This is a genomic window from Inquilinus limosus DSM 16000 (assembly GCF_000423185.1).
Classification (GTDB): Bacteria; Pseudomonadota; Alphaproteobacteria; order DSM-16000; family Inquilinaceae; genus Inquilinus; species Inquilinus limosus.
Genome location: NZ_AUHM01000031.1, coordinates 1 through 56,649 on the forward strand (window position 1 = coordinate 1; position 56,649 = coordinate 56,649).

At 70.3% G+C, this 56,649-nt stretch carries 50 protein-coding genes and 1 pseudogene (1 of these 51 only partly in view); 13 read left to right on the plus strand and 38 right to left on the minus strand.

Features of this window, described 5'->3' with window-relative positions; all coding sequences use genetic code 11:
* The coding region (locus tag G537_RS0122875; protein ID WP_034852713.1) for a transposase at positions 1–254 on the minus strand (254 nt) is incomplete at its 3' end.
* Between the two features lie 34 nt (positions 255–288).
* Positions 289–825, minus strand: coding sequence for an MFS transporter (locus tag G537_RS0122880; RefSeq protein ID WP_026872101.1), 537 nt, complete (start codon positions 823–825; stop codon positions 289–291).
* A 183-nt stretch (positions 826–1,008) separates the two neighbouring features.
* On the opposite strand from G537_RS0122880, the gene G537_RS0122885 reads away from it, so the two are divergent.
* Positions 1,009–1,803, plus strand: a complete 795-nt coding sequence (locus G537_RS0122885) for an IclR family transcriptional regulator domain-containing protein (RefSeq protein WP_245579085.1) — start codon at positions 1,009–1,011, stop codon at positions 1,801–1,803.
* 6 nt (positions 1,804–1,809) lie between these two features.
* On the opposite strand, the gene G537_RS0122890 is transcribed toward G537_RS0122885, so the two are convergent.
* The 6 genes from G537_RS0122890 to G537_RS0122915 all read right to left on the minus strand — a co-directional run bounded on the left by G537_RS0122890 (position 1,810) and on the right by G537_RS0122915 (position 5,955).
* The gene (locus G537_RS0122890) at positions 1,810–2,583 is read right to left on the minus strand and encodes a coniferyl-alcohol dehydrogenase (protein ID WP_026872103.1); all 774 of its coding nucleotides are present in this window, start codon (positions 2,581–2,583) and stop codon (positions 1,810–1,812) included.
* A 52-nt stretch (positions 2,584–2,635) separates the two neighbouring features.
* Positions 2,636–2,905 (minus strand): hypothetical protein, encoded by a 270-nt coding sequence (locus G537_RS0122895; protein ID WP_026872104.1) that lies wholly within the window; start codon positions 2,903–2,905, stop codon positions 2,636–2,638.
* Positions 2,906–2,987: 82 nt separating this feature from the next.
* Positions 2,988–3,308, minus strand: coding sequence for a MocE family 2Fe-2S type ferredoxin (locus G537_RS0122900; RefSeq protein WP_026872105.1), 321 nt, complete (start codon positions 3,306–3,308; stop codon positions 2,988–2,990).
* A gap of 104 nt (positions 3,309–3,412) precedes the next feature.
* A complete protein-coding gene (locus G537_RS0122905; RefSeq protein WP_155888729.1) occupies positions 3,413–3,697 on the minus strand; it encodes a Rieske (2Fe-2S) protein in 285 nt (94 codons plus the stop codon).
* A 104-nt stretch (positions 3,698–3,801) separates the two neighbouring features.
* On the minus strand, positions 3,802–4,926 hold the full coding sequence (gene hppD / locus G537_RS0122910; protein WP_026872107.1) for a 4-hydroxyphenylpyruvate dioxygenase: 1,125 nt from the start codon (positions 4,924–4,926) through the stop codon (positions 3,802–3,804).
* A 255-nt stretch (positions 4,927–5,181) separates the two neighbouring features.
* Positions 5,182–5,955, minus strand: coding sequence for a ferredoxin--NADP reductase (locus G537_RS0122915; protein ID WP_026872108.1), 774 nt, complete (start codon positions 5,953–5,955; stop codon positions 5,182–5,184).
* 216 nt (positions 5,956–6,171) lie between these two features.
* Here G537_RS0122915 and G537_RS0122920 point away from each other — a divergent pair, with 216 nt between their 5' ends.
* On the plus strand, positions 6,172–7,371 hold the full coding sequence (locus G537_RS0122920) for an amidohydrolase family protein (protein WP_026872109.1): 1,200 nt from the start codon (positions 6,172–6,174) through the stop codon (positions 7,369–7,371).
* 194 nt (positions 7,372–7,565) lie between these two features.
* Here the strand turns inward: G537_RS0122920 and G537_RS39395 are convergent, their stop codons facing one another.
* Positions 7,566–7,718: a hypothetical protein gene (locus tag G537_RS39395; RefSeq protein ID WP_211230475.1), complete on the minus strand. Its 153-nt coding sequence runs from the start codon at positions 7,716–7,718 to the stop codon at positions 7,566–7,568.
* Between the two features lie 176 nt (positions 7,719–7,894).
* Positions 7,895–9,100, minus strand: coding sequence for a calcium-binding protein (locus tag G537_RS39400; protein ID WP_051248938.1), 1,206 nt, complete (start codon positions 9,098–9,100; stop codon positions 7,895–7,897).
* Between the two features lie 247 nt (positions 9,101–9,347).
* Here G537_RS39400 and G537_RS39405 point away from each other — a divergent pair, with 247 nt between their 5' ends.
* Positions 9,348–10,853 carry a calcium-binding protein gene (locus G537_RS39405; RefSeq protein ID WP_162146140.1) on the plus strand — a complete coding sequence of 502 codons (1,506 nt, stop codon included), beginning with the start codon at positions 9,348–9,350 and terminating at the stop codon, positions 10,851–10,853.
* Between the two features lie 9 nt (positions 10,854–10,862).
* Here G537_RS39405 and G537_RS0122940 read toward each other — a convergent pair whose 3' ends face one another.
* The 14 genes from G537_RS0122940 to G537_RS0123005 form a co-directional block, all read right to left on the minus strand.
* Positions 10,863–11,321, minus strand: coding sequence for a MarR family winged helix-turn-helix transcriptional regulator (locus G537_RS0122940; protein WP_026872110.1), 459 nt, complete (start codon positions 11,319–11,321; stop codon positions 10,863–10,865).
* A gap of 12 nt (positions 11,322–11,333) precedes the next feature.
* Positions 11,334–12,038: an ABC transporter ATP-binding protein gene (locus G537_RS0122945; protein ID WP_026872111.1), complete on the minus strand. Its 705-nt coding sequence runs from the start codon at positions 12,036–12,038 to the stop codon at positions 11,334–11,336.
* Complete coding sequence (locus tag G537_RS0122950) at positions 12,035–12,814, minus strand: ABC transporter ATP-binding protein (protein ID WP_026872112.1); 780 nt, start codon at positions 12,812–12,814, stop codon at positions 12,035–12,037. Before G537_RS0122950 ends, G537_RS0122945 begins: the two co-directional genes overlap by 4 nt.
* Positions 12,811–14,697 (minus strand): ABC transporter permease, encoded by a 1,887-nt coding sequence (locus tag G537_RS0122955; protein ID WP_026872113.1) that lies wholly within the window; start codon positions 14,695–14,697, stop codon positions 12,811–12,813. The genes G537_RS0122950 and G537_RS0122955 overlap by 4 nt, the downstream gene beginning before the upstream one ends.
* Positions 14,698–14,891: 194 nt before the next feature.
* Positions 14,892–16,094 carry an ABC transporter substrate-binding protein gene (locus G537_RS0122960; RefSeq protein WP_026872114.1) on the minus strand — a complete coding sequence of 401 codons (1,203 nt, stop codon included), beginning with the start codon at positions 16,092–16,094 and terminating at the stop codon, positions 14,892–14,894.
* 214 nt (positions 16,095–16,308) lie between these two features.
* Positions 16,309–16,893, minus strand: a complete 585-nt coding sequence (locus tag G537_RS0122965; protein WP_026872115.1) for an amino acid synthesis family protein — start codon at positions 16,891–16,893, stop codon at positions 16,309–16,311.
* Complete coding sequence (locus G537_RS0122970; RefSeq protein ID WP_026872116.1) at positions 16,890–17,474, minus strand: amino acid synthesis family protein; 585 nt, start codon at positions 17,472–17,474, stop codon at positions 16,890–16,892. The genes G537_RS0122965 and G537_RS0122970 overlap by 4 nt, the downstream gene beginning before the upstream one ends.
* Complete coding sequence (locus G537_RS0122975; protein WP_026872117.1) at positions 17,467–18,351, minus strand: thiamine biosynthesis protein ApbE; 885 nt, start codon at positions 18,349–18,351, stop codon at positions 17,467–17,469. Before G537_RS0122975 ends, G537_RS0122970 begins: the two co-directional genes overlap by 8 nt.
* A 12-nt stretch (positions 18,352–18,363) precedes the next feature.
* Positions 18,364–19,851, minus strand: coding sequence for a 6-hydroxynicotinate reductase (locus G537_RS0122980; RefSeq protein ID WP_026872118.1), 1,488 nt, complete (start codon positions 19,849–19,851; stop codon positions 18,364–18,366).
* 1 nt (position 19,852) lies between these two features.
* The gene (locus G537_RS0122985) at positions 19,853–22,609 is read right to left on the minus strand and encodes a molybdopterin-dependent oxidoreductase (protein WP_026872119.1); all 2,757 of its coding nucleotides are present in this window, start codon (positions 22,607–22,609) and stop codon (positions 19,853–19,855) included.
* 1 nt (position 22,610) lies between these two features.
* A complete protein-coding gene (locus G537_RS45455) occupies positions 22,611–23,447 on the minus strand; it encodes an FAD binding domain-containing protein (protein WP_026872120.1) in 837 nt (278 codons plus the stop codon).
* Between the two features lie 270 nt (positions 23,448–23,717).
* Positions 23,718–26,060, minus strand: a complete 2,343-nt coding sequence (locus tag G537_RS0122995) for a penicillin acylase family protein (protein ID WP_026872121.1) — start codon at positions 26,058–26,060, stop codon at positions 23,718–23,720.
* A gap of 46 nt (positions 26,061–26,106) precedes the next feature.
* The gene (locus G537_RS0123000; protein WP_026872122.1) at positions 26,107–27,219 is read right to left on the minus strand and encodes an NADH:flavin oxidoreductase/NADH oxidase; all 1,113 of its coding nucleotides are present in this window, start codon (positions 27,217–27,219) and stop codon (positions 26,107–26,109) included.
* A 266-nt stretch (positions 27,220–27,485) separates the two neighbouring features.
* Complete coding sequence (locus G537_RS0123005) at positions 27,486–28,175, minus strand: TetR/AcrR family transcriptional regulator (protein WP_026872123.1); 690 nt, start codon at positions 28,173–28,175, stop codon at positions 27,486–27,488.
* 122 nt (positions 28,176–28,297) lie between these two features.
* Here G537_RS0123005 and G537_RS0123010 point away from each other — a divergent pair, with 122 nt between their 5' ends.
* Entirely contained in the window at positions 28,298–29,500 is a 1,203-nt protein-coding gene (locus tag G537_RS0123010) for a multidrug effflux MFS transporter (protein ID WP_026872124.1), read from the plus strand.
* Positions 29,501–29,627: 127 nt separating this feature from the next.
* Positions 29,628–29,990, plus strand: a complete 363-nt coding sequence (locus tag G537_RS0123015; protein ID WP_026872125.1) for an SPW repeat protein — start codon at positions 29,628–29,630, stop codon at positions 29,988–29,990.
* A 65-nt stretch (positions 29,991–30,055) separates the two neighbouring features.
* Here G537_RS0123015 and G537_RS0123020 read toward each other — a convergent pair whose 3' ends face one another.
* Positions 30,056–30,796 (minus strand): SDR family NAD(P)-dependent oxidoreductase, encoded by a 741-nt coding sequence (locus G537_RS0123020; protein WP_026872126.1) that lies wholly within the window; start codon positions 30,794–30,796, stop codon positions 30,056–30,058.
* Positions 30,797–30,897: 101 nt separating this feature from the next.
* On the opposite strand from G537_RS0123020, the gene G537_RS0123025 reads away from it, so the two are divergent.
* The 6 genes from G537_RS0123025 (at position 30,898) to G537_RS0123050 (ending at position 38,798) form a co-directional block, all read left to right on the plus strand.
* Complete coding sequence (locus G537_RS0123025; RefSeq protein WP_026872127.1) at positions 30,898–31,518, plus strand: TetR/AcrR family transcriptional regulator; 621 nt, start codon at positions 30,898–30,900, stop codon at positions 31,516–31,518.
* Positions 31,519–31,618: 100 nt separating this feature from the next.
* On the plus strand, positions 31,619–33,493 hold the full coding sequence (locus G537_RS0123030) for an ABC transporter ATP-binding protein (RefSeq protein WP_245579086.1): 1,875 nt from the start codon (positions 31,619–31,621) through the stop codon (positions 33,491–33,493).
* 28 nt (positions 33,494–33,521) lie between these two features.
* Entirely contained in the window at positions 33,522–35,051 is a 1,530-nt protein-coding gene (locus tag G537_RS0123035) for an ABC transporter substrate-binding protein (protein ID WP_026872129.1), read from the plus strand.
* Positions 35,052–35,280: 229 nt separating this feature from the next.
* A complete protein-coding gene (locus G537_RS0123040) occupies positions 35,281–36,204 on the plus strand; it encodes an ABC transporter permease (protein ID WP_026872130.1) in 924 nt (307 codons plus the stop codon).
* A gap of 3 nt (positions 36,205–36,207) precedes the next feature.
* Complete coding sequence (locus tag G537_RS0123045; RefSeq protein ID WP_051248944.1) at positions 36,208–37,059, plus strand: ABC transporter permease; 852 nt, start codon at positions 36,208–36,210, stop codon at positions 37,057–37,059.
* A gap of 2 nt (positions 37,060–37,061) precedes the next feature.
* Positions 37,062–38,798 (plus strand): M14 family zinc carboxypeptidase, encoded by a 1,737-nt coding sequence (locus G537_RS0123050; RefSeq protein WP_026872132.1) that lies wholly within the window; start codon positions 37,062–37,064, stop codon positions 38,796–38,798.
* A 3-nt stretch (positions 38,799–38,801) separates the two neighbouring features.
* Here the strand turns inward: G537_RS0123050 and G537_RS0123055 are convergent, their stop codons facing one another.
* Complete coding sequence (locus G537_RS0123055; protein WP_026872133.1) at positions 38,802–39,566, minus strand: SDR family oxidoreductase; 765 nt, start codon at positions 39,564–39,566, stop codon at positions 38,802–38,804.
* Between the two features lie 157 nt (positions 39,567–39,723).
* Here G537_RS0123055 and G537_RS0123060 point away from each other — a divergent pair, with 157 nt between their 5' ends.
* Both G537_RS0123060 and G537_RS39410 read left to right on the plus strand, forming a co-directional pair.
* Positions 39,724–40,662, plus strand: coding sequence for a S1/P1 nuclease (locus tag G537_RS0123060; protein WP_026872134.1), 939 nt, complete (start codon positions 39,724–39,726; stop codon positions 40,660–40,662).
* A gap of 112 nt (positions 40,663–40,774) precedes the next feature.
* Positions 40,775–41,937: pseudogene (locus tag G537_RS39410) on the plus strand (mandelate racemase/muconate lactonizing enzyme family protein).
* A gap of 48 nt (positions 41,938–41,985) precedes the next feature.
* On the opposite strand, the gene G537_RS0123070 reads toward G537_RS39410, so the two are convergent.
* The 12 genes from G537_RS0123070 to G537_RS0123125 all read right to left on the minus strand — a co-directional run.
* Entirely contained in the window at positions 41,986–43,791 is a 1,806-nt protein-coding gene (locus G537_RS0123070) for a gamma-glutamyltransferase family protein (protein ID WP_026872135.1), read from the minus strand.
* Positions 43,792–43,801: 10 nt separating this feature from the next.
* Positions 43,802–44,674: an ABC transporter permease gene (locus tag G537_RS0123075; protein ID WP_026872136.1), complete on the minus strand. Its 873-nt coding sequence runs from the start codon at positions 44,672–44,674 to the stop codon at positions 43,802–43,804.
* A complete protein-coding gene (locus tag G537_RS0123080) occupies positions 44,671–45,618 on the minus strand; it encodes an ABC transporter permease (protein ID WP_026872137.1) in 948 nt (315 codons plus the stop codon). Before G537_RS0123080 ends, G537_RS0123075 begins: the two co-directional genes overlap by 4 nt.
* A gap of 233 nt (positions 45,619–45,851) precedes the next feature.
* Complete coding sequence (locus G537_RS0123085; protein ID WP_026872138.1) at positions 45,852–47,354, minus strand: ABC transporter substrate-binding protein; 1,503 nt, start codon at positions 47,352–47,354, stop codon at positions 45,852–45,854.
* A gap of 22 nt (positions 47,355–47,376) precedes the next feature.
* On the minus strand, positions 47,377–48,465 hold the full coding sequence (locus tag G537_RS0123090) for an ABC transporter ATP-binding protein (protein ID WP_026872139.1): 1,089 nt from the start codon (positions 48,463–48,465) through the stop codon (positions 47,377–47,379).
* Positions 48,466–48,607: 142 nt separating this feature from the next.
* Positions 48,608–49,648, minus strand: a complete 1,041-nt coding sequence (locus G537_RS39415; RefSeq protein WP_081688982.1) for an ABC transporter ATP-binding protein — start codon at positions 49,646–49,648, stop codon at positions 48,608–48,610.
* Positions 49,632–50,387, minus strand: coding sequence for a FadR/GntR family transcriptional regulator (locus G537_RS39420; RefSeq protein WP_064742196.1), 756 nt, complete (start codon positions 50,385–50,387; stop codon positions 49,632–49,634). The genes G537_RS39415 and G537_RS39420 overlap by 17 nt, the downstream gene beginning before the upstream one ends.
* 348 nt (positions 50,388–50,735) lie before the next feature.
* Positions 50,736–51,662, minus strand: coding sequence for an aldo/keto reductase (locus G537_RS39425; protein WP_034852718.1), 927 nt, complete (start codon positions 51,660–51,662; stop codon positions 50,736–50,738).
* Positions 51,663–51,684: 22 nt separating this feature from the next.
* Entirely contained in the window at positions 51,685–53,625 is a 1,941-nt protein-coding gene (locus G537_RS0123110) for a beta-galactosidase (RefSeq protein WP_026872140.1), read from the minus strand.
* A 40-nt stretch (positions 53,626–53,665) separates the two neighbouring features.
* A complete protein-coding gene (locus G537_RS0123115) occupies positions 53,666–54,505 on the minus strand; it encodes a carbohydrate ABC transporter permease (protein ID WP_211230476.1) in 840 nt (279 codons plus the stop codon).
* A gap of 11 nt (positions 54,506–54,516) precedes the next feature.
* Positions 54,517–55,470, minus strand: coding sequence for a carbohydrate ABC transporter permease (locus G537_RS0123120; protein WP_081688986.1), 954 nt, complete (start codon positions 55,468–55,470; stop codon positions 54,517–54,519).
* A 28-nt stretch (positions 55,471–55,498) separates the two neighbouring features.
* A protein-coding gene (locus G537_RS0123125) for an ABC transporter substrate-binding protein (RefSeq protein ID WP_026872143.1) crosses the window boundary here: on the minus strand, positions 55,499–56,649 show its 3' portion. Its footprint extends 133 nt past the window's final position; the window shows 1,151 of its 1,284 coding nt (coding positions 134–1,284); its start codon lies beyond the right edge, outside the window; it ends in the stop codon at positions 55,499–55,501.

Sequence of the window (56,649 nt, forward strand, 5' to 3'; positions counted from 1 at the left end):
CGCTCCAGCCGCCGGCTCGACGCGATCCGGTTCAGATAGCCGTAGAGGTAGATCTTGAGCAGCGTCGCCGGATGGTACGACGGCTGGCCGGTCGCCTCCGGCACCACGCCGGCAAAGCCCAGACCCGCCAGATCCAACTCCTCGACGAAGGCCTCGACGGCGCGGACCGGATTGTCCTCGCCGACATAGTCGTCCAAGCAGTCCGGCAGCAGCGTGGTCTGACGACGGTCCTGCCCCTCGACGAAACGCTTCACGCCTGCCCCCGTTTGAGCCGCCCCGAGCAGCGTATCAGATCACAGCGTTTTCACACGGCCTGGACCCGAAGAAGCCGCGGTGCCGGCGCGCGGCCACCTCGCTCATATAGGTGGCGCTGGTGCCGTATTCGCCGCCGACCGACAGGCCCTGCACCAGCCGGGCCAGCAGCAGCAGGACGCCCGCCGAGGCGCCGATCGACTCGTAGGTCGGCAGCAGCGCGATCGCCAGCGACCCGGCGCACATCATCAGCACCGACAGCATCATCGAGCTGCGGCGCCCGTGCCGGTCGGCGATCCGGCCGAACAGCCAGCTGCCGATCGGCCGCATCAGGAAGCCGGCGGCGAAGATGCCGGCGGTGTTCAGCAGCTGGCTGGTCGGGTCGCCCTTCGGAAAGAAGGCGCTGGCGAAATACAGCGATGTGAAGGCGTAGGTGTAGAAATCGTACCACTCCACCAGATTGCCGGAGGAGCTGCCGACGATCGCCGCGATCCGGCTGCGGGTGCTGAGCGCGGCGACGGCCGCGTTCTGCGCCGGCGCCGCCGGCCGGCTGTCGGGGGCGGTTACGTCCATGCGGATGTCCTCGATCTCGTCAGGTTCGGGCCCGTCCCGGCCGGTTGCGCATGGCGGCGCTGCCGATCCGTTCGGACGGTGACGCTGGTCGTCATCCCGGACGCCTCCCGATCGTCTTCTCTGCCCTGATCTCTTGTGCCCGGCCCCGGATGCGGTCAAGAATTCGTGCGCATAGCGAAAATCTTGTTCGCTCAGCGAACAGAATGGGAGGACATCCTGCGCGACGAGCAGGTCGTCTCGTTCCGCAAGGGGCTCGACATCATCCGCAGCTTCGGCGCGGGCCACCGGCGGCAGACCATCACCGAGGCGGCGTCGCGCACCGGGATGACCCGCGCCGCGGCGCGGCGCTTCCTCCTGACCCTGTGCGAGGCCGGCTACGCCCGCAGCGACGGTAAGCATTTCGAGCTGACGCCGGCGATCCTGACGCTCGGCCACAGCTTCCTGTCCGGGATGGGCGAGATCGAGCGGGTGCGCGACGCGCTGCTGGCGCTGACCCGCGGCCTGGGCGAATCGGCCTCCGCCGCCATGCTGGACGGGACCATGATCACCTATGTCGCCCGCTCGCCGGCGGCGCACCGGATCATGACGGTCGGCCTCGGCGTCGGCACGCGGCTGCCGGCGCACGCCACCTCGATGGGCCAGGCCCTCCTGGCGACGCTGCATCCGCGTGAGCTCGAGCGCTATTTCGAGTCGGCGGTGCTGGAGCGGTTCACCGAGCACACGCTGACCACCCGTGCCGCCTTGACCGCCCGGCTGGCCGAGGTGCGCGGCCGCGGCTACGCCCTGGTGTCGGAGGAACTGGAGACCGGGCTGCGCTCGATCGCGGTGGCGGTGCCCGGCGGCATCTCGGCCGGCAACCTGGCGATCAATATGAGCGCCCCGGCCGGGCGGGTCGGGGCGGAGGAGATGCGCGAGCGCTTCCTGCCGGCGCTGCAGGAGGCGGCGCAGGCGATCGCGCTGGCGGTGCAGCGCTCCTGAACCCGGCTACAGCCCGTGGCGGCGGTCCATCACATGGGCGTGAAGGCCGCCGTCGACGGGCAAATTGGCGCCGCGGATCCAGCCGGAGGCGTCGGACAGCAGGAAGCCGACCACCGGGGCGATGTCCTCGGGCCGGCCGGGCCGGTCCATCACCGCCATGTCCTGCTCGGCCCGGGCGCCGAGCGTGGCGATGAAATCCTGCAGGATCGGGGTATCGACCGGCCCGGGGCTGACTGCGTTCATGCGGATGCCGCGGTCGCGCCAGGTCCAGCGGTTGTGGTAGGTCCAGGCGATCAGCGCTTCCTTGGAGAAGAAGTAGCTGCGGGCGCCCCTGATGCCGTGGCGCTGGCAGAACGCCTCGACGCCGTCGAAGTCGAGATCCTCGCTGGCCCGGACCGCGGGCAGCGCCTCGGGCCAGTCGAGCCCGGCGATCGAGGCGAGGTTCACGATCGAGGCGCCGTCGGCCAGCTTCGGCACCAGCCGCACGGTCAGGTGCTTCAGCCCGACCAGGTTGACGCGCAGCACCTCCGCCTCCGGCCGGGTCGGCGGCAGGCCGGCGATATTGGCCAGGCCATGGGCGCCGGCGGGCAGCGCCGCGACCAGGGCGTCGATCGCGGCGCGGTCGGACAGGTCGGCGGCGAAGAAGGCGTCGGCCGCCTCCGCCGGTTCGCGCCGGTCGACCGCGATCACCCGGCCGCCCCAGGCCTTCACCAGCCGCGCGGTCTCGGCGCCGATGCCGGAGGCGGCGCCGGTGACGATGATGGTCTTGCCCGTCAGCACGCTCGCCTCCTCGCTCGGATCGCAACTGGGTGACCCGGAGTGATGGTCGCGGTCAACCGGTGGGATCGATAGTGTCGTTCGCGACCTGCTGCCGGCTGGCGTGGATGATGCGGCTGATGGGCTCGGAAAGATCGAAAATCTGTTCTTTCATCATATCGGCATAAAGCTGGGCGACAGTCCGCTCGAGTTCGGCCAGGTACCGCGGGTCGACATCCTCGCGGAGGCGATCCGCGTCCAAAGCGGTTTTGACCGCATCATGAGCCCGTCGACGGGCGGCGAAGACCGCTCGCGCCTCCTTCGCCTCGTCGGAGTCCGTCGGCATGCCGATACCCTCAGCAGTGGCAAGAGCAGTCTAGCCAAGGCGCCTGGACGTGGCGAGATGCGCCGCCGGTCCATCCCGCGTTTCATTCCGGCCGGAGATAGACCCGGCCGCCCTCCACCTTGACCGGATAGGTCTGCAGGTCGACGCAGACCGGGGGCTCCTTGGCCTCGCCGGTGGTGAAGTCGAAGCTGCCGCCGTGCAGCGGGCATTCGATGGTCGTGCCCATCACCAGCCCGTCGGTGAGGAGGGCATATTCATGCGTGCACAGCGCGTCGGTCGCGAAATAGCGGTCGTCCTCGGTGCGGTAGATGGCGAAGCTGCGTCCGCCATGGTCGAAGCGGATCACCTCCTCCCGGTCGATGTCGTCGGTCGCGCAGGCGTCGATCCAGGCATCCTCGGCCATGTCGTCTTCTCCCTCGATGCGTCCTCCTGCACCGCCCCGCTTGTCCGCGGGCGTCGCGAGGAAGGGTAGCCCGAGGCGGTGTTGTCCTCAACGCGCCACCCAGCTCACCCCATCACGACCGTGCCGTCGGCCTCCACCCGCACCGGAATCGGATCGAGGCCGCAATCGGCCGGGCCGGAGATCGGGCTGCCACTGTCGGCGTCGAACTCGGCGAAGTGGTTGGAGCAGACGATGCGTTGCCCGTCCGCGCTCAGCACGCTGCCGCCGCGCCAGGTCAGCGGCAGGAAGGCGTGCGGGCAGGCGTCGAGGAAGGCGCGCACCGCACCGCCGCGACGGACCAGCAGCATGGAGAAGACGCGGCGGCCGGCGCCGAAGGCGAGCTGTCGCACGCCCGGATCCTCGATCTCATCCAGGCGGGCGAGGGCCGTTCCCGACGCCGGGGCGTGCGGATGCCGGCGCCAGGACGGCTCCGCCGCGCCCCCGAACCCTCCGCTCACGCCGCGTGGCTGCTGTCGGCGGACAGCACGCCGCGCCGGATCTGGTCTTCCTCGATGCTCTCGAACAGGGCGCGGAAATTGCCCTCGCCGAAGCCGTCGTCGCCCTTGCGCTGGATGAACTCGAAGAAGATCGGGCCGATCACGGTCTGCGAGAAGATCTGCAGCAGCACCTTGGTGTAGCCGCCCTCGACCACGCCCTCGCCGTCGATCAGGAGACCGAGCTCGCGGAGCCTCTCGACCGGCTCGCCATGCTTCGGCAGGCGGCTGTCGATCCTCTCGTAATAGGTGTCGGGCGGGGCCGGCATGAAGGCCAAGCCGTTCTCGGCCAGACGGCTGACCGAGGCGTAGATGTCGCGGCAGCCCAGCGCCACGTGCTGGATGCCCTCGCCGTTGTATTCGCGCAGATATTCCTCGATCTGGCTCTTCTCGTCGGCGCTCTCGTTGATCGGGATGCGGATCTTGCCGTCCGGGCTGGTCAGGGCCCGGGAATAGAGCCCGGTCAGCTTGCCGCTGATGTCGAAGTAGCGGATCTGGCGGAAGTTGAAGAGCCGGCTGTAGAAGTCGACCCAGACATCCATCTGGCCGCGATGCACGTTATGGGTCAGGTGGTCGACATAGTAGAGGCCGGCGCCCTCCGGATGCGGCTCGGCCTCGCCGATCCAGTCGAAATCGACGTCGTAGATCGATCCCTTCGGGCCGTAGCGGTCGACGAGGTAGAGCAGCGAGCCGCCGATGCCCTCGATCGCCGGGATGCGCAGCTCGCCGGCATTGACCCAGGTCTCGACCGGCTTGGCGCCCAGCGATACGGCGCGCCTGAAGGCGTGGTCGGCGTCGGCGACCCGGAAGGCCATGGCGCAGGCGCAGGGGCCGTGCCTGCGGGCGAAGTCGCTGGCGAAGCTGTCCGGCTCGGCATTGACGACAAAGTTGATGTCGCCTTGGCGGTACAGCGTCACCCGCTTCGACTTGTGCCGCGCCACCGGGATGAAGCCCATGGTCTCGAACAGCGCGCCCAGCTTCTCCGGCTCCGGCGAGGCGTATTCGACGAACTCGAACCCGTCCGTCCCCATCGGGTTGTCGTCGCTGATCTCGGCCGGCGGGGCGTCGTGCGGATAGGGGCCCATGCTGCTCTCCCTGGCTGGCTTTCCGAGGATGATGTTACCAGCTGGCGCATGGTCGTTCCGTGCGAAACGAGGGGAGAAGAGAGGCAATCATGCATGATTTCAGCATGAATGGCGTTTCGCGTGCTGGAATTCAGCAAAGAGCTTAGGTGTTGGGTTCGCGGAACGCGAACCCAACCTGCGGACTGGAAACAAAAAAGGCCGCCGGATCGCTCCGGCGGCCCTGATGTCTCTCTGCGGCGGCGTCGCCGCCGGCGCTTACTTCTCGACGAAGGCCTTCTCTATGACGTAGTCGCCCGGCTCGCCGTGATTGCCCTCGACGAAGCCGCGCTCCTCCAGGATCACCTTGAGATCGGCCAGCATCTGCGGGCTGCCGCACAGCATCACGCGGTCGTGCTCGACCGCCAGCGGCGGCAGGCCGATATCCTCGAACAGCTTGTTCGAGACGATCAGGTCGGTGATCCGGCCGCGGTTGCGGAACGGCTCGCGCGTCACCGTCGGGTAGTAGATCAGCTTGCCGCGGATCTCCTCGCCCAGGAACTCGTCCTGCGGGAGCTCCTGCGTGATCAGCTCGCCATAGGCCAGCTCGGCGACCTGGCGGCAGCCATGCAGCAGCACCACCTTCTCGAAGCGCTCATAGGTCTCGGGGTCGCGGATCAGGCTCAGGAACGGCGCCAGGCCGGTGCCGGTGCCCAGCAGGTACAGGTTGCGGCCGGGCTTGAGGTTGTCCAGCACCAGCGTCCCCGTCGCCTTGCGGCCGACAATGACCGGGTCGCCTTCCTTCAGGTGCTGCAGGCGCGAGGTCAGCGGGCCGTTCTGCACCTTGATCGAGAAGAACTCGAGCCCGTCCTCGTAGTTCGGGCTGACGACGCTGTAGGCGCGCAGGAGCGGCTTGCCCTCGACCTCGATCCCGATCATCGTGAACTGGCCGTTCTTGAACCGGAACGTCGGGTTGCGGGTCGTCTTGAAGCTGAAGAGCGTGTCGGTCCAGTGATGGACGCTGAGAACGCGCTCCTCATTGAAGTTGCTCATGCCTCGTCACCCTTCGCTCACGACTACGCGCAAAATGTGGGAAATAGCTTCGCCAGCGTCCAGCCGATGCGTGTAGATTCTTCCGGCGAATTTTGCAAGGCGGCCTTGCTGCGGCATAATTTGTTTGTATACTAACAATAAATGCGAACGGATTGCGCTGTCAACCGTTCGCGACAGGCGAGGCGCCCCGCAGGGCAGAGCGACGAGGAAATGGTCATGGCGCATGACGAGCCGCAGAAGCCGGCCGGGCCGGCCAAGCTGGTGATCCGCAACATCGGCCTGCTGCTGAGCGGCAAGCTGGAGGCGCCGATCCTCGAGGCCGACACGGTGGTCGCGGTCGACGGCCGCATCGCTGCGGTCGGGCGAGAGAAGGATGTCGACACCGAAGGCGCCACCACCCTGATCGATGCCAACGGCACGACGCTGGCGCCCGGGCTGATCGACAGCCATGTCCATCCGGTGATCGGCGACTGGACGCCGCGGCAGAACCAGATCGGCTGGATCGACAGCAGCCTGCATGGCGGCGTCACCACCATGATCTCGGCCGGCGAGGTGCATCTGCCCGGCCGGCCGCGCGATGTGGTCGGGCTGAAGGCCTTGGCGGTCACGGCGCAGCGCAGCTTCTCCGCCTTCCGCCCCTCCGGCGTGAAGATCCATGCCGGCGCGCCGGTGATCGAGAAGGAGATGGAGGAGCAGGACTTCAAGGATCTGGCCGATGCCGGCGTCACCCTGCTGGGCGAGATTGGCCTCGGCGGGGTCAAGGACGGGCCGACCGCCCACCGCATGGTGCAATGGGCCCGCAAATACGGGATCCAGAGCACGATCCACACTGGCGGCCCGTCGATCCCCGGCTCCGGCCTGATCGACAAGGATGTGGTGCTGGAGACCGACGCCGATGTCGTCGGCCACATCAATGGCGGCCACACCGCCCTGCCGGACGGGCAGATCCGCTGCATCTGCGAGGGCTGCAGGCGCGGGCTGGAGCTGGTGCACAACGGCAATGAGCGGGCGGCGCTGTTCACCCTGCGCACGGCCCGGGAGATGGGGCAGCTCGAGCGCGTGATCCTCGGCACCGACGCTCCGGCCGGCTCCGGCGTGCAGCCGCTCGGCATCCTGCGGATGATCGCGATGCTGTCCTCGCTCGGCGAGGTGCCGGCCGAGACCGCCTTCTGCTTCGCCACCGGCAACACCGCGCGGATGCGCAAGCTCGACGCCGGCATCATCGAGCCCGGCTGGTCGGCCGATTTCGTCTTTCTCGACACCGCCCAGCACTCCGCCGGCACCTCGCTGCTGGAAAGCGTGCGGCTGGGCGACCTGCCAGGCGTCGGCATGACCGTGATCGACGGCGTGGTGCGCAGCCAGCGCAGCCGCAACACCCCACCGGCGACCCGGGTCCCGGTGGTGGTGAGGGGGTAGGGCGGCGCTTTCGAGATCGGCTTTCCGGCCCTTTCCGTCATGGCGAGCCGGCGAAGCCGGCGTGGCGATCCAGAGGACGGTGTCGCTGGATGGCCGCGCTCCTTCGGGGCTCGCCATGACGGGTCAATATTTCCCGGCAGATCTTGTCGAGACGGTGGGAGGCCGCCTCCCGGATACGGGCGGCGGCCATCCGGTCAGGTCTGGTTCCGGACGATGATCTCGGCCCCGGTCAGCGGCTTGTAGGAAGACGCGGGCGCCGCGAAGGCGTGGTGTAGCTCGGCCTTCAGCCGGTCGAACGCCTCCTTCTCCGCGCGCTCCTTGTCGCGGCGGTTCAGGTCCCGAGTCATATGCGTCGCTCACGAATCTGTATCTTCAACGTAAGCATAGATGAATACGATGGAAGCCGGGCGCCAAGCGAGGCCTGCATCGGCATGACCGTGACCGACATCGTGGTGCGCCGCCGGCGCAGCCGCGGTACCCCGCCGGCGATCGGGTTCCCTGGTGATGAAAAGGCAAGGACGACCTACAGCACGAAATCGGCGGCGGTCAGCGAGGCGTCGACGACGATCTGGACCAGGAAGTCCGTATGGCGGTCGCCGTCCACGTCCGCCCGGACCAGGAAGCTGCGTCCGGTCCCGATCGGCGTGATCAGCAGCTCGGCGCCGGCGCCGGTGTAGGTGGTGCCGGCGACGATGGTGAAGGCGGTGTCGCCGTTGGCGGCATCGCCGTCGGCATCGATGGCGCCGAGATCGACGATGTCGCCCTCGGCGCGGGAGAAGTCGTGGATCATCTCCCGGAAATCGGGATAGGTGGTGACGTCGGTGTCGGCCAGCGAGGTGTAGACGAAGCGGTCGGCCCCGGTCGCGTCGTAGAGATCGTCGCCATAGAGGTTGTCGTTGCCGGTGCCGCCGATGATCGTGTCGTCGCCGGCCTCGCCCATCAGCTGGTCGTTGTATCCCGCGCCGATGAGGAGGTCGCTGCCGTCGCCGCCGTAGAAGGCGTCGAAATAGTCGGCGCCTGTCGCGATATCGTCGCCGCCCATGCCGTGGAAGCTGTTGATCGCGCCCAGGCCGCGCAGGATGTTGACGCCGTCGTCGCCGGTCACGTTGATCCCGCGCAGCCGGCTGCCCTCGATGATCTCGATGCCGCTCAGCACGTCGCCCTCGGCATCGCCGCCGGTGCTGACCCCGGTGGTCAGGTTGATCGTCGGGCCGACCGGGCTGTCGGCATAGCTGACCGTGTCGATGCCGGAGCCGCCGATCAGATGGTCGGCCCCGGCGCCGCCGTCGAGCAGATCGTCGCTTTCGCCGCCGTTGAGCACGTCACGGCCCGCCAGGCCGAACAGGACGTCGTCTCCGGCCAGGCCGCGCAGCGCATTGTCGCCGGCATCGCCCGTGACGGCGTCGTCGAACAGGCTGCCGCGGACGATCTCGAAGCTGTCCAGCAGCACATCGCCCTCGGCGTCTCCGCCATGGGCGGAGCCGGCGGTCAGGTCGACCGAGACGCCGGCATCGCTGTCGCCGTAGTTGAGGGTGTCGATGCCCGCCCCGCCGCTCAGCGTGTCGGCGCCGGCACCGCCGTAGAGATTGTCGTCGCCGTCGCCGCCCTCGAGCCGGTCGTCGCCGCCCCGGCCGCGCAGCAGGTCGTCGCCGCCGAGGCCATGAAGGCTGTCGTCGCCGTCACCGCCGAACAGCCGGTCGTCGCCGTCGGTGCCGATCAGGATGGTCATCTCTCCCTCCCAATCCGTTGGACTATGCCGATCGCTCTGCAGTCCGCTTCATTTGAAATCTTATTCGATAAGAAGTTTATAGATTTCGGCCGAACGGAGTCCATCGCTGTCATGTGAAATCTTCTGAGCCGGATGCCGAGCAGGCACCGGCCATATCGTATGTTCGGTTGATGTGGCGGGCGGTTTGGAAAGCTACGATTCGCGCCAGAGGCGCCGCGGGGCGTCGGCGGGCACGGGGGCGATCCTGGTGAGCAACATCTTCGGCGACGACAATCCGAACACCCTTTACGGCACGGCCGCAGCCGATTCCGTGTACGGCCGGGGCGGCAACGACACGCTGATCGCGGTCGATGGCTATGACGAACTCTACGGCGAGGCGGGTGACGACATCCTGTTCAGCGGCGGCAGCAACAATGATCTCTATGGCGGGGACGGGAACGACACCGTCGACTACAGCCGTGCCGATCTCCTCGAAGGAGGCGCGCGTGCCAGGATCGGCATGCAGGTCGGCGGCAGCGGAGCCTCGCTGGCCGATACGATCGGAACGGATGTGGAGAATCTCACCGGGACGCTGTTCAGCGACTGGCTGATGGGATCCGCTGCGGACAACATCCTCAAGGGCGACGAAAGCCCCGACGTCTCGGGCTCCGGCGACGAGCTCTACGGCGAGGACGGCAACGACAGGCTCTATGGCTATCGCGGCGACGATAAGCTCTATGGTGGTGCCGGCGCCGATATTCTGTACGCAGGCCTGGAGGACGACAGGCTCTACGGCGATGCCGGCGCGGACGGTCTGAGCGGCGAGCAGGGCGACGACGTCCTGCGCGGCGGTGACGGCGACGACGGGCTGGAAGGCGGGAGCGGAGCCGACATCCTGCTGGGCGGCGCCGGCTTCGACACCGCCCGCTACACGACCAGCCTCGCCGGCGTGGCGGTGACGATCGGGGCCTATGGAATCGGCGGCGACGCCGAAGGGGATTTCGTCGGGCCGGACGTGGAGAATATCGGCGGATCGAACCAAGCGGACGTGCTGGTCGGCTCCGCCGCCGACAACCGTCTCGACGGCGAACCGCTCCGCACCCGCACGGGCGGGAACGACAGGCTCTCAGGGCTCGGCGGCAACGACACGCTTTCCGGCGGGTTGGGCGACGATATCCTCTACGGCGGCGCCGGGGCCGACCGGCTCGACGGCGGCGACGGTATCGACACCGCCAGCTACTTCACCGGCGCCACCGGGGTCGCGGTCAACCTCGTCGGCGGCACCGGTGCCGGCGGCGAGGCCCAGGGCGACACACTGGCTGGGATCGAGAATCTCTCCGGCAGCCAGGGCAACGACAGCCTGGTCGGGAACACCCTCGCCAATGGGCTGCAGGGCTGGAACGGCAACGACGTGCTCGCCGGGGCCGGCGGCAGGGACGTTCTCACCGGCGGCGCCGGGGCCGACCGCTTCGTCTATGGCAGCGCGGCGCAGAGCCCGGTCGGGGCCGGCGCCGACCGGATCACCGATTTCAGCCATGCCCAGGGCGACCGGATCGACCTCTCCGCCATCGATGCCAGCACCGCCGCGGCCGGCAACCAGGCCTTCAGCTTCATCGGCGGCGCCCTCTACACCGGCGTCGCCGGCCAGCTGCGCTATGCCGTCACCAACGGCATCACCACCATCGCCGGCGATCTCAACGGCGACAAGGTCTCGGATTTCCACATCCAGCTCACCGGCAGCATCGGTCTCGTCGCCGGCGACTTCGTGCTGTAGCGCGGCGACTCAGCTGAGCTTCCGCAGCAGCGTGATCAACGTCGTCCGCTCGGCTGCACTCAGCGGCGCCAGCGTCTCCTCGGTGATGCGGCGGGCGTTCGGCACGGTGCGCTCGGCCAGGGCCTGGCCGGCGAGGCTCAGGGCGACCTCCAGCCGCCGGCCGTCCTCGGGGTCGGGGCGGGTCTCGATCAGGCCGCGCTTGCCCAGGCGGTCGACCACGCCCTTGATCGTCGCCGCGTCCATCGCGGTGCGGCGGCCGAGGCGGTTCTGCGAGCAGGGGCCGCGCTCCAGCAGCTTGGCCAGCACCGCCCATTGCGTCGCGGTCAGGTCGTCGTCGCCGATGCCGGCGGCGAAGATCGCGGCGTGGCGCTGGCTGACCTGGCGCAGGATGAAGCCGATCTGGTCGTCGAGGATGTAAGGGGGCTGCTCGGCCCCGGACCCGCGCGTGGCGGAAACGGTGATGCTCATGGCCGGTTCCTATCACACCGCGAGATAGGCGTCGCGGATCTCCGGCTGCGCCTCCAGCTCCGCCATCGTGCCGCCGAAGCGGATGCGGCCGGTCTCGATGATGTAGGCGCGGTCGGAGATCAGCCGGGCGAAATGCAGGTTCTGCTCGGACAGGAGGACGCTCAGCCCCTCCCGCTTCATCGCCAGGATGGCGTCGGCCATCTGCTCGACGATCTTCGGCGCCAGCCCCTCCGACGGCTCGTCCAGCAGCACCAGGGACGGGTTGCCCATCAGGGTGCGGGCGATGGTCAGCATCTGCTGCTCACCGCCGCTCATCCGCCCGCCGGGGCGGCGGCGCATCTCGGCCAGGTTCGGGAACAGGGCGTAGAGCCGCTCCGGCGTCCAGGTCGGCGCGCCCGGCCGCGGCGGCTGCAGGCCGACCGCCAGGTTCTCCTCCACCGTCAGGTCGGTGAAGATGCGGCGGTCCTCCGGCACATAGCCGAGGCCAGCGCGGGCGATCTCATGCGTCGGCCTGGCGACGATCTCGGCGCCACGGAACAGGATCCGCCCCTCGCGCCGCGGCACCAGCCCCATCAGCGCGCGGAAGGTGGTGGATTTGCCGGCGCCGTTGCGGCCGAGGAAGGCGACGACCTCTCCCGCGCCGACCTCGAAGCCGACATCGAACAGGATCTGGGCCGGGCCGTAATGGGCGCTGAGGCTGGAGACGGAAAGCGTCATGCGGGCACCCTTTCCCGATGCCGGGCGTCGTAGACCAGGTCGTCGCCGAGATAGACGGCGCGCACCTGCGGGTCGCGGCGCACCGCCTCGGGCGCGCCCTCGGCGATCAGTGCGCCGCGGTTCAGCACCATGATCCGGTCGGCGTGCTCGAACACCACATCCATGTCGTGCTCGGTGAACAGCACGCCGATCCGGCGCTGCCGCGCCACCTCCGCGGTCAGGCGCATCAGCGCCGTCCGCTCCTTCGGCGCCATGCCGGCGGTGGGCTCGTCCATCAGCAGCAGCTTCGGCGCGTTGGCCAGTGCGATCGACAGCTCCAGCCGCTTGACGTCGCCATAGGCCAGCTCGCCGCAGGCCCGCTCCGCCGCGTCGCCCAGGCCGACGAGGTCGAGCAGCGCGTCGGCCTCGTCACGATAGGCGCAGCCGGCGAAGCGCAGGCCGAACCGGCGGTGATGCGACAGCAGAGCCACCTGAACATTCTCGCGCACCGTCATCGAGGCGAAGGTGGCGGCGATCTGGAAGGTGCGGCCGACGCCCAGGCGCCAGACCCGGCGCGGCGGCAGGCCGGTAATGTCCCGTCCCTCCAGCCGGACGCGGCCGGCATCGGGCCGGATCTGGCCGTTCAGCATGTTGAAGCAGGTGCTCTTGCCGGCGCCGTTCGGGCCGATCAGGGCCAGGATGCCGCCGGCCTCGAGCGTGAAGTCGACGCCGCGCACCGCCTGCACACCGGCATAGGATTTGGCCAGGCCCTCGACCTGCAGCAATGGCGCGCTCATTCAGCGGCCTCCATACGGGATGCCGCGGCCGAGACTGATGTCACAGGCTTTCGCCGTCTCGCGCGGATCTCCTCGACGAAGCCGACGAGACCCTTGGGGAAGGCCACCACCAGCAGCACGATGATGCCGCCCAGCACCAGCTTCGACAGGTCGGTCTGGCTGACCAGCCAGATCGCCAGCGCCTTGTAGACGATGGCGCCGACCACGGCGCCCGACGCGGTCTCGATGCCGCCCAGCAGCACCATGACCAGCCCGTCGATCGACAGCGGGATGCCGAGATTGTCCGGGAAGACGCTGCCCTTGAGGAAGGCGAACATTGCGCCGGCCAGCCCGGCCGTGGTGCCGGCGACCAGGAAGGCGGCCCATTGCACGCCGGCCCGGCCGATGCCGATCGCCTCCGCCCGCTGGGTCGAATCCCTCACCCCGCGCAGGGCATAGCCGAAGGGCGAGAAGGTCAGCACCCGCAGCAGGGCGATGCCGGCGGCGGCCACGGCCAGCGCCAGCCAGTAGAAGCCGGCCGGGCTCGACGCCCAGGAGGAGGGCCAGATCCCCAGCATGCCGTTGTCGCCGCCGGTCAGCTCGACCCATTGCGTCGCCACCGACCAGGTGATCTGGGCGAAGGCCAGGGTCAGCATGGCGAAATAGACGCCGGACAGGCGCACGCAGAAGGCGCCGAACAGCGCCGCGCCGACCAGGCCGAAGACCGGGCCGGCCAAGAGGGCCGCCTCCATCGGCAGGCCCATCGCCTTCACCGCGAAGGCCGCGCCATAGGTGCCGAGGCCGAAATAGGCGGCATGGCCGAAGGAGGCGAGGCCGCCGGTCGTCATCAGGAACTGCAGGCTGGCGGCGAACAGGGCGAAGATCGCGATCTCGGCCGCCACCGCCAGGGCATAGCCGCCGGCCACCGTCGGCAGCAGCGCCGCGGCCGCGAGCGCGGCCAGCAGGGCGACGCGCTCGCCGGTGCCGAACGGGCGCCAGGGCCGGATGGCGATGCCGATGGTGGGGCGGGCCGCCGCCTCCGGCTTGCCCAGCAGGCCCCAGGGCCGCACCACCAGCACGCAGGCCATCACCAGGAACACCAGCACCAGAGAGATGGTGGGGAAGACCAGGATGCCGAAGGCGTTCAGCTCGGACACCAGCACCGCGGCGATGAAGGCGCCGGGCACGCTGCCGAGGCCGCCGATCACCACCACGACGAAGACCTCGACGATGATGCGCAGGTCCATGGTGTGGGTGACCGCGTCGCGCGGGATCTGCAGCGCCCCGCCGAGCCCGGCCAGGAACACGCCGAGGGCGAAGACGCTGGTGAACAGCCATTTCTGGTTCACGCCCAGCGCCGCCACCATGTCGCGGTCCTGCGTCGCCGCCCGCACCAGCACGCCCCAGCGGGTGCGCCGGAACAGGAGCCACAGCAGGCCGAGCACGACGGGGCCGAGGACGATCAGGAACAGGTCGTAGAGCGGCAGCCTCTGGCCCAGGATCTCGACCGCACCGCGTAGCCCCGGCGCGCGGCGGCCGACCAGATCCTCCGGCCCCCAGATCAGGACCGCGAGGTCCTGGACCATCAGGGTGACGCCGAAGGTGGCGAGCAGCTGGAACAGCTCCGGCGCCCGGTAGATCCGGCGCAGCAGCACGATTTCCAGAAGGGCGCCGAGCGCCGCCACGATCAGGGCCGCGGCCACCAGCCCGCCCCAGAAGCCCAGGGCGCCGGAGAAGCGTTCGGTCAGGGTGTAGGCGAGATACGCGCCCAGCATGTAGAAGGCGCCGTGCGCGAAGTTCACGATCCGCGTCACGCCGAAGATGATCGACAGACCCGACGCCACCAGGAACAGCGAGGCGGCGCTGGCGAGTCCGGTCAGGAACTGGGCGACGAGGAAATCCACCAAGCCTCTCCCGTTTTTTCCTAGTCCCCCCTCCCCCTGCGGGAGGGGGGTAGGGGGAGGGGGGTGCCGATGCGGGACTCCGGCGATGCCGGTTCTAACTGCTCTTAGGGTCGAACCATCCAAACGGCTCTTTCGGCTCGAACCCCCTCCGCCCCTAACCCCCTCCCGCGAGGGGAGGGGGGACAAAAAGGTGGCTATTCCGCCGGACGCAGCTTGGCGACTTCGGCGTCGCCCGGCAGGTAGTTGGCGCCGTCGCGGTACTGGAAGTCGACCATCACGCCCTTGCCGTCCTCGACCGAGGTCTTGCCGACGAAGGCGCCGAGGGTCGACTGGTGGTCGATCTTGCGGAAGGTGATGGGGCCGAAGGGGCTGTCGACGCCGATGCCCTCGGCGGCCGCGATCAGCTTGTCGGTATCGGTCGACCCGGCCTTGGCCAGGATCGCCGCGATCGACTTCATGGTGGTGTAGCCGACGATCGAGCCGAGGCGGGGATAGTCGTCGTACTTGGCCTGGTAGGCCTTCAGGAAGGCCTCGTGCTCCGGCGTCTTGATCGCGTACCAGGGATAGCCGGTGACGATCCAGCCCTCCGGCGTCTCGTCCTTCAGCGGGTCGAGATATTCCGGCTCGCCGGTCAGGAAGCTGACCACCGAGCGGTCGTCGAACAGGCCGCGGGTGTTGCCTTCGCGCACGAACTTCACCAGGTCGGCGCCGAAGGTGACGTTCAGGATCGCCTCGGGCTGCGCCGCCGCGAGCGCCTGCACCACCGCGCCGGCGTCGATCTTGCCCTGCGGCGGCCACTGCTCGTTGACCCATTCGATGTCCGGCCGCTTGGCCGACAGCAGCTGCTTGAACACCGCCACGGCCGACTGGCCGTATTCGTAGTTCGGCGCCACCGTCGCCCAGCGCTTGGCCGGCAGCTTCGCCGCCTCCTCGGCCAGCATCGCCGCCTGCATGTAGTTCGACGGGCGCAGCCGGAAGGTGTAGCGGTTGCCGTTGGCCCAGGTGACGGCGTCGGTCAGGGGCTCCGCCGCCATGAAGAACACCTTCTTCTGTTTGGCGAAGTCCGACACGGCGAGGCCGATGTTGGAGAAGAAGGTGCCGGCCAGGATGGTCACGCCCTCGCCCGAGACCAGCTCGTTGGCGGCGGTCACGGCGTCGGCCGGCTTGCCGTTGTCGTCCTTGGAGATGACGACAAGCTTCTGGCCGTTCACGCCGCCGGCGGCGTTGATCTCCTCGATCGCCAGCTGCCAGCCCTTGCGGTAGGGCTCGGTGAAGGCCGGCAGGCCGGAATAGCTGTTGATCTCCCCGATCTTGATCTCCTGCGCCCCGGCCGCAGCCGGCCCGCAGAGGGCGGCGGCCAGCGCCAGGACCGCCGCGACGTGAAACCCTGCCTTCATCCCTGTCTCCTTCGTGTCCCGGCCCGTTCAGCCATCCCCTGTTTCTTACCACCGCCGCCCCGCCCCCTCACCCTCCCGCCGCCTTCGGCGTCGGGCCCCTCCCTCTCCCCGAGGAGAGGGGCGGGTTACCTCTCCTCGGGGAGAGGTCGGAATCGCGTCAGCGATTCCGGGTGAGGGGGCGGCGCAGGCCTCGCCGTTCTTTGCGGCGTACCCGTCAGCGCAACCCGTCCTCCCCCTTGATCTGGTCCTTGGTCAATCCGCCGACCCGAGGCAGGGGGCGGCCACTGTCGGTCACCGCCACCGCGACCATGATCTCGCCGGCGCGCGGCGCGTCGGCGATGCGGACCTCCATGCCGTCGAAATGGCTGCGGACATAGGCCGCGTCCTTGTGGCCCAGCGGGATGTCCAGCGCCACGCCGGGGCCGCCGCGCTTCTTCGAGGACGGGATCAGCGCCGCGCCCTTGCCCAGCACGCGGCGCACCGGCGTGCCCAGCTTCGGGTGCAGGATGGCCGCGGCATGCTCCAGCTCGCCGTTCTCGCCCACCGCCGCGGCCTTGCCGTAGCTCTCGGCCGCCGGTCCCTCGATGCCCAGCGCCGCCACCGCCTTCGCGGCCAGCAGGCCGCCCAGCTCCTCGCCGATCTCCATCAGCTCGGTCAGGTCCTCGGCGTAGCGGCCGGCGAAGGGGTTCTCGATCACCGCCACCGCGGCGGCGCGGCGGGTCGGCGGCGTCACCGCCCGGCCCATCTCGGTCACCGTCTCCTCGACCACCGTCACGATCTTCCTGATCTTCGCGCTCATCGGAGGCCGTCCTCGCCCTTGATCTCGTTGGCCTTCAGCCCGCCGACGCGGGCGTGGATGCGCGGGCCGGTGGTCATTACCAGCACCAGCGCCATCTCGTCCGCCTTCGGGCCGTCCGGCACGCCCACCTCCATCGCATCGAAATGGCTGCGGACATAGGAGGCGTCGATATGGGTGACCGGCACGTCGAGCCGCGCGCCGGGCCCGCCGACCTTCTTGGCCGAGGGCACGATCGCCTTGGCGCCGCCCAAGGCCTCGCGCATGGCGTAGCCGCCGGGGACGTGCCACAGCGCGCCGTGCTCCAGCTCGCCGGCGGCGCCGACGATGGCGCCCTTGCCGTAGCCCTCGATCGCCTTCGGGTCGCCGCCCAGCGCCCGGATCAGCTGCTGCGCCATGGCCAGGCCCAGCGGCTTCAGGTCGTCCATGAAGCCCGCGATCTCCTCGACATAGCGGCCGGCGAAGGGGTTGCGGATCACGGCGATGATGGCGCCGCGCCGCAGCGGCGTCGCGGCCGGCGGCCCGCCCTCGTGGAAGATCTCCTCGACGGTGACCAGGCGCTTGCGGATCTCGACCTCAGGCATGGATCAGGCTCTCTGATTGCGGAGACATGCGTGCGTCCAGCCCCACCGTCCGCGTCTCGCCGGCCAGATGCAAGGCGGCGGCGCGGATCAGGCCGCGGGCGATCAGGGTCTCGGCCCGGGCCGCGCCGGCGGCGAGGGCGGCGTCGATCTCGGCCGGGGCCAGCGGGCCGACGTCGCGGGTCACCGGGCGGTCGCCCAGGTCGCTGTCGGGCTGCAGCTCGCGCGCCGGGATGCGGGCGATGGCGGGATGGCCGGGCAGGTCGACGGCGTTGGCCACCACCGTGGCGGCGGCATCGGCGTCGGCGGCGCCGGCCGCGAGGATGGTCACCGCATCGGCGATGCCGAGCGAGAAGCTGCGGCCGCGCCAGCCGCTGGTGGCGACGCCGCGGATCCCGTCCCCGGCCGCCAGCACGGTGGTCCCGAACAGGCCGGGCCTGTCCGGACGGTCGACCAGGCCGATCGTGAAGCTCTGGCCCGGCGCCAGATGCAGGGCGATGTCGCCGCCATTGTTGACATAGGCGCGGGCCAGCGGCGCCGCCGCGGTCATCGCCGCCAGCACCGCCTCGGCCACGGCGCCAGCCACCGCCGCCATCGGGGTGATGAAGGTCTCGCCGGCATAGGGCGCCACCGCGTCATGCATGCGGCGGGCGACCGGGCCCTGCAGCGGGCGGCGGTCCGGCCGGGCCGGCGCGCGCAACAGGGCGAGCTCGTCGCACAGCTCGTCCAGCAGGCCGGTGAAGCGCCGCGCCGCCGCCGCATAGGCCGCCCGCACCGCCTCGGCCGTCCCGGTGGCCTCGACGATGAGGTCGATCGGCCCGTCCTGCAGATGCAGGCGTCGCCCGTCGGGCAACAACGCGATCTGCGGAAGACGAGCCACGGGGCGCTCCGATCAGCCGTGCGACCGCTTCGCGCCTTCAGGCGCGAAGGGCCAGGGGTTGTCGCGATAGGGCGCCACTGGCCGCCGCGCCGCGTCGACGCCGAGGGAGGAGAGGGGGCGGACATGGTCCATATGCCCCTCCAGCGCCTCGTAGTCGGACAGGCGTAGGGTGAACTCGATCGGCGCCACCAGGGCCGGGGTCGGGACATAGCCGAAGGCGTTCTCCGGCACCCGGGTCACGTCGACCATGAAGGTGATGCCGCCGCCCGGCCAGACATAGACCGGGGCGCCGCCGCAGGTGACGTAGGTCAGCGCCTGCTTCACCGAGCGGGTCAGCCGCACCGGGTTCTCGGTGACGCCGGAGCGCAGCGAGCCGCCAGCCCCGCCCATGAACAGCACGGTGCACAGCGCCGGCTCGCAATTCTCCTCGATCCGCGCGATCGACTGCCGCAGCGCCGCCGGCAGCTCCTGCTGCACCGGCCGCAGCTCCTCGTCCAGCACGTAATAGGCGTAGTGCTCGCCGGTGGTGCTGACCATCAGCATGGTCAGGCCGGGCCGCGCCGTCTTCGGGTTGAACGGGCCCAGGATCGACAGCGGGTCGGAGATGTCGGTGCCGCCCCAGCCGGTGCCGGGCTGCGCCACCTGGAAGTAGCGGCCGGGGGTGGAGCGGCGGCCCTTCATGTGGATGCCGGTCTCGGGAATGCCCAGCAGCTTGCCGGCCTGGTGCTCCGACAGCACGCCGGTGATGTGGTCGTCGACCACCACCACCTCGTCGACCTTGCCGTGCCATTGCTTGGCGAACATGCCGATGGTGGCAGAGCCGCAGCCGACCCGCATCCGCTCCTCCACCGCGCCGTTGACGATCGGCGGCTTTCCGGCCTGGACGATCACGGTGGCGCCGTCATCGATGGTCAGCTCGACCGCGCGGCCGTTGCTCAGCTCCAGCAGGGTGTCGCAGGTGACGCGGCCTTCCTTCTTGCTGCCGCCGGTCAGATGGTGCACGCCGCCCAGCGACAGCATCTGCGACCCGTACTCGCCGGTGGTGACGTGGCCGACCGGCTCGCCCTGGGCCCGCACCAGGCTGCGCTCGGGCCCCAGATGGCGGTCGGTGTCGATCTTCACCTTGACGCCGCAGTAGCTGAAGATGCCCTCGGTCACCACCGTGACCATGTCGACACCGTCGACCTCGGCCGAGACGATGAAGGGGGCCGGCTTGTAGTCCGGATAAGTGGTGCCGGCGCCGATCGCGGTGACGAAGGTCTCCGGCCCCCGCACCAGCTTGCCGTCCCAGTCGCCGCCGCCGCGGTTGAACGGCACCACGCTGCCGCCCTGGGCCAGGGTGCGGTCCAGCACCACATGCGGGTCGACCCGGACCAGCGTGCCGTCATGGTTGGCGTAGCGGTCGCAGGCCCCGGCCGCGCCGGGCTTGATGTAGCACATCACCGGGCAGGCATCGCAGCGGATGCGGCCGTCCTCGGTTTTCTCGGTGGGCTGGGACATGTCAGTCCTTCTGTCCGGCCGCCAGGATCGCGGCGCGGACGCGGTCCGGCGTCGCCGGCACCCGGCGAATGCGCACGCCGATGGCGTCGTGGATGGCGTTCAGGATGGCGGGGGCGGTCGGGATCAGCGCCTGCTCGCCGATGCCCTTGGCACCGAAGGGGCCGACCGGGGCGGCGTCCTCGATCAGGATCGATTCCACCGGCGGCATGTCGCCGGCCGAGGGGATCAGATAGTCGTGCAGGTTCTCGCCGCGGCCGGGATGGAACTCCTCCATCAGCGCCAGGCCGAGGCCCTGGGCGGCGCCGCCTTCGATCTGGCCTTCGACCAGCGTCGGGTTGATCGCCCGGCCGACATCATGCGCCGCGGTGATCTTGAGCACCCGGACGCTGCCGAGCTCGATGTCGACCTCGACCTCCGCCATGTGCGCGCCGAAGCCGTAGACGGCATAGGGCACGCCCTGGCCGTCCGCGTCCAGCGGGCTGGTCGGCGGGTCGAAGGTCGCCTCCGCGGCCAGGACATAGCCGCGCTCGTCCTGCGGCAGCGCCGCGAGGTCCAGGCTGCGGGCATGTTCGCCCTCGGTCACCGTCACCCGGCCATCGGCGAAGTCGATCGCGGCGCCCTCGCCGGCATTGGCCAGGCGCAGCAGGGCGCGGCGCAGGTCGCGGCCCGCCAGCTCGGCCGCCTTGCCGGTGACGAAGGTCTGGCGCGAGGCCGAGGTCTTGCCGCAGTCCGGCGTCAGGTCGGTGTCGGCCGAGACCAGGTCGAAGCGCCCGATCGGCGCGCCCAGCGCATCGGCGCAGATCTGGGAGATGACGGTGTTGGAGCCCTGACCGATATCGACCGCGCCTTGGTGCAGCGCGATCCGCCCGTCCGGCTTCAGCCCGACGCGGATGGTGGATGGGTTGGGCAGCGAGGTGTTGCCGCAGCCATACCACATGCCGGCGACGCCGGCGCCGCGGCGCAGCGATCCCGTCGCCGCCCGATTGAAGGCCGCGGTCTCCTCCCGCGCCCGGCGCCAATGCGGCCGCAGCGATTCCAGGCAGGCGCCGATGCCGGTGCCCTCGCCCAGCACCTGGCCGGTCACGGTCGGCTGGTCGGGGCGCAGGGCGTTGGCGATGCGGAACTCCAGCCGGTCGATGCCCAGCCGGTCGGCAAGCTCGTCATAGAGCTGCTCCTGCGCCACCCCGGCCTGGGGCACGCCGAAGCCGCGGAAGGCGCCGGCCGGCACCAGATGGGTGTGCACGGCGCGGGTCAGGGCACGGTAATGCGGCACGTAATAGGGGCCGGAGGCGTGCACCGGCACCCGGTTGGCCACGGTCGGGCCCCAGGAGGAATAGGCGCCGGTGTTGAAGTCGGCGGCGAAATCCATCGCGGCCAGCTTGCCGTCCCTGGTCGCCCCGACCCGGACGCGCATCCGCGCGGGATGGCGCTTGGTCGTGGTCATGATCGATTCCGGGCGGGAATAGACCATCCGCACCGGCCGGTTCAGGTGCCAGGCCGCGACCGCGATGAAGGGCTGGACCGACAGGTCGAGCTTGGAGCCGAAGCCGCCGCCGACCGCGGTCGGGATGATCCGCACCGCCTCCGGCGCGATGCCCAGGATCCTGGCGACGTCGTCCCGGTCCATATAGGGCGCCTGGGTGCAGGCCTGGATCTCGATCCGGTCGCCGACCCGGCAGGCGAAGCCGGCCTCGGGCTCGATATAGGCGTGCTCGACGAAGCCGGTCTCGAATTCGCCCTCGACCACGACGTCGGCCGCGTCCAGCGCCGCCTCGGCATCGCCGCGGACGACGCGGCCGCGCACCAGGATGTTGCCGGCGCGGTCGGCATGGACCAGGTCGGCCCCGGGCGCCAGCGCGGCGTCGATCGTGGTGTGGGCCGGCAGCGGTTCCCACGCGACCGGGAACTCCGACAGGTCGAGCGACTCGATCGCCCAGCTCTCGCCGACCACCGCCGCCACCGCCTCGCCGCGGAACCGGGCCTCGGTCTCGGCGAAGGCCGGCTGATCGGCAAAGGGGCCGATCACGCCGAAGCGGTTCTCGCCCGGCACGTCCTTCGCCGTGAACACGCGGAGGATGCCGGGATGGGCGGCGACGAAACCGTCGATGTCGCCGAAGGCGAAGCGGGCGCGGTGGTGCGGGCTGCGGATGGCGCGCAGCGACAGGGCGCCGGACGGGGTCTCGTCGGCGCCGAACACGTCGCGGCCCTCGACCTTGCGGCGGCCGTCCAGCCGGTCGATCCGGGCGCCGACGGCGCGGCCGGCCGCCGGGCCCTCGGCTGCCATGGGATCGGTGCGGGCGTCGAGGATGGCGGCGACGATCTTGCGATAGCCGGTGCAGCGGCACAGCACCCCGCCGATCGCATCCATCACCTCGGCCTCGCCCGGCTCCGGGTTATTTTCCAGGAGGGCGGTGGCGGCCACCAGCATGCCGGGGGTGCAGATGCCGCACTGGGCGGCGCCATGCCGCAGGAAGGCGGACTGCAGCCGGGCCGCGACGGGCGACTGCGCCGGCAGCCCCTCGATGGTGGTGACGCGGCGGCCTTCGACCTGGCCGGAAGCGATCAGGCAGCCGCAGACCGGGGCGTCGTCCAGCAGCACGGTGCAGGCGCCGCAATCGCCGGCGTCGCAGCCGACCTTGGTGCCGGTCAGGCCCAGATCGTCGCGCAGCAGGCGAGTCAGCCGGCCGGCGGGGTCGGCCGGCACCTGCACCGGGCGGCCGTTCAGGGTGAAGCCGAGCACGGGGCGGGAATCCAGCATCTCAGGCCTCCGCCGCGCAGGCATCCAGCGCCCGGCGCACCAGGGTCAGGGCCGCGTCCAGGCGATAGGCGGCGGTGGCGCGGACGTCGTCGATCGGCGACAGCGGCGCCAGATGCTCCGGCCGGGCGAGCGCGCCGAGGCCGGGTTTCGCATGGACGCCGACCACCTCCTGCTCCAGCGCCGTCAGCCTCTGCGCGACGGCGGAGCAGGCGCCGACCGCGATCCGTGCCTGGGCAACCCGGCCGTCCGGCCCCGCTTCGACCACCGCCGCCACCATGGCGATCGAGATCACGAGATAGCGGCGGGCGCCGAGCTTGAGGAAGGCCGAGGCGCCGGCATCGATCGTCCGCGGCACGATGATCGCGGTGACGATCTCGTCCTCGCGGCGGGCGGTGCGGCGGTTGCCGGAAATGAAGCCGGACAGGGGCAGGGTGCGGATGCCGGCCTGGGACCTCAGCTCCACCTCCGCGTCCAGCGCCAGCAGCGGCGGCACGCCGTCGGCGGCGGGGGAGGCGTTGCACAGATTGCCGGCGATGGTGCCGAGGTTCTGGATCTGGATCGAGCCGACCTCCCGCGCGGCCGCCTTCAGCGCGTCGAAGCAGCGCGGCAGCGGCGTCGCCATGATGGTGCTCCAGCTGGTGCGGGCGCCGATGCGGATGCGGTCGCCGCCGAGGACGATGCCGTCCAGCTCCGCCAGCCGGGAGATGTCGATGATCGGTCCGACCAGCGGCCGGTCGCCCGCCGCCGGAAAGATGTCCGTTCCGCCCGCCAGGATGCGGCCGCCCGGCGCCGAAAGCGCCGCCACCGCCTCATCCAGCGTGCCTGGCCGGAGGTACATGCCTGATCTCCCTGGCCCCGATCCTGTTCCGAAGATCCGCCGTTAACCAGCAGTCATTTCATTCGTATACAAACGATCTTCATCCGCGCCGGCAGGGCTGTCAAGGCGGGATCGGCTGGCGACCGAGGCAATTGAACAAACGAATCCGCCCCCTTGCTGTCATGCCCGGGCTTGACCCGGGCATCCAGAGAGCGTCGACACCCTCTGGATTGCCGGGACCAAGCCCGGCAATGACAAGGGAATGCAAGAACCGCCTGGGCTTGCCGGGGCTTACGGTTGCGGCACCAGCGCGATCCGCTGCTCCGCCGCCGCCTCCACTGCCGCGCGGCTGTAGAGCATTGGCACCTGCTCGCCGCGGGCCCAGAGCGGGGCGAGGTCGCGGTAATGCGGAGAGCGCGGGTCGCCGGACTGGCCGGGGGTGTTGATGCAGGTGCTGCGGTCCCAGTCGCCGACATCCATGACGATGCGGACCGAGGCGCCGGTGATCACCCGGAAATCGTCCGGGCGGTAGCCGGCATACATGACGGTGGTGCTGCTGCCGCCCTTGGGCAGCGGGCCGACATCGAAGTCGCCGCGGCGCTCGGGTGCCGCCGCGCTGGCCGGATGCTCGAAATAGCCGTGATGCAGGTCGCCCCAGCGCCGGGATGCGGGATCTTCGCCGAGCCGGCGTGTCGCATCCCGAACGGCTTCCGCGAGCGTCTCCAGCAACAGCGCGTCCCGGGCCGCGGCGGGATCGGCGCCGAAGCGGGCGTCCGGCGCCTCCAGCGCCGCCAGGATGCCGGCGACGTCGCCCGGCGCCAGCAGCCGCCGGATCGCCGGGTCGGGCACCAGCCGGGCGAACAGCCCCGGTTTCAGGTGCTTCGTCCACCATAGCTCGAACAGCGCCGCGGCGGCCGAGCCGGCGTCGAGCCGGGCGTCCCAGCCGCGCAGCAGGCCCAGCCCGCGCGCGGCGTCCGCGTCGCGCGTTTCGATCGGGGCCAGAAGGCGCTGCATCCGCCGCGCCGGCACCGACGCCGTGTCGGCCTGCAGCGCCTGGGACTGGGCCACGGTGTGGCGATCCTGCCCGGCCAGCACCTCGCGGATCCGCACGGCCCGGCTGTCCTCCAGCCATTCGAAGCCGACCGGCCGCTCGTCATGCGGCCAGTCCGGCGGCAGGTTCATCTCGTTGGCGGTGGCGACGAAGCCCTCCGGCGGATTGGCCCGCAGCGGCATCAGCGCCGGGTCCATCATGCCGTCCCATTCATGGCTGCCGTCGCCGGGCACCGGCGCCAGGCCCCGCCAGTTCGGCCGCTGCGGCACATGGCCCGCCGGCAGCCAGGCGATGGTGCCGGCGGTGTCGGCATAGACCTGGTTCACCGAAGGCGCGCCCCAGCGCCGCATCGCCGCGCGGAACTCGTCGAGGCTGCGGCTGCGCATGCCGGACAGGCTGGCGAGATAGGCGGCCGAGCCGGGCTCGAACCAGACCGAGCGGATCGCCACGGCGCTGCGCCGCGCCGGGTCGGCATGGACTACAGGGCCGTGCCGGGTGAAGCGCAGGGTCCGCACCTGCTCCGGCGCGCCCTTGACCGCGAAGCGTTCCTCGACCCGCCGCATCCGCTCCCAGCCTTCGCCGTAGCGATAGGACTCCGGATCATCCGGCCGGGTCTCGTAGAGATACACATCCTCCTGGTCGGCGCCGAAAATGGTCAGGCTGAAGGCGGCGGTGCCGTTGTGGCCCATCATGATGCCGGGCACGCAGGGCTCGCCGGCGCCGATCGCGTCGAAGCCGGGCGCGGTCAGATGGACCAGGTAGCGCAGCGACGGCACGGCATGGGTGCGGTGCGGGTCGGTGGCCAGGATCGGCCGGCCGGTCGCGGTGCGGCTGCCATGCACCGCCCAGTTGTTCGATCCCTCCAGCTCCTGGGCCCGCAGCACCTCGCCGAGATCGGTGACCTCGCGCCACAGAGGCGCCTCCTCCAGCGTCGCGGCCAGGCGCTCCGTCGGGAAGGTCACCGGTGCCATGGCCAGGCGGAACAGCTGCAGCGCGTCCGGCGGCACCGCCTCGGGATCGAAGCCCGGCACCGGCGCGACCTCGACCGGCGGCTCGACCGCCTTGCGCAGCCGGTCGGTCGCGGCGTCGGCCCCGGCCAGGACATGGGCCCGCGCCAGCTCCGACAGCGCGTTGCGGGTCAGGCCGTGGCTGCGGATGCGCACCACGTCCTCCGGCTTCCACCGCGCCGGCTTGGTGCCGAACAGCCGGAACTCCTCCGGCAGCCGCTGCGGCTCGCGCTCGGTCAGCTCGACATAGGCGTTGATGCCGGCGGTGAAGCGAGTGCAGATCGCCTCCGCATCCTCGGCGTAGGCTGCCCATTCCGCCGCCATGTCGCCGCGGTACAGGAAGTGCCGGCTGGCGATGTCCTGGGCCAGATAGCCGGCGCCGAAATCGGCGGCCAGCAGGCCCAGGCCGCGCTTGCGCCACAGGTCGATCTGCCACAGCCGGTCGCGGGCGGCGTTGAAGCCCTGCAGGAAGAACAGGTCGTCCAGGCTGGCCGCGGTCAGATGCGGGATGCCCCAGCGGTCGATCAGGATCTCGGCCGGGGCGGTCAGGCCCGGAACGGCGATGGTGTCGGTCATTCGTTCCGGGCTCCCTCTCTCGCTTCTCTTCTCTGTTCCGCGGAGCTTATTCCGCGGCGTCCAGCAGCTTGCGGCCGGGCCAGGTCCTGGCGCCGGCCCGGGCATATTGCGGCGGCAGGGTCAGCTCGGCGCCCAGCGCCTCGGCCGCATGCCAGCCCCAGCGCGGGTCGTCCAGCACGGCGCGGGCCAGCGCCACCTGGTCGGCATCGCCGCGGGCGACGATGTCCTCCGCCTGGTGCGGGTCGACGATCAGCCCGACGGCGCGGGTGACGAGGCCGCTCTTCTGCTTGATCTCGCGGGCCAGCGGCACCTGATAGCCGGCGCTGACAGGGACGCGCGCATGCGCCGCGTTGCCGCCGGAGCTGGCGCAGATGAAGTCGAAGCCGAGCGCCTTCAGCTCGGATGCCAGAACCGCGGCCTCCTCGACGCCGAACCCGCCTTCGACCCATTCCGAGGCGCTGACGCGGACGCCCAGCGCGACGCCGGCGGGCACCACGTCGCGCACGGCCTTCGCCACGGCCAGCGGGAAGGCGCGCCGCCGCCCGGCGTCGCCGCCCCAGCGGTCGTCGCGCCGGTTCGACAGCGGCGACAGGAAGCTGTGCAGCAGATAACCATGGGCCATGTGCAGCTCGATGGCGTCGAAGCCCAGCCGCACGGCGCGTTCGCTAGCTGCGACGAAAGCGGTCTTCACCCGCTCCAGCCCGGCCTCGTCCAGGGCCTCCGGCGTGTGCCAGCCGGAATCGAAGGGCAGGGCGGAGGGGCCGACGGTCGGCCAGGGATCCTGGTCGGGTGCCAGGGCGCGGCCGCCCTCCCAGGGCCGCTGGGCCGAGGCCTTGCGGCCGGCATGGGCCAGCTGGATGCCGAAGCGGGTGCCGGGCAGGGCGACAGCGCGGGCGGCGGCAAGGGCCCGGGCGATCGACCGCTCATTGGCGTCGGAATAGAGGCCCAGGCAGCCATGGGTGATGCGGCCGCGGCGCTCGACGCCGGTGGCCTCCACCACCACCAGCGCGGCGCCGGACATGGCGAGGGTCATCCAGTGCTGCAGGTGCCAGTCGGTGGCGCTGCCGTCATCGGCGGAATACTGGCACATCGGCGCCACCACGATCCGGTTGGGCAGCGTGATCGGGCCGAGGGCGAGCGGGGAGAAGAGAGCGGACATGGGCGATCGCTCGATCGGTTACGGGGCGTGAACGTCGACGGCGTGGGACCGGATGTTATGTCAGATCTTTCGATCCGCACCAGCCATCGGCGCAGGGCAGATCTGATCGGATGCGATGCGGCCTTTGTTCCCGCTCTGGACATCAACCTTCTCGTCATGGTGAGGCGCGGAGCGCCGTGGCCATCCAGGGGCCGGTGCGAGCGGCCCTGGATGGCCACGCCCCTGCGGGGCTCGCCATGACGGAGTCTGGTTTTGACCGCCAGGTGTCAGTTCGGCCTCGCCCGCTGCGCCAGGGCAGGCGGCGGGGCGGTCGGGCCGAAGGCGCGCAGGAAGGTGCGAACGGCGCCGGCCACGCCGGCGTCGATCTCCGCCTCCGTCGGCCTGGTGCCGAGCATGTGGGAGATGTGGAAATCGGCGTTGATCAGGGCCAGGAACTGGCGCGCGGCCAGGTCCGGGTCCTCGATCCGCAGAGTGCCGGCATGGGCCAGCCTGGCGAAGCGCGCGGCGATGGCGGCCCAGGCGGTGCCGGGTCCGTGCTCCCGCCAGGCGGCGAACAGCGCCGGGTAGCGCTCGCCCTCCGCCTGGATCAGCTTGCGCAGCGCCGCGCCTTCGCGGTTGCACAGGCAGTTGCGCACCAGCCGCCCGGCGAAGGCGGCCAGCTCCGCCTCCAGATCCTGCGGATGATCGGGGAAGGTGGCGAGGGTGGCGAACAGACCGGCATTGCAGCGCTCGGTCATCTCCCGCACCACGGCGACGAACAGCGCCTCCTTGTCGCCGTGATGATTGTAGACGGTCTGGCGCGACACGCCGGCTTCCGCCGCGATCAGGTCGATGCTGGCGCCGGCGAAACCGTCGCGGCAGAACACGGCCGTGGCCGCATCCAGCACCGAGGCGTGCTTGGCCGCCTGGCCGCGCCGGGGCGGCAGCGGCCGCCCGATCTCCTCCAACTCCCGCATGCCGCCACCATAAGGAGGCTTGACGATTTGGACAATACTGTCCAAAGTTTTGGACAGAGAGTCGCGGCGATCCTCCGGAAAGGCGGCGCGCGCCTCCGTCATCGCCATTCCGGAAAGCCGCCATGTCCTCGTCGCTGCTGCGCTATGCGATCGTGCTCGGCCTGCTCACCGCCATGGGGCCGTTCGCGATCGACATGTACCTGCCGGCCCTGCCCGAGATCGGCCGCAGCCTCGGGGCCGGCACCGAGGCGGTGCAGGCCAGCCTGATGGCCTTCTTCGTCTCGCTCGGCGTCGGCCAGCTGGTCTTCGGGCCGCTCTCCGACATGTTCGGGCGCAAGCTGCCGCTCTATCTCGGCCTCGGCGTGTTCCTGGCCGGCAGCATCGGCTGCGTCTTCGCGCCGGACATCGAGACGCTGATCGCCTTCCGCTTCGTGCAGGGGCTCGGCGCCTGCGCCGGCATGGTGATCCCGCGCGCCGTGGTGCGCGACCTGCACACCGGGACCGAGGCGGCGCGGCTGATGTCGCTGCTGATGCTGGTGTTCAGCGTCTCGCCGATCCTGGCGCCGCTGGCCGGCAGCTTCGTGATCGAGGCGGCGGGCTGGCGCGGCGTGTTCTGGGTGGTCACGGTCCTCGCCCTGCTCGGCATCCTGCTGCTGGCGCTGTTCCTCGCCGAGACGCGGCCGCGGCATCACCGGGTGGACAGCAGCATCCTTGGCGCGCTGCGGGGCTACCGGTCGCTGCTGACCGACTGGCGCTTCCTCGGCCTCACCTTCATCGGCGCCTTCGGCATCGCCAGCTTCTTCGCCTATCTCGCCAACTCCTCCTTCGTGCTGATCGAGCATTACGGCCTGTCGCCGCGGCTCTACAGCGTGTTCTTCTCGATCAACGCCGTGTCCTTCATCGGCGTGTCGCAGAGCACGGCCTGGCTGGCCTCGCGCTTCGGCCTGGGCCGGATCGTGCGGGTCGCGGTCACCGGCTACGCCGCCGCGATGGTGCTGCTGCTGGCCGTCACCTTGGCCGGGGTCGACCGGCTGGACGTGCTGGCCGGGCTGCTGTTCGTCGGCTACGGCTTTCTCGGCCTCGTCATCCCCACCACTTCGGTGCTGGCGCTGGAGGAGCATGGCAAGATCGCCGGCACCGCCTCGGCCCTGATGGGCACGCTGCAATTCGTCACCGGCGCCGTGGTGATCGCGGTGATCGGCCCGTTCTTCGACGGCACCGCGCTGCCGATGGTGGCGGGCATCACCACCTGCGCCGTCATCGCCTTCGTCCTGGCCCAGGCGACCCTGGGCCGCCGGCGGCCGGTCGAGGTGCCGGCGGAATAGCTGCCGCCGTCTGCATTTTCCTACCGCCTCCTTGAAACGGGCGGCGAACGAAACCAGATCATTATAGACTTCGTGCAGTCGCACGAAGCGTTGTGGCTCGGTTGATCTTCATTCGTGGAGGTTGGTCATGGCTGCTGCAACGACGGAAGACAGGAAGCCGCAGGACTGGGCCAATCTGGTCTTGGCGGTCGTCCTGTTCATCTCTCCCTGGGTGATCGGCTTCGTGGGCGAGACCGTGCCCGCGTGGAACGCCTGGATCATCGCGGTGGCGCTCGGCATCATCGCGATCGCGGCGCTCTCGGCCTTCGCCGAATGGGAGGAATGGGTGAACCTGGTCCTCGGCGTCTGGCTGATCATCGCCCCCTGGGCGCTCGGCTTCGCTGCCAGCATGAACGCCATGTGGACCCATGTGGTCCTCGGCGTGCTGACGGTGGCCATGTCGGCCTGGGCGCTGTGGGACTGGCGTCACACTCCGCACGCCCACGCCTAGGCGTTGGGCATACGGCCTGGTGAGGCCCGCCGCCGTAAGGCGACGGGCCCTTTTCGTTTCAGAGTTCAGGCGTTGACGCCGCCATCGACGGCGATCGACGCGCCGGTCACCCAGCGGCCGCCCTCGCCGGCCAGATGGGCGGCCATGGCGGCGATGTCCGCGGCCTCGCCGTAATGGCCGAGCGCGATGTGCTGGCGCTGCCCCTCCGCGCCCGGCCCGTCCGCCGGGTTCATGTCGGTGTCGGTCGGGCCGGGATGGATGATGTTGGCGGTGATGCCGCGCGGGCCGAGATCGCGCGCCAGGCCGCGGGTCAGGCCGGTCAGCGCCGCCTTGGTCATGACGTAGAGGGTTATGTTCGGCCCGCCGGCATAATCGGCGAGGCAGGAGCCGATCGAGATGATCCGCCCGCCGCGGCCCATGTGCCGGGCCGCCGCCTGCGCCGCCAGGAAGCTGGAGCGGACATGGATCGCCAGCACGCGGTCCAGCTCTTCCTCGCCGACCTCCTCGATCGGGCCGTAGGGAAAGACCCCGGCATTATTGACCAGGATGTCGATCCGGCCCAGCTCGGCCACGGTCCGCTCCACCGCCGCCTGTGCGGCCTTGCCGTCGGTGGCGTCGGCGGCGACCGCCAGGCCGCGCCGGCCCGCCGCCTCGATCCGCCCGACCACGTCCCGCGCCTTGTCGGGCGAGGCGGCATAGGTCAGCGCCACATCGGCGCCGTCCCGTGCCAGCCGCTCCGCGATCGCGGCGCCGATGCCGCGGCTGCCGCCGGTGACCAGCGCGACCTTTCCGGACAGTCCGGACATGGGTCCCTCCATTTCTGTGTTGATCGATACATAAATCCGTATCGAGCTTGCCGGCCGCTGTCCAGTGAATTATGTGTTGACTGATACAGAAAGGAGCCGCCATGGCCGAACGGGGCCGCCCCCGCAGCTTCGACCGCGCCGCCGCCCTGCGCCGGGCGATGGAGGTGTTCTGGGCGCGCGGCTATGACGGCGCGTCGATGAGCGACCTGACCGCCGCCATGGGCATCAACTCGCCCAGCCTCTACGCCGCCTTCGGCTGCAAGGAGGCGCTGTTCCGCGAGGCGCTGGAGCTTTATGCGGCGGGCGAGGGGGGCACCGCATCCCGGACCCTGCAGGAGGCGCCGACGGCGCGGGCGGGGGTCGAGGCGATGCTGCGCGAGCACGCCGTCGCCTATACCGTGCCGGGCCAGCCGCCCGGCTGCATGATCGTGCTGGCTTCGGCCGTCGGCGTTCCGGCCAGCCCGGAGATCCGCGACTATCTGTTGGATGCCGGGCGCCAGTCCGTGGTGCGGCTCAAGGCGCGGTTGGACCGCGGCGTGGCCGAGGGCGACGTGCCGGAAAGAACCGACACCGCGGCGGTCGCCGCCTATTACGTCACCGTGCTGAACGGGCTGTCCATCCAGGCCCGCAACGGCGCCGACTGCGCCGCGCTGCAGGCGGTCGTCGATTGCGCCATGGCCGGCTGGGACGCGCTGGTGGCGCCGCAGCAAAGAGCCGGTTGACAGGGCAACGGCGCGGCCTCGACAGTTCGCCGTCGAATTTCCGGACAGGGGCTGGCATGGGGCAGGGCAGGGTGAACGGATTCGTGCCGGCGATCGGGCCGTGACCGGCGTCGTCGAGACGCTCGACGGGCCGCGGTCAGGCACGGATTCCGATGCCCTGCTGTCGGTGCGCGACCTGACCGTCACTTTCGACACGCCGCAGGGGCCGTTCACGGCCGTGCAGTCGCTCGGCTTCGATATCGCCCCCGGTCGGACCCTCGCCATCGTCGGCGAATCCGGTTCCGGCAAGTCGGTCACGGCCCTGTCGGTGATGCGGCTGGTCCGGCACGTCAACGGCACGATCACCGGCGGCTCGATCCGGTTCCGGGCGGGAGACGGTCCGATCGATCTGGCCAAGGCCCCGGAGGACCGGCTGCGCCGGATCCGCGGCAACGACATCGCGATGATCTTCCAGGAGCCGATGACGTCGCTGAACCCGGTCTTCACCATCGGCAATCAGATCGCCGAGGCACTGGTGCTGCATCAGGGCCTGGGTGTGCGCGAGGCGCGGCGGGAGGCCGAGGCGCTGCTGCGCCGGGTGCGGCTGCCGGATGCCGGGGCGATGCTCGATCGCTATCCGCATCAGCTCTCGGGCGGTATGCGCCAGCGGGTGATGATCGCCATGGCGCTCTCCTGCCGGCCGAAGCTGCTGATCGCGGACGAACCGACCACGGCGCTGGACGTCACCATCCAGGCTCAGATCCTGACCCTGATCCGCGAGCTGCAGCGCGACCTCGGCATGGCCGTGCTGTTCATCACCCACGACATGGGCGTGGTGGCGGAGATGGCGGACGAGGTGCTGGTGATGTGGCGCGGCCGCAAGGTCGAGCAGGCGCCGGTGCGCGACATCTTCCGGGCGCCGCAGCACCCCTACACTCGCGCCCTGCTGTCGGCGGTGCCGCGGCTGGGCAGCCTGGCCGGCGAGGACCTGCCGAAGCGGACGCCGCTGATCGTGCTGGACGGCGACACGCCCCGCAGCGTCGGCGAGACCCGGGTGCAGGACACCGCCGACGCCTCGGCGCCGCTGCTCTCGGTCGACCGGCTGACGACGCGCTTCGACGTGAAGAAGACCGTCTTCGGCCGTGTCACCCACCGCGTGCATGCGGTGGAGGAGGTCAGCTTCGATCTTTATCCCGGTGAGACTCTGGCGCTGGTCGGCGAATCCGGCAGCGGCAAGTCGACCATCGGCAAGACCCTGCAGCAGCTTGTGGCCCCGACCTCGGGCTCGATCCGCTTCGACGGCCAGGACGTGCTGGCGATGGGCGCCGAAGACCGGCGGCGGCTGCGCCAGAAGATCCAGTACGTGTTCCAGGACCCCTTCGCCGCGCTCGACCCGCGCAAGAAGGTCGGGTTCTCGATCGCCGAACCGATCGTCACCCATCGCCTGGTCACGGACCGCGCGGCGGTGACGAGGCGGGTGCACGAGCTGATGGAGCGGGTCGGCCTGCCGGCGGCCCGGGCCGGCCGCTACCCGCATGAATTCTCGGGCGGACAGCGCCAGCGCATCTGCATCGCCCGGGCGCTGGCCAGCGACCCGAAGCTGGTCATCGCCGACGAATCCGTCTCCGCCCTCGACGTCTCGATCCAGGCCCAGATCGTCGACCTCTTGATGGAGCTGCAGGCGCGGCAGCGCCTGTCCTATCTGTTCATCACCCACGACATGGCGGTGGTGGAGAAGATCAGCCACCGGGTCGCGGTGATGTATCTCGGCCAGATCGTCGAGATCGGGCCGCGCCGGGCGGTGTTCGAGACGCCGCAGCATCCGTACACGAAACGGCTGCTGGCGGCGGTGCCGGTGGCCGATCCGGAGCGCGCGGCCCGGCGCCCGGCGCTGGAGGGCGAGATCCCGAGCCCGGTGCGCGCGGTCGGCGACGAACCGGCGATTCACCGGCTGCGGCCGGTCGGCCCGGGCCATTTCGCGGCGATCGAGGCGTAGCCGCGGCGACAAGCAGGGAAGGCGAAAAATGCGTACAGGAACCATCGGCAAGCATGTTCTCGGACTGGCCCTGGCGGCGGCGCTGCTGCCGGGCGCGGTCTCTTCGGCCCAGGCGGCGGGGACGCTGACCGTCGCCCTGCGGCAGGACCCCGGCAGCTGGGACCCGATCGACACCTTCCTGGTCGCCTGGGGCTCGGTCGGCAGCCAGATCTTCGACGGGCTGGTGATGCGCGGGCCCGACCTGAAGCTGGTGCCGGGACTGGCGACGAGCTGGGAGTTCCTGGACGATGCCAACCGCATCCGCTTCCATCTGCGCCAAGGCGTGACCTTCCAGAACGGCGAGCCCTTCGACGCCGCGGCGGTGAAGTTCACCTTCGACCGGCTGCTGGGGCCGGAGGGCGCCAAGGGCCCGCAGCAGTCGAACTACAACTCGATCGACCATGTCGCGGTGGTCGACGACCACACGGTCGACTTCGTGATGAAGCGGCCGGACCCGGTGCTGCTGACCAAGCTGGCCGGCTACGGCGCCATGATCGTGCCGCCGAAAACCATCGCGGAGAAGGGCGACGACGCCTTCAACGCCGCGCCGATCGGCACCGGCCCGTTCAAAGTCGTGTCCTACGAGCCGAAGGTCGGCCTGACGCTCGAGGCTAACCCGAACTACTGGGGCGGGGCGCCGAAGATCGACAAGCTGGTCTACCGCTTCATCGCCGAATCCTCGACCCGGGTGGCCGAGCTGCAGGCCGGCCGCGTCGACATCGCGACCCAGGTCGAGGTCGCCCAGGTGCCGGTGATCGAGCAGGACCCGAAGCTGCAGATCGTCAGCGTGCCGGGCCCGACCGTCTACGCTATGCGCTTCAACACCAAGGACCCGCTGACCTCGAAGGAGGCGGTGCGCCGCGCGATCATCATGGCGGTCGATCGCGACACCATCGTCAAGACCGTGCTGGCCGGCCAGGCCGAGCCGATCGTCAGCTTCCAGAGCCGCCTGTCCTTCGGCTATCCGCCGGAGCTGAAGGCGCTGCCCTTCGACCCGGCCGGCGCCAAGGCCCTCCTGGCCCAGGCGGGGGTGCGGCCGGGCACGCCGCTGCAGCTCGACTTCCGCGGCGACAACGCCACCCTGCGCGAGGTGCTGCAGGCGGTGGCGGGATACCTCCAGATGGTCGGCTTCAAGGCCACGCTGAAACCCTATGAGAGCAACGTCTTCCTCAACGACATCGTGCCGAACGGCAAGACCGGCGCGCTGTTCCAGGAAGGCTGGGGCGGCTGGACCTTCGACTACGACAACACCGCTTATCTGATGTACCACACCGGCGAGAAGTGGAACCCGTACGACAGCATCCCCGAGCTGGACGCGATGCTGGAGGCGCAGCGCAAGACCTACGACCAGGCCGAGCGCGAGAAGACGCTGCAGCAGATCGCGACCTACGTCGCCGACAAGGCGATGGAGCTGCCGCTCTACAACCTCAACACCATCTACGGCGTCAGCCGGCGCGTGCAGAACGTGCAGCTGCCTTCCGACGAGCGGATGCGCTTCGTCGACGCGACCGTCGAATGATGGGTGGAGCTCCTATCACGGGGCTCTCCTTTCTTGTCCCCCCTCCCCTTGCGGGAGGGGGGCAGGGGGAGGGGGGTCGCGCCGCAAGAGCCGTTGCCGCGAGTTCGACGCGCGGTCCATCATCGGCCCGGTCGGCCGCGTCCCGGCACTCTTCGATCGACAACCCCCTCCCCCTAGCCCCCTCCCGCAAGGGGAGGGGGGACTCGGTTTTGCTGCGGCGGAGCCACCCATGATCGGTTTCGTCGCCAAGCGGGTGGCGCTCGCGGTCTTCGTCGTGCTGGTGGTGACGCTGCTGGTGTCCTGGGCGATCCGGCTGACCGGCGACCCGGCGGTGATGCTGGCCCAGGGCGCCGGCAGCGTGACCGAGGAGGACCTGCAGCGGATCCGCACCGCCCTCGGCCTCGACCGGCCCTTCCCGGTCCAGTATCTGGGCTTCCTGCAAGGCCTCCTGACCGGGGATCTGGGCCGCAGCTTCCTCGGCGGCACGCCGGTCACGCAGCTGATCGGCCATGCGCTGCCGGCGACGCTGCTGCTGGCCCTCGTCTCGCTGCTGGCCTCGATCCTGCTGTCGATCCCGCTCGGCATCCACGCCGCCGTGCACAAGGGCCGGGCGGTCGACCAGCTGATCCGCATCCTGTCTCTGGTCGGGCTGTCCTTTCCGAACTTCTGGCTGGCGATGATGATGGTGCTGGTGTTCTCCATCGCCCTCGGCTGGCTGCCGCCGAGCGGGATGGAGGGCGCCTCCAGCCTGGTGATGCCGGCCGCGACCATGGCGGTGATCCTGACCGCGACCAATGTCCGGCTGGTGCGCACCGCGATGCTGGAGACGCTGTCGGCGCAATACGTCATGGTCGCGCGCAGCAAGGGGCTGCGCGAGCGGGTGGTGCTGTACAAGCACGCGCTGCGCAACTGCGCCATCCCGCTGATCACCTATATCGGGCTGCAGTTCGGCGGGCTGGTCGGCGGTATCGTGGTGGTCGAGCAGGTCTTCGCCTGGCCCGGCATGGGATCGCTGGCCTTCGACGCCATCGCCGCCCGCGACTATCCGGTGCTGCAGGCGGTGATCACCGTGCTGGCGATCCTGATCGTCGTCATCAACCTCGCGGTCGACATCGCCTATGGGCTGGTCGATCCGCGCATCCGGACCGAGTGAACGATGGCCGTGATCGAAGACAGCCGGCCCTGGTCGCGCCGCCTGCGCAATCTGGAGTTCATCCTCGGCGCGGCGCTGACCGGCGTCATGGTGCTGGCGGTGCTGTGCGCCGGCCTGCTGTTCCCGGACGGTGGTGAAGGGTTCGACCTGACCGCCCGGCTGCTGCCGCCGTTCCAGAGCTGGGCGCATCCGCTCGGCACCGACCCGGTCGGCCGCGACGTGCTGGCCCGGGTGGTGACCGGCGGCGGCATCTCGCTGACCGTCGGCTTCGCCTCGGTGGCCGGCGCGGTGGTGCTGGGCACGTTGGCCGGCCTCGTCGCCGGATACTACCGCGGCGTCTGGGACCTGATCCTGATGCGCTGCGCCGACGTGCAGCAGGCGCTGCCCTTCATCCTGATCGCGCTGACCTTCATCGCCATCCTCGGCGGCGGCCTCGACCGGCTGATCTTCTTCATGGTCGTCTCGCAATGGGTGCAGTACGCCCGCCTCGTGCGCGGCTCGGTGCTGTCCCTGCGCGAGCGGGAATTCGTGCAGGCCGCGGCGGCGATCGGCGTGCGCGACCACCGCATCATCCTCGACCACCTGCTGCCCAACGTGCTGGGGCCGATCGTCATCCTGATGACGCTGAACGTGGCCAACAACATCCTGCTGGAGAGCAGCCTGACCTTCCTCGGCCTCGGCGTCGACCCGCTGATCCCCAGCTGGGGCGGCATGCTGGCCGACGGCCGCACCTATGTGCAGACCGCCTGGTGGATCAGCGTCTTCCCCGGCCTCGCCATCATGCTCACCGTGCTCGGCCTCAACCTGCTCGGCGACTGGCTGCGCGACGTCCTCGACCCGACCGGAAAGATCTGACGATGACCGTCCTGCTGGACCGTGAAGCGCCGCGGACCCTCGATGCGCTGCGGCGCGACCTGTCGCGCGATCATCGTGGCGCGGTGGTCGAGGCCTGGCTGTTCGAGGATGAGGCGGCGCGGCGCACGGCCGAAGAAGAGTTGGCCGCCGCCGGCGTCTCGGCCCGGCTGCGCAGCGCCTACAAGCCGCTGCTGCACGCCTTCCTGGAGGAGATCGACACGGACGGGCTGGCGGCGGCGACCATCCGATATCCGGTCCATCCCGCCGCCGTGCCGGACCGCTTCCTGCTGGAAGCCTATCCGCTGGCGGCGCTGCTGGAGGGCGTCGAGCTGCGGTTCGAGCCGGGCGACGAGACGCTGCGCTACCGCGTCACGCTGAGCTATCGCGACGGCCGTGCCCTGACGACGGAGATCTTCGCGCCCAACCATTTGGCGGTGGACCACGTCGACGCCACCTCCCTGTCGCCGACCGGCTGGCTGCGCGTCACCGGCCGGCCCGGAGGCCTGCCCGATCTGAACGAGCGGATCGAGACCGAGGTGGAGGCGCTGTTCCGCGCCGCGGTCGACACGGTCCGGGCCCATCACTGGGGCACGCAGGAGCCGTATTTCGAGCGGCTGTCGGTCGCGGTCGAGGTGCCGGCGATCGAGCGGGTTCTGCCCTTCCACGAGGAGGGCGTCAGCCTGCACGAGGCGCTGCACGAGGACCTCTATTTCACGCTGCTCGAGGTGTTCCAGCGCCATTCCGGCCGGCCGGTCGGGGACCGCGGGCTGCAGCCGGGGCAGATCGTGCCGGAGATCCGCACTGGCGCGCCGCGGGTGCGGGTCGAGACCGTGCCCTTCGGCGATCTGGCGGACGAGGCCGGCGACTGGCCGGAGCAGCCGCTGGAGACGGCCGAGGCGCCGCTGTCGATCGCCCAGGTGCATCGCGAGCTGGCGGCGCTGGGCGGTCAGCCGATCCTGGCCCGGTCGCGGCAGGGCCGGGCGGTGCCGGGGCTGATCCGCCCGGGCTCGCGCCCGGCGGTCGTAATCACCGGCGGACAGCACGCCAACGAGACCACCGGTCCGGTCGGCGCCCTGCGCGCAGCGCGGACGCTGTTGCAGGATCCCGAGCTGCATCTGGCGCTGATCCCGCTGGAGAACCCGGACGGCTACGCGCTGCACCGGCGCCTGTGCCGGGACAATCCGCGGCACATGCACCACGCCGCCCGCTACACCGCGCTGGGCGACGACCTGGAGTACCGCACCGGTGACGGGCTGTTCGAGCGTGCGGCCCGGAGCGAGGCGATCGCGCGCACCGGGGCGCAGCTGCACGTCAACCTGCACGGCTATCCGGCGCATGAATGGACCCGGCCCTTCACCGGCTACCTGCCGCGCGGCTTCGAGATGTGGACGATCCCGAAGGGCTTCTTCCTGATCCTGCGCCACCATCCGGGCTGGGAGGAGACGGGGATGGCGCTGATCCGGGCCGTGGCGCGCCGGCTGGCGCGGATCGAGCCGCTCGTGGAGCTGAACCGGGCCCAGCTCGCCGCCTATGGCGCCCATGCCGGCGCCGGGCCCTTCACCGTGATCGACGGCATCCCCTGCCTGATGGGCCCGGACGAACGCCACGTGCCGCCCCTGACCCTGATCACCGAATACCCGGACGAGACGATCTACGGCGACCGCTTCGTGCTCGGCCATACGGTGCAGATGGAGACGGTGCTGGCGGCGGTGGAGCACCACGCGGCGGTGACGACCTGAAGGTCACGTCCGCGCGATCGACACCCCGCCGTCGACCAGCAGGGCCGAGCCGGTGGTGAAGCTGGAGGCGTCCGAGGCGAGATAGAGCGCCGACCGCGCCATCTCCTCCGGGGTGGCGAGGCGCTTCATCGGGTAGAGGCCGACGATGAAGTCGCGGGCCTCCTGCGTCTGCGCGAACTCGCGGTACATCGGCGTGTCGGTGCCGCCCGGCAGCAGGGCGTTGACGCGGATGTTCTGCCCCCCGAACTCGACCGCCAGCGCCTGCACCAGGCCGATCAGCCCGGATTTGCTGGCGGCATAGGCGGCGACGCCCGGAAAGCCGATGGTGTGGCCGACGAAGGTCGAGGTGAGGATCAGCGACCCGCCGCCGCGCCGCAGCATCGCCGGGATCTGGTGCCGCGCGGCCAGAAAGGCGCTGGTCAGGTTGGTCTCGACCGTCTCCCGCCAGGCCGCCGGTGATACCTCCGGCGTCGGCCCCATCGGCCCGACCATGCCGGCGGTGTTCAAGGCGATGTCCAGGCCGCCGAACCGCTCCTCGGCCAGCGCCACCAGCGCCGGGGCGTAGGCCTCGTCGGTAACGGTGCCGGCCAGCGCTGCGGCCCGGCCGCCGGCGGCCTCGATCTCCCCGACCAGCGTGTCGAGCTCCGCCTGCCGCCGGGCCCCGGCCACCACGGCCGCGCCCTCGCGCGCGAACAGCACCGCCGCGGCCCGGCCGATGCCGGAGCTGGCCCCGGCGATGATCGCCACCTTGCCCGCCAATGCACCCATCTCGTCTCTCCAAGCGTTTGTTCGGTGCATCGGAGGATGGCTGCTGTGAGCGGCGGCCTCACTCCGCTTCTTGCCGCGGAAATGGACGGGCGGAAGACCTGCGTCTCGGCCGCCCGGGTGGCGGGCCTGAACGGCTTCTCGATACGGAGGTGCCCGGATGCGAGCTATCGCGGTTCTTCTCGATCGTCGCCGCAGGTCGGCCGGGTTCGGCGCGATCCTGTTGCTGGTGCTGCTCCTGCCGAATCCGGCCGCGGCGTGGCTGCGCGCCGGGCACGAGGCCACCGGGGCGCTCGCGTATGACGTGCTGGAGCAGCGCGATCCGGAGGCGATCGCCGCCGTGCTCCGGCTGATGCAGGCGCATCCGGAACGGGTCCGCTTCGACGCCCAGCTCGGCGACCTGGCCGGCCGCGCCCGCGATCGCCGGATCTTCGAGCTGATGGCGGTCTGGCCGGACGCCGCGCGGGGCGGTCCCTATGACCGACCGGACTGGCACCAGAGCCCGCGCATCGTGTCCTCGATGCGCGCCCTGATCCCCTTCGCCTTCGGCAGCGCGCAGTGGGCGTTCGGGCACAATCTCGCGATCGCGCGCGACGCCACCGCCTCCGAGGCGGACCGGGCCGTGGCGCTCTGCTGGGTCCTGCACATCGTTGGCGACATGCACCAGCCGCTGCATACGGCGCTGTGGATGTCGTGGCGCTTCCCGTTCACCGATGCCGGCGGGCAGTGGTCCTGGGTCCGCGCCTCGCCGGATGCGGACCCCGAGCGTCTCGGACGGTTTTGGGACGCCGCGGGGCATCCGGGCGAGCTCGCCCTGGCGCAGTCGGGCGCGGTCGAGGCCGGGCTGTCGGAAGAGCCTCCGCCCGATGAGGAGACGCTGGCGCCGGATCCGGAGACCGCCTTCGCCCGCTGGGTGGCGCACAGCCGGGAGCTGGCCTACGAGGTCGTCTATCAGCGCGGGGCGTTGAAGGCGGGCACCTCGCCGGACTCCGCCCCCGTGCTCCCGCACAGCTATGTCGAGCAGGCCCGGGCGGTGAGCCGCGACCAGATCGCGGCGGCCGGGCACCGGATCGGGGTGCTGCTGCTGGGCATGCGCTGACGGGCCATAGCCGAACTCGGATATGCCTCGGGTATAGTGGTTGCTGGGAATCGGGCCGACGCCGGGGCGGAGCAGCCGGGTGTCTTCCGCACGAAAGGGTGGGCAAACCAGCATGCGCATCGTCGACGTCGTCGAGGTCACCAAGCCGATCGCCTCCCCGATCCGCAACGCCTATATCGACTTCTCCAAGATGACGGCCAGCCTGGTGGCCGTGGTGACCGACGTCGTGCGCGACGGTCGCCGGGTCGTCGGCTACGGCTTCAACTCGAACGGGCGCTACGGCCAGGGCGGGCTGATCCGCGAGCGCTTCCGCGACCGGATCCTGGCGGCGGACCCGGCCGGCCTGCTCGACGATACCGGCGACAATCTCGACCCGCACCGGATCTGGGCGGCGATGATGGCGAACGAGAAGCCCGGCGGACATGGCGAGCGCTCGGTCGCGGTCGGCACGCTCGACATGGCGGTGTGGGACGCCGTCGCCAAGATCGCCGGCCAGCCGCTGTTCCGCCTGCTGGCGCGGCGGAAGGGGCGCGAGGCGAACCCCCGCGTCTTCGTCTATGCCGCCGGCGGCTACTACTACCCCGGCAAGGACAATACGGCCCTGCGGGCGGAGATGCGCGGCTATCTCGACCGCGGCTACACCATGGTCAAGATGAAGATCGGCGGCGCCCCGATCGACGAGGATCGCGGGCGGATCGAGGCGGTGCTGGCGAGATCGGCGGCCAGGCGCAGCTGGCGGTCGACGCCAATGGGCGCTTCGACCTCGAGACCGCGATCGCCTACGCCAAAATGCTGCGGGAGTATCCGCTGTTCTGGTACGAGGAGGCGGGCGACCCGCTGGACTACGCGCTGCAGGCGGCGCTGGCGGAGTTCTACCCGGGCCCGATGGCGACCGGCGAGAACCTGTTCTCGCACCAGGACGCGAGAAACCTGCTGCGCTATGGCGGGATGCGGCCGGACCGCGACTGGCTGCAGTTCGACTGCGCCCTGTCCTACGGGCTGGTGGAGTATCTTCGCACCCTTGATGTGCTGACGCAGTTCGGCTGGTCGCCGTCGCGCTGCATCCCGCATGGCGGGCACCAGATGTCGCTGAACATCGCCGCCGGTCTCGGCCTCGGCGGCAATGAGAGCTACCCGGACCTGTTCCAGCCCTATGGCGGCTTCCCGGACGGGGTGCGGGTCGAGGACGGCCACATCGTGATGCCGGACCTGCCGGGCATCGGCTTCGAGGGCAAGTCCGACCTGATCAAGGTCATGCGCAAACTGGCGGAGTAGGGCGCCCGTCTCCTCCCTCAATCTGCGGGGGAGGAGGGGCCTTCGTCCTTACCGACCCACCGCATAGGCCTGCATCAGCCGCGGCGTGGCGGCGGCGCGCAGCAGGCCGTCGGGGTCGCGGGATGCCGCGACCAGGCGGCCGACGGTCCATTCCGGCGCTTCCTCCAGATCATGGCCGCGGCGGCGCAGCTCGGCCAGCACCTCCGGCCCGAAGCTCTCCTCCGCCAGCAGATGGCCGGGCTTGCGCTCGCGCGGGTAGAAGGAGCTCGGGAAATGCGCCGTGTGGAACATCGGCTGCTCGATCGCCTCCTGAAGGTTCAGCCCGTGATGGACATGGCGCAGGAACAGCTGCAGCTGCCACTGCTCCTGCTGGTCGCCGCCGGGCGAGCCGAAGGCCATGTACGGCTTGCCGTCGCGCAGCGCGAGCGAGGGGGTCAGGGTGGTGCGCGGCCGCTTGCCGGGTTCGAGGCTGGCGGGCAGCCCCGGCTCCAGCCAGAACATCTGGGCGCGGGTGTTCAGCATGAAGCCGAGCTCCGGGATCACCGGCGAGGATTGCAGCCAGCCGCCCGACGGCATCGCCGCCACCATGTTGCCCCAGCGATCGACCGCGTCGATGTGGACGGTGTCGCCGCGCCGGGCCGACAGCATGTCGGCCATGGTCGGCTCGTTCGCCGCCAGATCCTTCAGGGCGGTGCCGCTGACCTTGGACAGGCGCGTCAGCGCCGCCGTCACCCGCCCGACCTGGACCTCGTATCCCGGCACCAGGCCCGGCCGCAGCTCGCGCGAGGCGGCGGAGCCGATCAGGCCCCGGCGGGCGTCGTTGTAGGCGTCGGACAGCAGGGCTTCGACCGGCACGTCGACGAAGTTCGGGTCGCCGTAATAGGCCTCACGGTCGGCGAAGGCGAGCTTCATGGCCTCCGCCACCGTGTGCACGAAATCGGCGCTGGCCGGGCCCATCGCGGCCAGGTCGATGCCCTTCAGCAGCGCGAGCGTCTGCAGGAACACCGGTCCCTGACCCCAGGGCTGGATCTTGGCCAGGGTATGGCCGTGATAGTCGTAGGTCAGCGGCGCCTCGTAGAGCGGCGCCCAGCCGGCCAGGTCGTCGCCGGTGATGACGCCGCGGTGGCGCCGGCCGCTCTCGTCCATCGCCTCGGTCGTGCGGGCGAAGCGGTCGATCGCCTCCGCCACGAAGCCGCGGTAGAAGGCGGCATAGGCCGCCTCGGCCTGGCGCTCGCGGTCGCCGCCCACGGCCTCGGCCTCGCGGATGATCCGCTTCCAGGTCTCGGCCAGGGCCGGGTTGCGGAACAGCTGCTTCGCCTTCGGCGCCGACCCGCCCGGCAGGAAGACGGCGGCGGAGGTCGGCCATTCCGTCTCGAAGAACTCCTTCAGGCCGGCGATGGTGTCGGCGACGCGCGGCAGCACCGGGTGGCCGCCCTCGAGATAGTGGATCGCCGGCTCCAGCACGTCGCGCACGGTCAGGGTGCCGTAGTCGCGCAGCAGCACCATCCAGGCGCCGAAGGAGCCGGGGACGACGGTGGCCAGCAGCCCGTTGCCGGGGATTAAACTCAGCCCCTCGGCCTTGTAGCGCTCGATGGTGGCGCCGGAAGGGGCCGGGCCCTGGCCGCACAGCACCTCGGTCCGGCCGGTCGCCGCCGAATGGAACACCACCGGCACGTCGCCGCCGGGGCCGACCAGATGCGGCTCCACCACCTGCAGCACGAAGGCGGTGGCGACGCAGGCGTCGAAGGCGTTGCCGCCGCGCTCCAGCATCGCCATGCCGGCGGCGCTGCCCAGCCAGTGGGTCGAGGTGACCATGCCGAAGGTGCCGAGCAGCTCGGGGCGGGTGGTGAACATGCGTTGTCTCTCAGCTTTCGCGGGGGTCGAGGGCGTCGCGCAGTCCGTCGCCCAGCAGGTTGAAGCCCAGCACGACCAGGAAGATCGCGCCGCCCGGGAAGATCGACATCCAGGGCGCCTGGCTCATGAAGTTCTTGGCGGTGTTCAGCATCGAGCCCCAGGACGGGCTCGGCGGCTGCTGGCCGAGGCCGAGGAAGGACAGGCTGGCCTCGGCGATGATGGCGGTGGCGATGGTCAGCGTCGCCTGCACGATCAGCGGCGGCAGCACGTTCGGCAGGATGTAGCGCAGGATGATCCAGCGATCGGGCAGGCCGATGGAGCGCGCGCCCTCGACATAGTCCTCGGTCTTCACGCTCAGCACCTGGCCGCGGGTCAGGCGGATGAAGATCGGCATGGCCGACAGGCCGATCGCGATCATGGCGTTGGTCAGGCTGGGGCCGAGAAAGGCGGCCAGCGCGATCGCCAGGATCAGGAAGGGAATGGCCAGCATCGCCTCAGTGGCGCGCGAGATGGCGCCGTCGATCAGCCCGCCGTAATAGCCGGCCAAGAGGCCGAAGGGCACGCCGACGGCGAGCGCGATGGCGACCGAGACCACCCCGGCCATCAGCGAGGTGCGGGCGCCGTAGGCGAGGCGGGTGAAGATGTCGCGGCCGAGGTCGTCGGTGCCCAGCCAATGCGCGGCCGAGGGCGGCTTGCGGATGGTCAGGAAGCTGGTCTGTAGCGGGTCCTGCGGCGTCACCAGCGGCGCCAGCACGGCCAGCAGCACGAAGGCCAGCACCAGCACGGTGCCGACCACGGCACCGTGGTTGCGCAGGAACTTCTCGAGGCCGCGGCTGCGGCGCTTCGGCGCGACGGCTTCGGTGGTGAGGGCGGTCGCGGTCATGACGGGTGCCTCAGCCGCGGATTGATCAGGATGTACAGGATGTCGGCCAGGAGGTTCATGGCGATGAAGCCGATGGCGGTGCACAGCACCACGCCCTGGACCACGGCGTAGTCGCGGTTGAACACGGCGTCGACGATCAGCTTGCCGAAGCCCGGGATGGTGAAGACCTGCTCGGTGAGCACGGCGCCGGCCAGGAGCTCGCCGAACAGCAGCGTCACCAGGGTGACGATCGGCACCAGCGCGTTGCGGAAGGCGTGCTTCAGCACCACGGCGGGGCCCAGCAGCCCCTTGGCCCGGGCGGTGCGGATGTAGTCCGACCGCAGCACGCCGAGCATGGCGGAGCGGGTGTGCCGCATCAGCGTGGCGGCCAGCGCCGTGCCCAGCACGAAGGCCGGCATCAGCATCGTCTTGAGGCTGAGCCACGGATCCTCGAACAGCGGCACGTAGCCGGAGGCGGGCAGCAGCCGCCATTCCACCGAGACCAGCAGGATTAGCATGATGCCGAGCCAGAAGTTCGGGATGGACAGGCCGGACAGGGCGAAGATGTTGGCGCCGTAATCCACCGCCGTGCCCTTGCGCACCGCGGCGATGATGCCGGTCGGGATGCCGATCAGCAGGGCGAAGACCATGGCGAAGCTGGCCAGCTGGATCGTCACCGGCAGCTTCTGGGCGATCAGCTGGGTCACCGGCGCGTCGGTGCGCATCGAGATGCCGAAATCGCCCTGCACCACCTGCCCGATCCAGGCGAAGTACTGCATCGGGATCGGGTCGTTCAGCCGGTACTTGTCGCGGAGATACTCCAGCACCGCGGGGTCGCGCTCCTCCCCCGCCATGGTCAGCACCGGGTCGCCCGGCAGCAGCTTCTGCAGGGTGAAGACCAGCAGCGACACCAGGACGAGGGTCGGCAGGGCGATGACGAGGCGGCGGAGGATGATGCGGGTCATGGGCGCACCCTCCCCGACGCAAACCAGTCTGAGTCCCCCCTCCCCTCGCGGGAGGGGGGTAGGGGGAGGGGGTTAGCGCTGCTTCGCAGGCCTCGTTCGGAGGACACCGGATCGTGCCGGGACCGGGCACCGCAGTTCTCTTCGATCGACAACCCCCTCCCCCTGACCCCCTCCCGCGAGGGGAGGGGGGACTCAGTTGGGAGCGATCCGATGAGATCGGGCACCAGCATCCCTCAGCCCTCGATGCTCATGCCCTTGAGGCGGATCATGCCGTCGGGATAGGCGGTGAAGCCCTTCACCTTCTTCGACAGCACGAAGGGCCAGGGCTGGTAGTAGGTGTAGATGATCGGCAGCTCGTCCTCGAGAATGGCCTGGGCCTGGTCGTACAGCTCCTTGCGCTTGGCCTGGTCCGGCGTCTGCCGGGCGGCGTTCAGCAGCTCGTCGACCTTGGGGTTGCAGTATTTGCCGTCGTTCAGGTTGCCCTGGCAGGTGACGAAGGCGTGGATGTTGCCGTCCGGGTCGACGCGGCCGGACCAGCCGACCTGCTCGGCCTCGAAATTGCCCTGCTGGCCCTCCTTCATCATCGCCGCGAACTCGGTGGCGCGCAGCTTGATGTCGAAGCCGGCCTCCGACGCCATCGCCTGGATCAGCTCCGCGATCTGCTGCGCCGTGGTGCCGGTGCCGAAGACCAGCTCGAACGACACCCGCTCGTGTCCCGCCTCCTTCAGCAGCTGCTTGGCCTTCTCGACGTCGCGGGCCCGCACCGGGAACTTGTCGCTGAAATAGGGGCTGGCCTTGGGGAAGGGCTGCTGCGCCGGCGGGTAGATCCCCGCGCCGACCACCTGGTTGATCGCCTCGCGGTCGATCGCCAGCTCCAGCGCCTGGCGCACCCGCTTGTCCTGGCCCAGCGGGTTCTTCGACCGGTCGCCGTTGTTGGTGTTGATGGTGATGCCCTGGTAGCCGATGCCGGTGACCGGGACGAACACCAGCTCCGAATCCGCCTTCACCGCCTCTACGTCGGACGGGGCCAGCCGCTCCAGCATGTCGAGGTCGCCGGCCTTCAGGTTGGCCAGGCGCACGGTGGTGTCGGGGATCGGCTGGAACACCACGCGGTCGATCTTGTAGTCCGCCGCGTCCCAGTAGCCCGGATACTTCTCCAGCACGATGCGATCGTTCTGCACCCGCTCGACGAAGCGGTAGGGGCCGGAGCAGACGGGCTTCTGCCCGAAATCGCCGGCGGCGAAGGCCTTCGGCGCCAGCATCATGCCGGCGCGGTCGGACAGCTGGGCCAGGATCGTGGCGTCGGGGCGGGACAGCTTGACCGCCACCGTCTTCGGGTCGACCGCGACGACCTCGGCGACCGAGGCCAGCTCGCTCTTGCGCAGGCTGTCGGGCAGGGTCCGGGCGCGGTCGAGATTGGCCTTCACCGCGGCGGCGTCGATCGGCTCGCCGTTCTGGAAGGTGATGCCGTCGCGCAGGGTGAAGGTCAGGGTCAGGTTGTCGTCGCTCCAGGCCCAGCTGGTCGCCAGCTTCGGCACGAAGCCGAGCTCGGGGTTGATGTCGATCAGCTTGTCACAGAGCGAGGCGAAGACGATGCGGCCGACGAAGGTGCGGGCCCGGTGCGGGTCCAGCACGTCGGGGTCCTCGTTCAGGCCGATCCGCAGCGTGGTCTGGCCATAGGCCGTGCCGCTGAGCAGCAGGCCGGCGAGGAGGGCGAGAACTGGGCGTGCGCGCATGAATGAGCCTCCTGTTCGGTTCTTATGGAAGGGCCGTCTGGGCCTGGCGGGCACGGTAGAGCGACAGCCGCGCGGCCAGTCGGGGCGGCGTGGGCGGCGCGGCCAGGGCGCCGGCCCCGGCGTCCTGGATCTCGCGCCAGAAATGGCAGGCGACGCTGCGTCCCGGCTCCGCCTCCTCCGCCGGCGGCCGGATCTGGCTGCAGATCGGCTTGGCGTGCGGGCAGCGGGTGTGGAAGCGGCAGCCGGGCGGCGGCGCGGTCGGGCTGGGCACGTCGCCCTGCAGCAGGGTCTTGGGCCGGCGCCCGGCCGGGCTGGGCACCGGGATCGCCCGCATCAGCGCCTGGGTGTAGGGGTGCAGCGGCGCGTCGAACAGCGCGTCGACCGGCGCCTGCTCGACGATCTCGCCCAGATACATCACCGCCACCCGGTCGCTCATGTGCCGGATCACGGCCAGATCGTGGGCGACGATCACCAGGGTCAGGCCGAAGCGCTCCTTCAGCTCCTCCAGCAGATTGATCACCTGCGCCTGGATCGAGACGTCGAGGGCCGAGACCGGCTCGTCGCCGACGATCAGCACCGGCTGGCCGGCGAGGGCCCGGGCGATGCCGATGCGCTGGCGCTGGCCGCCGGAGAATTCGTGCGGATAGCGCCCGGCATGCTCGGGCAGCAGGCCGACGGTGCGCAGCAGCTCCGCCACCCGGTCGCGCCGCTCCGCGCGTCCCGCCAGGCCGTGCAGCCAGATCGGCTCGCCGACGATGTCGCCCACGGTCATGCGCGGGTTCAGCGAGGCGTAGGGGTCCTGGAACACGATCTGCAGCTCGCGCCGCAGCGCCCGCATCGCCTTGGGCGGCAGCGCCGTCAGGTCGCAGCCGCGATACAGCACCTGGCCGGCGGTGGGCTCGATCAGCCGCAGCAGCAGCCGGCCCAGGGTCGACTTGCCGCAGCCGGATTCGCCGACCACGGCGAATGTCTCGCCCGGCCGGATCGCCAGCGACACGCCATCGACCGCATGCACCACCGGCGAGCCGCCGAACAGGCTGCGGCCGCCGCCGAAGCGCTTGACCAGGCCCTTGCCTTCGAGAAGGAGGCCCGCTTCGGGATGCCCGTTCATGCAGGGCCTCGTTGAGACGTCATCCCCTTACCGTCATTGCGAGGAGGCGAAGCCGACGAAGCAATCCAGGGGCCGATGCGAGCGGTCCTGGATTGCTTCGCTGCGCTCGCAATGACGATGGGGGGAGTTGCGAAGAATGCTCTCATCCCGCACCCCCTTCGTGCTGCTCCAGCGGGGCGAACCAGCAGGCGGCACGATGGTCCGGCCCGACCGGTTTCGCCGGCGGCGTCTCGGCGGCGCAGCGCGGCGCCGCGAAGGGGCAGCGCGGGGCGAAGCGGCAGCCCGGCGGCATGCGGTCGGGCGGCGGCACCGTGCCCGGGATGGTGGCCAGGCGCCCCTCGCGCCGGCCGAGCGACGGCACCGACCCCATCAGCCCGATGGTGTAGGGATGCTGCGGATCCTCGAAGATGGCCTCGACCGGACCGGATTCGACGATCCGGCCGGCATACATCACCGCGACATGGTCGGCGACCTCCGCCACCACGCCGAGATCATGGGTGATCAGGATCATGGCAGTGCCGGTCTCGTCCTGCAGCCGCCGGACCAGCGCCAGAATCTGCGCCTGGATGGTGACGTCCAGCGCCGTGGTCGGCTCGTCGGCGATCAGCAGCTGCGGGTCGTTGGCCAGCGCCATGGCGATCATGGCGCGCTGGCGCATGCCGCCCGACAGCTGGTGCGGATAGGCGTCGAGGCGCTTCTCCGGCGCCGGAATGCGCACCCGGCGCAGCATCTCCAGCGCCCGGTTGCGCGCCTCGGTCTTGCCCACCGCCTTGTGTCGGCGGACCCCTTCGGCGATCTGGTCGCCGATGGTGAAGGCCGGGTTCAGGCTGGTCATCGGCTCCTGGAAGATCATCGCCATGCGGCTGCCGCGCAGGTCGGCGCGCTCGCGGTCGGTCAGGCGGAACAGGTCGCGCCCCTCGAATCGGGCGCTGCCCGCGGTGATGCGCGCGACCGGCGGCAGCAGCCCCATCAGCCCCAGGGCCGTGATGCTCTTGCCGCAGCCGGATTCGCCGACGATGCACAGCGTCTCGCCGCGGGCGACGGAGAAGGAGACGCCCTCGACCAGGTTGCCGCCGATCGACAGCGACAGGGCGAAATCCCGCACCTCCAGCACCGTCTCGCGCGCCGGCTCCGGCGCGGTGGCCGGAGTGCGGACGGCGCGGGCGTCAGAGACCGAGGCCATCGGCCGCCTCCGCGCTTTCACCATGGCGGGTCATCCGCTCCTGCGCTGAATCCTGCGGCGCCGGCTCGCCATGCATCGCCGCCTCGAGATTGGCCTGCAGCGCCAGCAGATGGCGCCGCATCGCCGCCTCGGCTCCGGCGCCGTCGTGCCGGGCGATCGCGGCGACGATCTCGCCATGCTGGCTGGTGTAGGCGCGCAGCCGGATGCGGTTGCGCGCCGCCTCGCGCAGCCGCCGCCAGGAGGGCGACTGGCGGATCCGGTCGATGCAGTCGAACAGCGCCAGCAGCAGGCCGTTGCCGGCGGTCTCGGCGATGTGGCGGTGGAAGGCGCTGTCCCACAGCTCGTGGCCGTCGCTGTCCATGCTGGCCGCGGTCTTGCGCTCGATCCGGCGCAGCGCGGCGATGTCGTCGGGCGAGGCCTTCAGTGCGGCGAGGCGAGCCAGGGCCGGCTCGATCTGCAGCCGCGCCTCCATCACCTCCAGCGGATTGGTGCGGTCGGCCAGGGAGGCGATCAGATGCGGCTGCACCGCCGGCCTCTTGCCGGCGAAGGTGCCCTTGCCCTGGTGACGCCAGATCCGACCCTCGGCCTCCAGCACCTCCAGCGCCCGGCGCACGGCGCGGCGGCCGACGCCGATCCGCCCGGCCAGGTCGCGCTCGGTCGGCAGCTGCCATTCGGCGCGGTCGCCCTCGGCGTCCAGAAGGGCGCGCAGCCGCTCCAGCGCCACGCTGGAATTCGACACGCCTCGTGATGGGGATGAAACCACCTCAGCCATTGGTCTCCCAAAGGCTTCGTCCGCCGTTCCGGCTCCGAGCCATCAGCCAGTCCCTGTTGTGCGTGAGGACGCCCGGCCAGCCGATCCTGAGGACCGATCATGGCGCGCGACGCCGCTTCGTCTTGCCGAACAGCCAAGCGCAAAGGGAACCAATTTGCAAATGGTTTCCTGGGTGGTCGCGTCGATGCATTGTGTGGGGTCACGCGCTACACCCCAAAAATGTCATGCCCGGGCTTGACCCGGGCATCCAGAAGGTCTCGACGCTCTCTGGATTGCCGGGTCAAGCCCGGCAATGACAGTTGTGGGATGGGCGCCCTACGGCTGGTCCCGCTTCAGGTCCAGCCAGTCGCGCTCGGCCTCGGACAGGGTGACCGACAGGCCCTCGATGTTGCGGCGGCTCTCCTCGACCGAGCGCGGGCCGGAGAGGGCGAATGTGGCGAAGGGCTGCGACAGCACCCAGCTCATGGCGATCTGCACCGGGCTGGTGCCCTTGGCCTCGGCCAGGGCGATGGCGCGGCGACGGCGCTCGAAGTTGTCCTCCGCATGCCAGCAGCGCGCGATCTCGGGCTCCGCCTCCGCCCGGGACGGGTCGCCGCGCTCGGTGAAGAAGCCGCGGGCGGTCGAGGACCAGGCGAACAGCGCCGTGCCGCTCTCCTCCAGATAGCGCAGCCACTCCGGGTCGCGGGCGGAGACGCAGCCGCCCCAGACCGGCTCGACCATCCGGGCCAGGGCCAGGTTGTTGCTCAGCACCGTGAAGCCGGCCTTGCCGGTGCGGCGGGCGTAGTCGTTGGCCGCCCGGAATCGCTCCAGGCTCCAGTTCGAGCCGCCGAACACGCCGATCCGGCCCTCGCGGTGCAGCGCGTCGAGCACGTCGACGAACTCGCCGACCGGCACCTCGGGGTTGTCGCGGTGCAGGAAGTAGATGTCGGCGCGGTCGGTGTGCAGCGCCTCCAGGCTCTGCTCCAGCTGGCTTCGCGCCGCTTCCGGCGTGCAGTTCGGCGTGTGCGCGCCCTTGCAGATCAGGACGATCCGGTCGCGCACCCCGCGGCTGGCCAGGTAGTCGCCGAACAGCGTCTCGCAGCGGCCGCGCAGATAGATCCGGGCGGTGTCGAAGCAGTTGCCGCCGCGCTCGATATAGTCGTCGAACAGCGGCGCCGCCGTGGCCAGCTCCTCCTGGTTGTCGACGCCCATCACCATGCGGGCGACCGGCCTGGCCACGCCCGGGATCGTGCCGTAGATCATCGTTTTCCCTTCCGCTCGCGCCTCAAGCCGCCCGCCAGCAGGCCACGCCCTGCGGCGGCACCACCGGCCCGCCCAGCAGGTAGCGGCCGGCATCCTTTACCGGCGCGGCCCAATCGATATCGCCATAGTTGAAGGCGAAGGTCAGGCTGCCGCGGCGGCGCAGCCGCACCGCCTCCGGCAGTTCGGTCAGCGTCAGCCCGACGCTGCCCAGAAGGTCGGCCATGACGCCGCGCAGCAGCGCCGCGTCCGGCCAGCCGGCCAAGTAGAAGCGGTTGCCGTCGCCGACCAGGGCCGGGGCGCCGTCGGCGAAGCTGGCCTGGGCCGGCAGATCGGTCTCCAGCCATTCGCGCCAGCGCCGGACGGATCCCGACAGGCCGGGGCCTTCGACCGGCTCGGCCAGGTTCGGGCGCAGCGACGCCACCTGGGTCACCTTCAGCGGCAGCAGCTCCTGCAGCAGGCCGGGCGGCAGCTCGTCCGGGATGCTGAGGTCGCGGGTCTTGGACCCGGTGCGCGGGCCGAACAGGATGATCGCGTCGGTGGCGGCGAAGGCCTGCACCGCCGCCTCCGAGACATGCGCCAGGCACGGCACCACCACCGCCTTGTAGCCGGTCAGCGGCGCGCCGGGGCGGACGATGTCGACATCGAGGCCCAGGCGGCGGATCGCCTCGTACCAGCGGAACGCCAGGTCGGTGTAGCGGAAGTCGCGGCCCTGCGGCTGGATCCGGGTGATCCAGGAGGTCTCGTAGTCGAAGACCATGGCCACCGGGGCGGGGGCGGAGGCGGGCAGGGCGCCGATCCGGGCCAGCTCCTGCCCCACCTGCGTCGCCTCCTGGCCGCCCGGGGACAGCTTGCGGTCCGGCCGGTTCAGCCCGGCATGCATCTGCTCCTGCGCGAAGGGGCATTGCCGCCAGCGGAAATAGCTGACCACCTCGGCGCCATGGGCCAGCGCCTCCCAGGTCCACAGCCGGACCATGCCCGGCTTCGGCACCGGGTTCCAGGCGGCCCAGTTCACCGGGCCCGGCTGCTGCTCCATCACCCACCAGCGGCCGCGGCCGACGGCGCGGTACAGGTCGTGGTTGAACGGCGCCAGGTCGGGATGCGAGGTGCGGGCCCAGCGCGCCCGCTCGTCATCGGTCTCCGCAATCTTCTCCAGCGTGCCCAGCGGATAGCTGTCCCAGGACGCGATGTCGAGGTCCTCGCCCAGCGGCCAGTGGTCGAACTCCTGGAAGAAGCCCATGAAGTTGTGGGTGACGAAGCGGCCCGGCGAATGCTTGCGGATGATTTCGACCTGCATCCGGTTGTAGGCGGCGACCTGGTCCGAGGCGAAGCGCCAATAGTCCAGCCGCGCCGCCGGGTTGGTCTCGGTCACCGCGTTGACCGGGGCCTCGATCTCGTCGAAGCCGCCCACCTCCATCGACCAGAAGACGTTGCCCCAGGCCTGGTTCAGCGCCTCGGGCGTCTGGTAGCGGTGGCGCAGCCAGGTGCGGAAGGCGGCGACATCCTCCCGCCCGTAGGACAGCACGGTGTCGTGGCAGCCGAACTCGTTGTCGGTCTGCCAGCCGGCGACGGCGTCGTGGCTGCCGTAGCGCCGCGCCACCTCCTCGGTGATGCGGGCGCTCTCGCGCAGCCAGGTGCGGCTGGAGAAGCTGGTGTGCCGGCGCGAGCCGAAGCCGCGGGTGCCGCCGTATTCGTTCACCGGCAGGATGTCGGGGTGGCGGTCGACCAGCCATTTCGGCGGCGTCGCCGTCGGCGTGCACATCACCACCTTCAGCCCGGCGGCGCCCAGCGTGTCGATGGCGCGGTCCAGCCACGCCCAGTCGAAGCGCCCCGGCTCCGGCTCGATCCGCGACCAGGCGAATTCGGCGATGCGGACGAAGGTGATGCCGACCTCGCGCATCCGGCGGGCGTCGTCCTCCCACCACTCTTCGGGCCAATGTTCCGGGTAATAGCAGACGCCGAGCATGCGACAGCCTCGTCAGGGGCAGGGTGTGGTCAGGGGAAGGCTACTTCACGGCGCCGGCGGTGATGCCGGCGACGAAATAGCGCTGCAGGAAGATGAAGACGACGATCATCGGCAGGGTCAGCAGCATCGCCCCGACCATCAGCGCGCCCCAGGGCACGACGTTGAGGCCGATCAGGCTGCCCAGCGCCACCGGTGCGGTGCGGGCCCCCGCCTGGGTCGCGACCAGCAGCGGCCACAGATAGTTGTTCCAGGAGGCGAGGAACAGGATGATCGCCAGCGCCGCCATGCTGGGCCGCACCAGCGGCAGGGCGATGGTGAAGAAGATCCGGCCTTCGCGCGCGCCGTCGATGCGGGCGGCGTCCAGCAGCTCCTGCGGCAGCGACAGAAAGGTCTGGCGCATGAACAGCACGCCGATCGAGTTGAACAGCGGCGGCACGATCACCGCGATCCAGGTGTTCGACAGGCCCAGGTCGCGCGCCACCAGCACATATTGCGGAATGATCACCACGGCATAGGGCACGGTCAGCGTCGCCACCAAGAGGCTGAAGGCCGCCTGTTTGCCGACGAACTGGAAGCGGGCGAAGGCGTAGCCGGCCATGCTGGTCAGCAGCAGCGAGGCCACGGCCGAGAAGGTGGCGATGCCGATCGAGTTCAGCATCGCCCGGCCGAACTTCGCCGTATCGTCGAGGAAAGCCCAGTTCTCCAGCAGGTTGCCGCCCGGCGTCAGCGGCAGCTCCGGCGAGAAGATGGCGTAGTCCGGCAGGGTGGCGAACACCGCCATCAGGTAGAGCGGCGCCAGCCACAGCAGCGCCACGGGCGCCATGCCCCCGGTGAGGAGCAGGGTGCCCCAGCGCCGGCGCGAGTCCATGGAGCGGAGCATCGCCATCCTCCTCAGGCCTTCCGGCCGCGGGTGAGCATGAGGTTGAGCGCCGCCATCATCGCCGCCATGGCGGCGATGGTGTAGGCGATCGCCGCGGCGTAGCCGAAGTTCAGGCTGACGAAGCCCTGCTTGTAGAGATAGGTGCCGAGCGTCTCGGTGGCGCCGCCGGGCCCGCCGCGCTCGGTGATCAGCCAGGGTTCGGTGAACAGCTGCATGGTGCCGATGATCGACAGCACCAGGCAGAAGATCAGGATCGGCTTCAGCAGCGGCAGGGTGATGCGGAAGAAGCGGTCGGCCGGCGACGCGCCGTCGATCGCCGCCGCCTCGTACAGGTCGCGCGGGATCGACTGCAGTCCGGCCAGCAGGATGATGGCGTTGTAGCCGGTCCAGCGCCAGGTCACCGCCACCATGATCGTGGCCATCGCCGCGTTCGGGTCGTGCAGCCAGTCGATCGGCGCCAGGCCCAAGGCGGCGAGGCCGTGGTTGACGGCGCCGAACTGGCCGTTGAACAGCAGCCGGAACACCACCGAATAGGCGACGTCGCTGACCACGACCGGGGCGAAGAAGGCGAAGCGGTAGATCGGCCGCAGCCTGAGGAGCGGCGAGTTCAGGGCCACGGCCAGCAGCGTGGCCAGGGTCAGCATCACCGGCACCTGGATCACCAGGATGGTCAGCGTGTTCTTCAGCGCCTCCTGGAAGGCGCGGTCGACCAGGAGGCGCCGCCAGTTGATGCCGATGTTCCAGGCCCAGGGATTGACCCGCGTATTCTGCAGCGACAGCAGCGCCGAATCGATGATCGGCCAGCACCAGAACACGGCGAAGACGAGAAGATAGGGCAGCAGGAACCAGTACGGCGCCAAGGCGTGCCGCCGGCGCCGCCACCCGCCGCTGGCCTCCGACAGGGCGGCGGCTGGGGCCCCGCGTGTCTGCGGGGCCTGGAGGCCGGCTCGGGTGGCGGTTCCCATCACGCGGCCCCCGTCACTCGGCGCCCCATTACTCAGCGACCGGCAGGCCGGTGGCGGCGGCGATCTGCTCGGCCGCCTCGTCCAGGGTCTCCTTGGCCGATTTGCCGTTGCCCTTCAGATAGGCCAGCAGGATGCCGTCGGCGATGTTGTCGGCCTCGGCGAAGTACTGGGTGCCGCGCGCCGGCTTGATCTGCTGCAGGGTGGACAGCACCACCTCCCAGACCTTCTGGCCGCCCCAGTAGGGCAGCGGCTGCTGGACAAAGGGATCCTGGATCGCTTCCGGCAGCGTCGGCACCAGGCCCGAGGCCTTGAGCTGGGTGATCTGGCTGTCGGGTCGGCCGAGCGCGAAGTTGATGAAGGCGAGGGCCGCCTGCGGATTCTTCGACGAGGCCGGGATGGCCAGCGAGGAGCCGCCGATATTGGCGGCGCGATTGCCGCCGGATTCGAAGGCCGGCAGCTGGAAGACGCCCCATTTGCCGTTCAGCTCCGGCGCGTTGCCGCGGATCGAGCCCTCGTACCAGGCGCCGAAGACCGAGCTGGCCAACCGGTTGGCCTTGATCGCCTGCAGGCTGCCGTCCCAGTCGCCCTCCATGAACAGGCCGGCATCGGTGATCTTCTTCACCGTCTCCAGCGCCTGGACGCAGCCGGGCTGGTTGACCGTGATGTTTTCGCCGCTGTCGTCGAAGAAGGCGCAGCCGGCCTGGTTCGCCAGGATGCGGAACCAGGCCGTGTTGGTCGCGCCGCTGTTGGTGGAGACGAACTTCACGTCGGGGCCGGCCTTGGCCAGCACCGCCTTGCCGGCGGCGATGAAGTCGTCCCAGGTCTGGATCTTGGCCGGGTCGACGCCGGCGGCCTCGTACATGTCGCGGCGGTAGAACACCACGGCCGGGCCGGAATCCCAGGGCATGGCGTAGATCTTGTCGCCGACGGTCAGCTCCGCCAGCTTGAATTTCGGGAACTTGGCGAGGAGGTCTGCCTCCTTCGGGTCCAGCGACTTCAGATCCAGGAAGCAGTCGGGGAAGCGGGCCCAGAACACCTCGGATTCGTGGTTCTCGACCGAGTAGACATCCGGCATGTTGATGCCGCCGGCCGAACAGCCGGCGAGGCCGCGGTCGTAGACCGGCTGGTTGCCCAGGTCCTCGACCGTCACCTTGATGTTCGGATAGGCCTTGTTGAATT

Bases quoted from the DNA above. Each gene is read 5' to 3' on its own strand.
- G537_RS0122880 (WP_026872101.1), bottom strand. From the start codon at position 825: ATGGACGTAACCGCCCCCGACAGCCGGCCGGCGGCGCCGGCGCAGAAC.
- G537_RS0122895 (WP_026872104.1), bottom strand. From the start codon at position 2,905: ATGCCGACGGACTCCGACGAGGCGAAGGAGGCGCGAGCGGTCTTCGCC.
- G537_RS0122900 (WP_026872105.1), bottom strand. From the start codon at position 3,308: ATGGCCGAGGATGCCTGGATCGACGCCTGCGCGACCGACGACATCGAC.
- hppD (WP_026872107.1), bottom strand. From the start codon at position 4,926: ATGGGCCCCTATCCGCACGACGCCCCGCCGGCCGAGATCAGCGACGAC.
- G537_RS0122915 (WP_026872108.1), bottom strand. From the start codon at position 5,955: ATGAGCAACTTCAATGAGGAGCGCGTTCTCAGCGTCCATCACTGGACC.
- G537_RS0122920 (WP_026872109.1), top strand. From the start codon at position 6,172: ATGGCGCATGACGAGCCGCAGAAGCCGGCCGGGCCGGCCAAGCTGGTG.
- G537_RS39395 (WP_211230475.1), bottom strand. From the start codon at position 7,718: ATGACTCGGGACCTGAACCGCCGCGACAAGGAGCGCGCGGAGAAGGAG.
- G537_RS39400 (WP_051248938.1), bottom strand. From the start codon at position 9,100: ATGACCATCCTGATCGGCACCGACGGCGACGACCGGCTGTTCGGCGGT.
- G537_RS0122940 (WP_026872110.1), bottom strand. From the start codon at position 11,321: ATGAGCATCACCGTTTCCGCCACGCGCGGGTCCGGGGCCGAGCAGCCC.
- G537_RS0122945 (WP_026872111.1), bottom strand. From the start codon at position 12,038: ATGACGCTTTCCGTCTCCAGCCTCAGCGCCCATTACGGCCCGGCCCAG.
- G537_RS0122950 (WP_026872112.1), bottom strand. From the start codon at position 12,814: ATGAGCGCGCCATTGCTGCAGGTCGAGGGCCTGGCCAAATCCTATGCC.
- G537_RS0122960 (WP_026872114.1), bottom strand. From the start codon at position 16,094: ATGAAGGCAGGGTTTCACGTCGCGGCGGTCCTGGCGCTGGCCGCCGCC.
- G537_RS0122965 (WP_026872115.1), bottom strand. From the start codon at position 16,893: ATGAGCGCGAAGATCAGGAAGATCGTGACGGTGGTCGAGGAGACGGTG.
- G537_RS0122970 (WP_026872116.1), bottom strand. From the start codon at position 17,474: ATGCCTGAGGTCGAGATCCGCAAGCGCCTGGTCACCGTCGAGGAGATC.
- G537_RS0122980 (WP_026872118.1), bottom strand. From the start codon at position 19,851: ATGTCCCAGCCCACCGAGAAAACCGAGGACGGCCGCATCCGCTGCGAT.
- G537_RS0122985 (WP_026872119.1), bottom strand. From the start codon at position 22,609: ATGCTGGATTCCCGCCCCGTGCTCGGCTTCACCCTGAACGGCCGCCCG.
- G537_RS45455 (WP_026872120.1), bottom strand. From the start codon at position 23,447: ATGTACCTCCGGCCAGGCACGCTGGATGAGGCGGTGGCGGCGCTTTCG.
- G537_RS0122995 (WP_026872121.1), bottom strand. From the start codon at position 26,060: ATGACCGACACCATCGCCGTTCCGGGCCTGACCGCCCCGGCCGAGATC.
- G537_RS0123000 (WP_026872122.1), bottom strand. From the start codon at position 27,219: ATGTCCGCTCTCTTCTCCCCGCTCGCCCTCGGCCCGATCACGCTGCCC.
- G537_RS0123005 (WP_026872123.1), bottom strand. From the start codon at position 28,175: ATGCGGGAGTTGGAGGAGATCGGGCGGCCGCTGCCGCCCCGGCGCGGC.
- G537_RS0123010 (WP_026872124.1), top strand. From the start codon at position 28,298: ATGTCCTCGTCGCTGCTGCGCTATGCGATCGTGCTCGGCCTGCTCACC.
- G537_RS0123015 (WP_026872125.1), top strand. From the start codon at position 29,628: ATGGCTGCTGCAACGACGGAAGACAGGAAGCCGCAGGACTGGGCCAAT.
- G537_RS0123020 (WP_026872126.1), bottom strand. From the start codon at position 30,796: ATGTCCGGACTGTCCGGAAAGGTCGCGCTGGTCACCGGCGGCAGCCGC.
- G537_RS0123025 (WP_026872127.1), top strand. From the start codon at position 30,898: ATGGCCGAACGGGGCCGCCCCCGCAGCTTCGACCGCGCCGCCGCCCTG.
- G537_RS0123035 (WP_026872129.1), top strand. From the start codon at position 33,522: ATGCGTACAGGAACCATCGGCAAGCATGTTCTCGGACTGGCCCTGGCG.
- G537_RS0123040 (WP_026872130.1), top strand. From the start codon at position 35,281: ATGATCGGTTTCGTCGCCAAGCGGGTGGCGCTCGCGGTCTTCGTCGTG.
- G537_RS0123045 (WP_051248944.1), top strand. From the start codon at position 36,208: ATGGCCGTGATCGAAGACAGCCGGCCCTGGTCGCGCCGCCTGCGCAAT.
- G537_RS0123050 (WP_026872132.1), top strand. From the start codon at position 37,062: ATGACCGTCCTGCTGGACCGTGAAGCGCCGCGGACCCTCGATGCGCTG.
- G537_RS0123055 (WP_026872133.1), bottom strand. From the start codon at position 39,566: ATGGGTGCATTGGCGGGCAAGGTGGCGATCATCGCCGGGGCCAGCTCC.
- G537_RS0123060 (WP_026872134.1), top strand. From the start codon at position 39,724: ATGCGAGCTATCGCGGTTCTTCTCGATCGTCGCCGCAGGTCGGCCGGG.
- G537_RS0123070 (WP_026872135.1), bottom strand. From the start codon at position 43,791: ATGTTCACCACCCGCCCCGAGCTGCTCGGCACCTTCGGCATGGTCACC.
- G537_RS0123075 (WP_026872136.1), bottom strand. From the start codon at position 44,674: ATGACCGCGACCGCCCTCACCACCGAAGCCGTCGCGCCGAAGCGCCGC.
- G537_RS0123080 (WP_026872137.1), bottom strand. From the start codon at position 45,618: ATGACCCGCATCATCCTCCGCCGCCTCGTCATCGCCCTGCCGACCCTC.
- G537_RS0123085 (WP_026872138.1), bottom strand. From the start codon at position 47,354: ATGCGCGCACGCCCAGTTCTCGCCCTCCTCGCCGGCCTGCTGCTCAGC.
- G537_RS0123090 (WP_026872139.1), bottom strand. From the start codon at position 48,465: ATGAACGGGCATCCCGAAGCGGGCCTCCTTCTCGAAGGCAAGGGCCTG.
- G537_RS39415 (WP_081688982.1), bottom strand. From the start codon at position 49,648: ATGGCCTCGGTCTCTGACGCCCGCGCCGTCCGCACTCCGGCCACCGCG.
- G537_RS39425 (WP_034852718.1), bottom strand. From the start codon at position 51,662: ATGATCTACGGCACGATCCCGGGCGTGGCCAGGCCGGTCGCCCGCATG.
- G537_RS0123110 (WP_026872140.1), bottom strand. From the start codon at position 53,625: ATGCTCGGCGTCTGCTATTACCCGGAACATTGGCCCGAAGAGTGGTGG.
- G537_RS0123115 (WP_211230476.1), bottom strand. From the start codon at position 54,505: ATGCTCCGCTCCATGGACTCGCGCCGGCGCTGGGGCACCCTGCTCCTC.
- G537_RS0123120 (WP_081688986.1), bottom strand. From the start codon at position 55,470: ATGGGAACCGCCACCCGAGCCGGCCTCCAGGCCCCGCAGACACGCGGG.